Genomic DNA, 56,206 nt, shown 5'->3' on the forward strand with positions numbered 1-56,206 from the left:
CGATTAAAATTCAGGGTAAGCGCCTCCTTGGTGGGTTTTAGGGCTATTGACCCGTCACACCCCCATCATACGAGGCGCTCCTGTTTTTTGTCCAAGGCCGTATCTTGGCGCCTACAGGAATGTTTACTGTTCCAAGGCACCGACCAGGTCTACCTTGGGGTTCGTCAGAGCTTGCTATGAAGTTGCTCAGCGTTAATCAACAGCCGCGAAAAATGGCTTTTCGGTCGATTTTAAGTGATCATGTCACATATCGCCAGCCGTGCAATCACGCGTTATTTGCCGGATGAGAGCCTAAGTTTGTTAAAACCACCGTGAATTCTGGCCATTCGAGGCCGGAGAGTACCTGAGTAGTAACAAAAAATAAGGCTTATTTGCCCCGTTTTACTCGGTTCGTCCAGCCCAAATAGCCAGTGAAATCATTGTGATTTCACTGGCTAAGCCAAGCAAATAAGCAAACATGGCCTATTACGACTTTCCCGCTCCACAGGCCGCCGCGATTCCGTACCTCCGCGGCCGCCGCGTTACGCTTTGTCGTGCAGTCTGCCGAGCGTCTGGCCCATCTTGACCTTGCTGCCGAGCTTGAGATCGGAGCGGCCGGTAAAGGTGCCGTTCTCCATCAGCAGCACGACGGTGGAACCGAATTCGAAATAAGCGAGATCGGCGCCGCGTTCGATCGTTTCGGGCAGCGGGCCGGCGTATTGGATGCTGCTGACGTTCATGGCGCCGACTTTGACGACGGCGATTTCGCCCTTGTCGTGCTGGATATACGTAATCAGGCGTTCATTGCGGCTCAGCACGCGCTTCATGTGGCGCAAGCCAAAATCGTTGACCGGGTACACCTTGCCGGGAATGTGCTCGGTTTCAAGCACTTTGCCGCCGGCCGGGCTGTGGATGCGGTGGTAGTCGGTCGGGCTGAGATAAAGCACATAGTAGAACCCGTGACGATAGTTCACGACGCGCGGCGAGCGGTTCAACAGCTCGCCCACCGTATAGTCCTGGCCTTTGACATTGACAAGATGGCCGTCCGTAATCGTGCCCATCCCGGTAATCAAGGCGTCGACGGGACTGACGACGATATCGGCGGCTTTATCGATCGGGCGCAACCCCGGCTTCAGCTTGCGGGTAAAAAAATCGTTGAGCGACCGGTAGCCGGCAACCGGCTTCTCGGCGTCCTCGATGCGGATGCCGTACGTACGGGCAAACCACGGGATCAGCTTGCGGCTGAAACGCGATTTGGCAAACGCCCCCGTCACGCGCGAAATCGATTTGCGCGAGGACAGTTCGGTCAGGAGGCGGAAAAAGCTTTTGGCCATGTGAATCGTCACCTAATCCTTTCGCCCGCTCAGGCGATGTGTAATGCACTGAACCTATAGTAACACAGCGGACATAGCCTGTCATTATTCGGCAGGTATTGCGTTCTCGCCCAGGGTAGTGTATGGTAATCGTAATCGCATACGCACGGGTGCTTGATGAAGTCAGGCTGAGAGTGCGGCCGTTTGCCGCTAACCGTTAATCTGATCTGGATAATGCCAGCGTAGAGAATAGCGAACGGAGACCGATTTGTCGCCCGTCCGGATTATTCCGGGCGGTTTTTTGCGTCTTGGCGTGCGTCCGGGCAAGAAAGGGGAATGTTCATGACAGCAGGCGAAAAAAAGGCGCCGGCGGGGTTTTGCGGTCGGCTGCGCGCCGCGGCGGAGCCCGTCTGGCGAAGCAGCCACGAGCATCCGTTTCTGACGGGCTTGCGGGACGGCACGCTGCCGGCGGAGACGTTCGCTTTTTATATGCGGCAGGATTATGTGTATCTGATCGATTATGCGAAGCTGTTTGCGCTTGGGGCGATCAAGGCGGACGATCTCGTCACGATGGCGAAATTCGCCGGTCTGCTGGATGCGACGCTTGGCGTGGAGATGGAGCTGCACCGCCGTTATGCAGCCCGGTTCGGCATCGCGCGCGAGCAGCTGGAGGCGACGAAGCCGTCGCCGACGACGGTTGCGTACACGCACTATATGCTCGGCGTTGCCCACAACGGTTCGCTGGCGGAGCTGACGGCCGTACTGCTGCCGTGCATGTGGAGCTACCACGAGATCGGCTGTACGCTGGCGCAAACGCCCGGCGCGTCCGACCACCCGCTGTACGGCGAATGGATTCGCACGTACGCGGCGCACGAATTCGGCGAACTGGTCGAATGGCTGATCGCGCTGATGGAGCGGCTGGCGGAAGGGCAGCCGGAAGCGCGGCTCGCCCGGCTGGAGGAGCTTTTCCTGCAGGCGTCGCGTTTCGAGTACATGTTCTGGGACATGGCGTATCGCGGCACGATGTGGCCGGTATGAAGCAGGTACGCCGGTCCGGCGGGCAAGACGGCAGAGAGGAGCGAAAGACGATGGGCAGCAGCGGAAAAGAGGACGGGCGCAGCGGGGCGGGTGCAACGGCGCTTGGGGCAACAGCGGGAGCGGCGGCGGCGGAGACGCTGCTTGCGGCGGAGCGAATCTCGTTCGCGTTCGAGCCGGGGCGGCCGCTTCTTGACGGTGTCAGCTTCGCTGTGCGGCGCGGTGAATTCGTTTCGCTGCTGGCGCCGAGCGGAGCCGGCAAAAGCACGCTGTTCCGCCTGATCGCCGGTCTGCTTGAGCCGCAAGGCGGCAGCCTGACGCTCGGCGGCGCCGGCAGCGGTTCGACTGCCGCAGGTGCGCCGGCTTCCCGGCTTGGCCGCGTCGGCTACATGCCGCAGAAGGACTGCCTGCTGCCGTGGCGGCGCGTGCTGGACAACGCCGCGCTCGGGCTCGAGCTGGCCGGCGTGCCGCGGCGCGAAGCGCGCGAGCGGGCCAGCGGGCTGCTGCCTTCGTTCGGCCTGGCCGGCACGGAAGCGAAGTACCCGCACGAGCTGTCCGGCGGTATGCGCCAGCGCGTCTCCTTCCTGCGCACCGTACTGTGCGGCGCCGAATTGCTGCTGCTTGACGAGCCGTTCAGCGCGCTCGATGCGATGACGCGGGTCGACATGCAGGAATGGCTGCTCGGCGTGTGGGAACGGCATCGCAGCGCAGTGGTGTTCATCACGCACGACGTGGACGAAGCGCTGCTGTTGTCCGACCGCGTGCTGGTCGCCACTGCCGCGCCGGTGCGCGAGCTGCGCGAAGTGCGCGTCGACCTGCCGCGTCCGCGCAGTTACCGCGACACGACGGACGAACGCTTCGCGGCGCTGAAGCGGCGCGTGCTGGAACTGCTGCGGCGCGGCGGCGAAGGGGGAGATCGCGGATGAAGCGGCTGCGCCATTATGGATCGTTCGCCGTTTTCCTGCTGCTGCTGGCGCTGCTGTGGGAGTACGGCGCTCCGCTGGCAGGCGTCCCTTCGTATATCGTCCCGCGGTTGTCCGACGTGTTCGCCACCATGTGGGAGGAGCGCGAAGCGCTAGCGCATCACGCCTTTATTACGCTGCGCGAGGCGGTGCTCGGCCTGCTGCTGTCCGTCATCGCCGGCTGCGCGCTCGCCGTTTGGGTGCAGGCGTCGAAGCTGGCGCGGCGTTTTGTTTACCCGCTGCTGATCGCGTCGCAAACGATCCCGATCATCGCGCTGTCGCCGATTATGGTCATGTGGTTCGGCTACGAAATTTGGAGCAAAATCGCCGTCGTTGTGCTGTTCTGTTTTTTCCCGATTGCGGTGAACACGATTGACGGCTTCAAATCGGTCGACCGCGACATTCTCGAGCTGATGCGCACGATGGGCGGCACGAGACGCAATATTTTCCGCAAATTGTACGTGCCTTCGGCGTTGCCGTCGTTTTTCAGCGGGCTGCGGATCGCCGCCACGATCAGCGTCGCCGGCGCGACGATCGGCGAATGGCTCGGCGCCGACGCCGGGCTTGGCACGTTCAGCAAACGCGCCTCCGGCATGATGCGGGCCGATGCGGTGTTTGCGGCGGTCATTCTGCTTTCGGTATTGGGCATTTTGTTGTTTGCGGCGGTCAAATGGCTGGAGCGTTCGTTCGCCGCAACACGTTATAAAGAGTAGGGGGAGAAGGAACATGGCATCTTATCGTCACTCATTTACGCGCCGCATCGGGGTATGGTCGCTTGCGCTCGCGCTCGTTTGTTCGGTCGTGCTGGCCGGCTGCGGCGGCAAAAAAAACGCCGACGGCACCGCCAATTTGACCGTGCTGCTGGACTGGTACCCGAATGCGGTGCATTCGTTTCTGATCGCCGCGGAGGAGCAGGGCTATTTTAAGGAAGCGGGGCTGAACGTGAAGCTGCAGGTGCCGGCGGGCACCGACGACGCGCTGAAGCTGGCGGCGACAGGCAAGGCCGATCTGGCGTTCAGCTACCAGATGCAAGTTGCCATCGGCCGCGCCGAAGACGTGCCGGTCAAATCGGTGGCGGCGGTTGTGCGCCATCCGCTGAACCAACTGTTCGTGCCGGCGGATTCGGGGATCAAGTCGCCCAAGGATTTGGCCGGCCGCAAAATCGGCTTCCCGTCGATGCCGCTCGACGAAGCGTACGTGAACACGATGGTGAAAGCGGACGGCGGCGATCCGGCGAAGCTGACGTACGTCGACATCGGCTATGACCTGATTCCGGCGCTGATGACCAAAAAGGTCGATGCGATCATCGGCGGCTTTATCAACCACGAGAAGCTGCTGATCGAAAAGGAAGGCATGAAGCTGCTGACGTTCGATCCGACGAAGTACGGCGTGCCGGATTATTACGAGCTGGTGCTTGTCGCCGGCGACAAAACGTATGAGAAGAAGCAGGCCGCGATTCGCGCGTTCCTCGCCGCCGCCGCCAAAGGGCAGGCGTACGTGGCCGCAAATCCGGACCAGGCGCTGCAATCGCTGCTGAAGAAGCAGGACAAGGATTTCCCGCTTGACGCGGACGTCGAAAAGATGAGTTTGGCGACATTGCTGCCGCTGATGGGCAGCGGTTCGGAGCCGTTCGGCTCGCAGACGGAAGCGTCGTGGAAAGCGGCGATCGACTGGCTCAAGTCGACGGGCACGATCGCCAAAGACGTGAAGCCGCAGGATGTTTTCGTGCAATAGGGGATAAGGAACGGCTTGCCGGTTGGCGCCATTGCGCTGTGCCGGCGGGCCGTTTTGTTTGGGCGCCGCGCCGGGCGGCTTCCGGCCCTCTTGTCCGGGAGCGGCGTTTGCTCGGCGGGGGCAATTGTTTTATAATCCCAGTATCGGTCCGAAAGTCGTCAGAATAGTGCCGAAACTTCAAAGCAAGGAGAGGATACCATGAAAGATCTGTTCAACAAGGCGGTGTCGCTTGGCTTGGGATTGGCGGTGACGAGCAAGGAACAAGTCGAGAAGCTCGTGGAGGAAATGGTCCGTAAAGGCGAGATGAGTCGGGCGGAATCGTCGGCATTCGTCGACGAACTGCTGCAGAAAGGCAAAGAAGCGCAGCGCAAGGTCGATACGATGGTGCGCGAGCGGGTGGCCGAAATTACCGGAAGCAAGCATTACGCAACGAAGGAAGAGATCGCACGCCTCGAACGGAGGCTGGACGAGTTGGAGCGGAGGCTCGGCATTGACGCCGCTCCGCCGGCGGCAGATGACGCGAGTGTCGGCGCAGCCGGAGCGGACGGCGAAGGCGGGCAGCAGCCGGGCGGCGGCGCTTCCATGAACGGCGGCTGGTAAGGCCCCGCGATACGCAGCGATATCGGCCAGCGGCACCGGGAGGAGGACGAGGAGCAGCCATGGGCAAAAGAATCCGTCATCTGCAGCGATACCGCGAAATCGTGACGGCGTTCGTCCGCTACGGCTTCGGCTACATCGTCAAGCGGCTCGGCCTGCTCGAATCGTTCCCGATGCGGGCGTTTCGTTTCGGCGAGCGGCGCGATCTGGAAGAGCGGACGATTGGCGAACGAATTCGCCTGTTTCTCGAAGAGCTCGGCCCGACGTTCGTCAAGCTCGGCCAAATCGCCAGCACCCGGCCCGACTTGCTGCCGGCGGACATCATCGCGGAGCTGGTGCGGCTGCAGGACAAGGTCGCGCCGTTTCCGTTCGAGGAAGTCGAACGCATCGTGACCGAAGAGCTCGGCGAGCCGCTGGAGCAGCTGTTTGCCCAGTTTCGGCAGACGCCTCTCGCCGCCGCTTCGATCGGCCAGGTGCATTATGCGGTGCTGCGCTCCGGCGAACAAGTCGCCGTCAAGGTGCAGCGTCCCGGCATCCGGCCGGTCGTCGACACCGACCTCGAAATTCTCGAAGATTTGGCGCGAATGGCCGAAAGTCGGCTCGATTGGGCGAAGCAATACCGCATCCGCGATGTGGTCGAGGAACTCGCCCGTGCGCTGCGGCTGGAGCTTGATTACGGCAACGAACGACGCAACGCGGAGAAGTTCGCGGCCCAGGGCGCCGCGCTGCCGTTTATTCATATCCCGGCGATCCATTGGGAGCTGTCTACCGGCAAGGTGTTGACGATGGAATTTATCGACGGCATCCAATTGTCGGAACGGGAGCGGCTCGACGCCGCAGGGTTCAATCGCCGTACGATCGCCGAGCGGCTGGTGCAGGCGATTTTGCATCAGGCGCTGATCGAGGGCTTCTTCCATGGCGATCCGCATCCGGGCAATGTGCTGGCGCTGCCGGACGGGCGGCTTGCGCTGATCGATTTCGGCATGGCCGGCCGGCTGTCGCCCGAACTGAAGATGCACGTTGCCGCTTTCGTCCTGGCGCTGCGCAGCCAGAACGCCTCCGGCATTCTCCGCGCGGTGCTGGCGATGGGCCTCGTGCCCGAGGACGCCGAAACCGGCGACCTGCTCGCCGACATCGAAACGATGCGCGACAAATATTACAACGTGCCGCTCGCCCGGATCAACCTCGGCGAAGCGGTCAACGATCTGTTTTCGCTGGCGTTCCGCCATGACATTCGAATGCCGGCCGATCTCACGCTGTTGGGCAAGTCGCTGCTCACGATGGAAGGCGTCGTCACTTCGCTCGACCCTTCGTTCAGCGTAATTGACGCGGCGGAGCCGTTCGGCAAGCGGCTGTTGATGGACAAGTTCAATCCGAACCGGCTGGCGAAACGATTGCTCGGCAAGCTGCCGGAATATATCGAGCTGCTGACGGATGTGCCGCTGCGGATCAAGGATTTGACGGCGCTGGCGCGCAAGGGCAAGTTCAAGCTGGAAATTTCGATCCCGGAGCTCGACCGGTTCATGAGCAAAATGGATCGCGTCAGTAACCGGCTGTCGTTCAGCGTGGTGCTGCTGGCGTTCAGCATGATTATGGTCGGGCTGATGATCGGTTCGTCGGTCAGCACAAACAGCGTGTTTATGTGGCGGTTCCCGGTCATCGAAATCGGGTTCGGCATCGCGGCGCTGATGTTTTTGTGGCTGATTTATTCGATTTTCCGTTCGGGCCGCTTCTGAATCGCACGGGTGCGGAGGAGAAATCGATTACCGCAACGAGGCGTTCTTTGCTTCGTTCGGCAATGATAGTTACCTCTAGCGCCGGGCCTGCTACGCTGATTTGCTTCGATCTATAACTATCATTATAGCCAATTTTACGCTGGCGGAATGGATGGAGCCGCCGCTAGAATGAAGCCATGTAAGTCCGGCAATAGCCGGATGCACCTGCTTCGGGCGGGTGCCTACCGTTTGGACCGCAAGGACCAGGCGACTTGTTGACCCAAGTCCCTGGTTTCCTGCGGTCTTTTTGTTGTCGCGGGGCTTCGTGGGGCGGCAATAAGCCATGTTTTGTTGGCTATTGCGCCCCAAATGACCGGCAGCTGCGAAATAACCAATGAAATCGCTGGCTATTTCGCTGAAACGGGTGATTTTGAGTCGGTTGCGTCGCAATAGCCAGTGTTTATACTGGCTATTTCTGAAGGAAGGAGGGATTTTGGGTGAATAGGCCATTTTTTATGGGCTATTTCTGGAGGCGGGGTTCGGCAGCGAACGGATTTATATGAAGAGACGAAAGAGAGGATGAATGACATGAGCAAATCTTACGAGCAAGCGGCGCGCGTGTTTTGGAGTTTGCCGCAGAAGCCGGCGGAGGAGCGGAACCGCGACCGGCTGTTCCGGGACGATCAAATCCTTCACGACCATCTGGAGCGGGAAATCGCTCTGCATTTGCCGGAGGTCGGTGTGCGGCCTTGGCTTCTGCAGTCTTGTCGCTTCCGGGATGAAGCGTTGAAAGGAAAAGGACCTCATCGTCCGCTATGCGGGGACGATTGAGGTCCTTTCGCGTGCAAAAATGGTGCGCCTGCCGCTTCAGAAGCAAGTGAACTGATCGATGAAGCGCAAGTCGAGGCCGAAGTATTGCCAGAAGCCGAAGGGGCCGAAGCCTACCCACTTGAAGCCGGCTATCGAGTGGCGGCCGACGAACGTAAGGTACGCCCAGTACGATTGGCCGTTCGTTTGCCAAATATAGACGTACCGGAACCGGCAGCCGGCGATGGCGCCGGGATCGACGGCGAATACGCCCGGGCCTGCGGCCAGCGGTTTCTGCGGCGTAAACGTCGGCGGCGGCGATTGCGGCGGGCTGCCCGCTTGTGCGCCGCCCGGGCCGCCGGGCCCGCCGGGTCCGGGACCCATGCCCGGCCCTCCGGGCGGGAAACCGGGACCACCCGGCGGGAAGCCGGGGCCACCCGGCGGGAAACCGGGGCCCATGCCGGGGCCTCCCGGCGGAAATCCGGGGCCGCCCGGACCTCCTGGGCCTTGACCGGGGAATATATTGCCGAAGTTCGGCAGTTGTCGCGACATGTTATCATCTTCCCTTCCATCAATAGTGATAGCGGATCCGCCAACCTTGGGCAGGGGCAAACGCCCGCATCCTCTTGCGACAGTATATGTGGCAGACGCCCGGCGCTCTGGGCGCCCGCCCAGAGACGGCAAAAAATATTTCGCCGCTGCGGCGACCCGCGGGTTCCGAAACTCCGCCGGAAGCAGCTTGTCCTCTCGGCGAACACGACTTATAATGAAACAATACTATCGGCGGCGCGCGGCGCAACCGGCCGATTCCGAGGTGGACGATGAAAGCTTATTTGGACTTGCTGCAAGATATATTGGATCACGGCGTTCGCAAGGAAGACCGCACCGGCACGGGCACCATCTCCGTGTTCGGCCGGCAGATGAGAATCGATCTGGCGCAAGGCTTCCCGCTTCTGACGACGAAGAAGCTGCATATCAAATCGATCGTGCACGAGCTGCTTTGGTTTATTAGCGGAGCTACGAACGTCGGCTACTTGCGCGACAACGGCGTGACGATTTGGGACGAATGGGCGGACGAAGCCGGCAACCTTGGGCGCGTCTACGGGGCGCAGTGGCGCACTTGGCTGGCGCCGAACGGGCAAACGATCGACCAGATCGCCGGCGTAATCCGGCAGATCAGGGAGAAGCCCGATTCCCGCCGGCATCTGGTCAGCGCGTGGAATCCGGCGGAGGTGGACGGCATGGCGCTGCCGCCTTGCCATTATGCGTTTCAATTCTATGTGGCGAACGGGAAGTTATCCTGCATGTTCCAGATGCGTTCGGTCGACACCTTCCTCGGGTTGCCGTTCAATCTGGCGTCTTACGCGCTGCTGACGCACATGGTGGCGCAGCAATGCGAGCTGGAAGCGGGCGACTTGATTTGGACGGGCGGGGACGTGCACATTTATTTGAATCATCTGGAGCAGGTGAACCGGCAGTTGTCGCGGGAACCGCGGGCGCTTCCGGAGCTGCGGATCAAACGCCGGCCGGAAACGATTTTCGACTACGAGTACGACGATTTCGAATTTATCGGCTACGATCCGCTGCCGGGCATCAAGGCGCCGATCGCCGTTTAGGCGGAAGGGGAGGTTTCGCATGACCGTATCGTTCTTGCTGGCCATGGGCCGCAACCGCGAAATCGGCAAAAACAACAGCCTGCCATGGCGGCTGCCGGCCGATCTCGCTTACGTCAAGCAGTTGACGATGGGCCATGTGCTGCTGATGGGGCGGCGCACCTACGAATCGATCGGCCGGCCGCTTAAAGGACGGACGAACGTCATCATGACGCGGGACCGAGAATTCCGGGCGGAAGGCTGCGAGGTGGCGCATACGGTGGACGAGGCGCTGGCCCGTTACGGAGACCGAGAGCTGTTCATCTTTGGCGGCGCCGATATTTACCGGCTGTTCATGCCGGTTGCGGAGCGGCTGTACATCACGCAAATCGACGCCGCGTTCGAAGCGGATACTTATTTCCCCGCGCTCGAACCGGGCGTTTGGGAGCTTGTTTCCCGCAAGCCGGGGGTCACCGACGAGAAGAACCCGTACACGTACCATTTTGAAGTATACGAACGCAAGCAGCGTTCCTGATGAGGTTTGACACACTCCGAAGGTTCAAGATCAGCTCTTTATGCTATTATAAAATCAAACGATCAAGCGAGGTGAGGCTGATGAAGTGGGAACAAATTATGGAACAGCATCCGAGTCGTTTTGTGTTGGTGGAAGCGTTAAAAGCCAGTTCAAGCAATCGATTGCGGCACCTTGAGGACATGACCGTCATTCAAGATTACGATAATCCGCAAGAAGCATGGAGCGGATACAAACACTTTCACAAGTTATATCCAACACGAGAGCTGTACGTGTTCCATACCAGCCGAGCCGATGCAGAGGTCGTGGAAGAAATATTCTCAGGAGTGCGGCAACACCAATGAACATACGTCTCCACAATGGATTGCCGATAGTCACCTTAACATTAACGCTTCATGATCTGAAAATTAAACTGCCAAATGTATTATTCGATACTGGATGTGCCGCGACAATATTTGATACGGATTTACTTGCCCCGATTGGTATTCAGATTGATTTCATTCACGGTAAAGCCAAAAGAATGTACGGAGTGGGTGGAACAAGCGAAGTCTGCTATGAACAAATCATTCCTCATTTGAAGATTGAACATGTCCAATTGGAGACTTTCCCTGTACAGCTCGGATCGGTTCAAGAGCCTTACGGGTTCGATGGCATACTGGGCATCGATTTTATGATGAAAGCCAAAAGCAAGGTTGACTTTGAAACGATGCGGATACATTATTCCGAATAACCCGCATCTCCTTCCAAACGCAAAGAAAGGGAAGCGCCCCAAGGCGTTTCCCTTTCTTTTCATGAAGACGAGGCGGACTTGTTTTGGCCCGAGGAGCCGGGCGACAGCTTGTCCTGCAGCCGCTTCATATCGAGAATCGTAATCATCTTGTTGCGGATGGCGATAATGTTCTCGTCCTGCAGCTCAAGGTACACCTTGGTCACCGATTCCCGCACCGTACCGACCATGTTGGCCACTTGCTGGTGCGTCAGTTTGATGTTGACGACCGTCTTGTTCATCTGGCGGACGCCGTATTCGTCGGCCAACCGCAGGATCATTTTGTAGATGCGCGTGCGCACGTCAAGGAACGTCAAATCCTCGATCTGTTCGTTCGCCTTGCTGAGCCGTTCCGCCAGCGTCTCGAGCAGCTTGAGCGCAAGCTGCGGACATTTCACCAGGAAGCGGGAAAACTCCGAGCGCTGCAGCACGTAGAGCGTTGTCGGCTCCAGCGTTTCGGCGGTCGCGGATCGCTTCATCTGCTTGTGAATAAGCGCCATGTCGCCAAAAAAATCGCCCTCGCGAAACAAGGCAAGGATGATTTCTTTGAACTCGTCAATCCGGTATATTTTGACCAGGCCCGACTTGATGATGAAAAAGTCGTCCCCCGGATCCCCTTCGAAAAACAGGATGGTGCCCTTCTTGTATTTGCGCTCGATGAACAGCGGCGACATCGTTTCCAGGTCGTCCAGCGACAACTCTTCGAACAGCGGGACTTCTTTCAGTAATTCGGCTATACTTGGTGCTTTCATCGCATCAACCCATTCGTCGCTAACCATGATTCTTTCTTCTTTCGACACGAACGCGGCAAATCCTGCTTAAGAAACGGTCATTTTTGGCGAATCGCCTGCAATGGAGTCGATCATGATGGACAAATGCCTGGAGAGGTCGATTTCGAAAGGGGTTTTTACCGTTTCTTTGGCTTCGTTCTGCAAGATCCGAATGACGGGGCGCTGCTTGATTGTGGGATTGATGCGCGACACGACGCCGCGTTCGCCGGTGCTCAGCGTGACATTAATGCCCGTCGGGTAAATCGCCGTATGGTCGCGGAACAGCTCGACCTTGCGTTTGTCGTACAGGGTGCCGGCTCCGGTATACAGCACCTCCAGCGCCTGATGCGGCAGCATGGCGGGCCGATAGGCGCGCGGATTCGTCATGGCGTCGTAAGAATCGACAAGGCCAAGCCAGCGGGCGTCGTCCAGAATCTGGTCGCCGACGAGCCGGTTCGGGTAACCGCTGCCGTCGATCCGTTCATGATGCTGCAGGATGCACTGGAGCGAATGCTCCGGGATAAACAAGTCGTTCTTCAGCAAATCGAACCCCAGCTCGGTGTGCTTGCGGATTTCCTGAATGTCGTGTTGGGTCAGCGGTTCCGTCTTCCGCAGAATCGACGGCGAGATTCGCGAATTGCCGACATCGTGCAGCAGCGCGGCGATGCCGAACGCCAGCTTCTCGTCTTCGCGATAGTGCTGCAGGGAGCCGATAACAGTAGCGTAAACGCTGGTGTTGATCGCGTTGCTGCAGTAGTGGCTTTCCCACTCGCTCGGCCGCATGACGTTGATGTTCATCGGCACGATCATGTCGGGCATGTTCGCCGCAAGCTCGTCGTGAATGAGCTGCATCGCTTTGGTGACGCTGCGGGTCGCGGCGGAATACTCGGAGAACGAGCCCTGACCGAAATCTTCGCCGAACTTGCGGAACGCGTTGTAGACGGCAGCGTATGCGGTGCGCCTTGTTTCTTCGCTGATCGGCTCGAGGATGGCGATATCTTCCGTCTGCGCGTCGATGATGTACAGGAAATCGAAGCCGAACCGTTCGAGCCGCTTGATCAGCGACTGGGTCAGCTCCGCATCCGCCCGCAGCAGCGTATTGCCTTCAGGAGAGTAAACCGCTTTGCCCAACTTCATTCCGGGTACGCATTGCCGAATGGGAAGCAGTCTCATATGTCTCTCATCTCCCGTTCGTTCGTGTGCTCTTGCCAATACTAAATTATCACATACCGGGACCCAGTTGTTTGTGAAATAATAGACAGAAACTGCAATTGAGCGCAAAGTCCTGGGCCTATCGGTCCGAAAATAACCAAATTATGAGAGGAAATAGGACAAAAGCGAAAAGGCCCTCTCCCGAAGGAGGCGGGCCTTTCGCATTCTCAAAAGGGCTGTTCTCAGTAACGCGGTACCGGGTTGTCGCTCAGTGCGGCGCGTTTCTCCAGGTAGCGGGTAAACGCAGTTGCCGCAACCGCGCGGCTGACGACCGACTTCGGCGCGAAGGCGCCGTCGTCGCCGGATGTCAGGATGCCAAGCTTCAGCGCGATGGCGACATGGCCTTTGTTCGTGACGTTGTCTGCGTCGGACACGTTCAGGTTGAACAGGCCGTCAAGCTCGGCGAGCTTGTTGTAGCCAAGCGCGCGGACGATCAGTTGGGCCAGCTCGTCGCGGTTCATCGTGCCTTCCGGATTGAACGACGTATCCGTTTTGTCGATGATGTTGTTGTCGACAGCCGCTTCGACGTACGAGAAGTAGGCCGAGCCGTTGGCGACGTCGGCGAACGACGCCTTGCGCGACGCGCCGTACGCTTGCGCATAGAAATTGCCGCCGTTCATCGCGGTAATCAGCATTTTGATCATTTCCCCGCGGGTCACGGCCTGATTCGGATTCGCTTTGCCGTCCTTGACGTCGAGCGCCTTGTACTCGATCATCAGCTGCAGCGCGTTTTCCGCCCAGTGTCCGGCGATATCGTCCGCCACAACCGGTCCGGGAACCGTCGTTTCGCCGGTATCGCGCGTTTTCCAATCGCCCGTCGTCGCATCGAGGTAAACGTTGTCGTTCGGATTGAGCGGCACGAGCTGGTAAATGAGCTGGGCTTCGCGTGACGCCGCCGCGGCTGCTGCCGACGAAGGCATGTAGCTGCTGAACATGATCGCATAGTTATCCGGCACGTAGTAGCGCTTCTCGACCTTGAACTGCGACAGCAGCTTGTTTGCCGCTTCGTCCGCCGTGATCACGCTTGGCATTTGCTGCGGATAGTCGAACTTCTGGAAGTTGTTGTAGAAGCCGATCACTTCGCCGGTAATCAGGTTGACGGTGACGTTGGCGCCTTCGAATTCGCTCGGCACGCTGCCGTGCAGCAGGCGCTGGAAGTTGACGCTGACCGTGCGGGACGTCATGCCGCCCGCGGCCATCTTCATTTGCAGCAGCTGCTGATCGAGCGGATTCGCCTGGATCAGCGCCAATTGGTCGGTGTAGGCCGGCATCGCTTTTTTGATGAAGTCGACGGCGAGCGCTTCCGCCTTGTCCGTGCCGATCAGCTCCGGTTCGGGCGTACCTGCCGGCAAGCGGTCGTACAGGTACGGCTGGTTGCGGTTGTAGTTCGTCACTTCGCCGGTGCGGCTGTTGACCGTGGCGTTGATGTATTCCTGGTTGACGTCCTTGTCATCCTTGTAGTAGCGCCAGCTCAAATTCCACGAGGAGCCGCCTTTCAGCCCCGGGCTGGTGTCCGATTGTTCGTTGTAGGACGCGTTCTCGAGCACGGCGCCTTCCGGCAGCGGGAACAGCGCCGTTACGCGCGCGATTGCCTGGTCCTTGGTCAGATTGAGCGAACCGTCCGGCTTCGCCGCGAGCGGCTTGTCGGTCAAGGTGCCGCCGGCAGGTCCGTTCGAACGGCCGCTCAGGTCGTTGACGCGTTTGCCGGAATCGGCGTAAATTGCGGCCGTCACTGTGTTGTAAGCGAGTGCGACTTGCGTCGAGCCGGCCGGTTTCGGGTTATAAATATTGATGTAAGTAAGGGCAGGGTTTTGTTTGAAAATGTAGGTGGCTTCCGTCGCGCTGAGCGTCTTTTCCGGTTTGGCGAACGTGACGCTGTCGTCCCAGTTGAAGCTGTAATCCGTCAGCTTGCCGGTGCCGTCAATGGTGAAGCTGATGCCGTTCTGCGGATACGGCACGCCGTTTTCCACGCGGTCGTAGCGAATCTGGTAGCGCACGTCGCCGGTCAGCGGCGTTTTGAACGAGCTTTCGTAGTCGTTGTTGTACGCCACGTTCGCTGCCTGGGAAGCGTTCATCTTCTGCAGCAAATCGCCGGCGAGCTGTTTCGCTTTGGCCAAATCGACCGGAGGCGGATAAACGGGCTTGCGGTCCGGATCGTTCTCGTAGCTGTTGTAGTTCAGCAGCTTGCCGTTGTCGCCGTCGATCGAAAAGTTGATGTTGCCAAAGTAACGGTCATCCTTCTGCTTGATATAGTTCAGATACCACACGCCATGCCCGGCCGGGACGTTGCTGGAATTGTAGTTGACCGACTGGAGTATGTAGCCTTCCGGAATGGCGATGTAGCCTGCGGCCAGTTCGATGGCCTTTTCCTTCGATATTTTGGCGTCGACTGCCGAGTCGTTGCCGGCTTTCGTGCCGGGCGGCAGTTCGCCTGCGGCGATCATCAAATTGATTTTTTCCTGCGACAGCGGTCCCCAGTTGACGCTTGGAGCCGGCACGGCGATCGCTTCGTCGGCGAATACGGGCGGCACCGTCGACAGCAGAAGCGCCGTGGACAGGCCGAGGATCGCCGTTTTTTTGCTGAGCTTCATTGCAATTCCTCCTTGATATGATTTGCGATGGATGGTGGCTTCGTTGCGATTACACGTTCTAAACGGCGGGAGGAAAGAAAAGGTTGCAGACGTTGCGGCGCTGTTTTTGAAAAAATTGTGTCCGGCCTCAGGCGCGCGAAAAGCCCCGGCTGCCATCATGCAGCCGGGGCCGGAAGAGAAGGATTAGTCCTCGCGCACGTATTCCCGTTCTCCCGTGCGCGGATTGAAATAGACGCGGTACGTATGGCCGTCTTTCGGATCGACGAATCGTTCCGGGGTCGAGAGGAAGCCGTTGCTCGGCTTCGTTCTCGGCCCCGATTCGCCGCCTTGCTTGTAGCGCTTGTCGAAATACAGCCAGCCGAGCAGCAGCACCAGGACGAACAGAACGACCTGTACGACGATCCAGCCGGTGAGAAAAGCCGGCATCAGCGCTGCGCCACCCTTACCGCGGTGCCGTAGGCGACGATTTCGCTCATGTTCGTGCCGATGTCGCCGCTGTCGAAGCGCATCATGACGATGGCGTTGGCGCCCATCGCGGCGGCATTTTGCACCATGCGGTCCATCGCCTGGCGGCGGGCGTCTTCGATCATTTGTGTATACTGCTTCACTTCGCCGCCGACAAGCCCCTTCAGCGAAGCGAGAATGTCGCCGCCGACGCCGCGCGCGCGGACGACGACGCCGAATGCCGTGCCGAACGTTTCGACGATGTCGTGGCCGCTAATGTTTTCCGTTGTTGCGATAATCATGGAATCAGCTCCTTGTGCGGCCGTTGCCGCGGGATAAGGTACATACGGATGAAGGGGCCGCCCGGTTGCCGATCGCCGGAGATTGCCTTCATGTCTACTATGTAGTATGACATATTTCGGTCCTGCTGTTGTTAAATCAGCGTCTTTTTTTCGCTGGAAGCGGGGTTGAAACGAATCGGGCGATAAGAATGGTGGCACCCGCACCCAAGCCAGCGATTATATTCGAAAAATCATGGCAAATCCATCATTTGGATGTCGGGGGAAGTGGTTTTTGTGTCCGTTCAAGTGGAAACGGTCCGCCGTTTCGCCTCGGCTGGCCGCAACGGCAAAAAAGACGCCCAACCTGGCCGGTAGGGACGTCTTGTTGCTTGCGACAGTGAAACTTGCGTCGTCAGGAGACGAGCTTCGCTTTGATCGCCTGCACCTTGTCCGCGGGCAAGCCGATCGCCAGCAAATACCGTTCGGCGTCTTCGTAACGCTCCGTCAAATACTGCAGCATCGCCTTCATATTGGCGGGCGCGCAGCCGATGAACGCCTCGTACATCTCCGCGGTCATGCCGGCCGGGCGGTCGCCGCGCAGCTCGTCCATGATCGGCACCAGGCATTCGGCTGTGAGCGAGTAGTCTTCGACGATCGTTTCGTGCGGCACGCCGGCGAGCTCGAGCAGCAGCGCCGACACAACGCCGGTGCGGTCCTTGCCCGCCGCGCAGTGATACAGCGCCGCGGCGCCGCCGTGCTCGGCAAGCACGGTGAACACGCGGAGCAGCTCCGCCTTCGAGCCTTCCAGCATGCCGATGTACAAGTCGGCCAGGCTTGCTGCCTGGCGGGTCGCCAGCGACGTCGGATTGATCAGGCTCACATGGTGGTAGGCAACGCGGCTGTCGTCCGCGAACACGTTGCGTTTATCCAGCAGCTCGCCCGCGTGGCGCAAATCGATGACCGTGCCGACGCCGCGGCCGATCAGCGCGGTGCGGCTATCGTCCGACAGCTTGTGCAAGCCGTCCGCGCGCAGAAACGCGCCCCAGCGGGTCGTGCCGCCGTCTTTTGTGGCGTAACCGCCCAAATCGCGTACATTAAAGGCGCCTTCCACCGGAAGGACGCGCGTATATGCCGATGCAGGATTCATTTTGTTCATCCGCCTTTGCAGTAAGTTTCCCTCTTAAACGTCGAAGCGGGGCATTTGTTCCCGGGCCAGCTCGTTCAATTCAAATACCGCCTGCCTGGCGCCCTCGTAGTCGCCGCATTCGAGCGCCGCGTACACCCGTTCGTTGTATCGTCTGGCATTGTTCGGCTTGGACAGATGGCCATGGTGCATTTTGCGGAAGGAGACGATCTTGAACGTGTATTTCCCTTTGATCTTGTCGAGAATTTCCATCATCGTCCGGTTCTGCGCCGCTTCCAGAATCGTGCCGACGAACTGCAGCGAGCTTTCGTAATAAGTCAAGTAATCCTCCTCGTCGGCCGCCCGGATTTGACGGTCGAGGTAGGTTCGCAGCGCCGCCATATCGAAGCGAAGCCCGCGTTTGGCCGCCGTTTCGATGCTCATCATCTGCATGGCGGCGAGCACCTCGAGCATATCGCTGAACTCGCGGAACGTGATGTCCTTGACGAACACGCCGCGGCCGCGGATCGATTCGAGGAAGCCTTCCGTCTCCAGCAGCGAGATGGCGGCGCGAATCGGCGTCCGGCTCATGTTCAGCCGTTCCGCCAACTCGTTCTCCGAGAGCAGCGTGCCCGGCAAATAGTCGCCGCGCACAATCTGCTCCCGGAGTTGATGATAGGCCGATTTTTCCAGCGATGGTTTGCCGGTGATCGGTATTGCCGTTCGTGAATCAAACGTGGAAGAAGTCATTAACGCAAGCCGCCTTTTAGGAAAGAATCGATAATTTGACGTTGCAACAATAAGTATAGCAGCAGAATCGGCAAGCTTGCCATGACGGTGGCCGCCATCATCGGCCCCCATTGGTTCGCTTCGGTGGACATGAACGACTGCAGACCGATCTGCAGCGTCGAATATTTCGGCTTGTTCGTGACGAGCAGCGGCCAGAAATATTCGTTCCACGCCGAAATGAACAGCAGCACGCCGGTCGAGGCGATGGTCGCGCGCAGGTTCGGGAACACCGTTCGCCACAGCACGCTCCAGTCGGAGGCGCCGTCGAGATGGGCGGCTTCGATCAGCGTTTTCGGAAACGACTTGAAGCTGTTGTACAGCTGCTGCACCGCAAACGCCGACACGATGTTCGGGATGATCAGACCGAGCAAATTGTTGCGCAGCCCCCAGCCGCTGATGACGACGTAATTCGGAATCATGATGACTTGAAACGGCACCAGCCAGGTGAGCGAAATGAGTCCGTACACAAGCGAGCTGCCGCGAAACCGCCAGCGGGTGAACGCGTAAGCCGCCAGTATGCTGGTCAGCAGCTGCGCCGCGGTCTGCGCGACGGCCACGGTCAGCGAATTGGTCATCATGCGGGCCATCGGGATGGCGTGCCACGCATAGCTGTAATTGGCGAACGTCCAGTGGCGGGGAAGCAGCGAAATCGAATAAATTTCGCCCGCCGGCTTGAACGAAGTGTTGAGCATCCAATAGAACGGGAAGATGGCGAGCACGCTGAGCAGCACCAGCAGCGCGTGCTTGACCGTCGTTGCCGTTCGGGACCCTTGCAGCCGGGCGCTCCTCATCGGGGTTCCTCCTGTTATGCGATGCGCTCGGCATCGCTTAGTTGTCGTAAAACGACAGCTTGTTCGACAGCTTCATGAAGCCCCAGGCGATCGCCGCGGAGCCAAGCACGACCAGCACGGCGGCAGCCGAGCTCAGGCCGACGGAAAACGTTTTGAAGCCGTACGTCCACAGCAGGTAATAAATGTTCGTCGTCGAATTGATCGGACCGCCCTGCGTCAGCACGTTGACGTACGAGAAGCTCCATTCGGAAGCGAACAGCGTGCTGAGCATCGCCATAAACATGATCGTCGGCGACAGCAGCGGCAGGTACACGTGCCGGATGAGCTGCCGGCGGTTGGCCCGGTCCATTTTGGCCGCTTCGATATATTCCTTGTTCATGCCGGTCAGCGCCGCCGAAAAAATAAGCGTGCTGAAGCCGATCAGCTTCCAGCCGGTAATGAAGGTGATCGACCAGATCGCCCAGCGCTCGTCGGAGAAGAAGCGGATCGGATCGTGCACGACGCCGAGCGAAACGAGCACATGGTCGACGAGGCCGCCCATCGGGTTCATCAGCCAGCTCCAGACGGAGGAAACGGCGACCGGCGCCATAATCATCGGCACGAACACAAGCGCCCGGTACACGTTGCGCGCGCGCTTCCCGATACTGTCGGTCGAAATCGCGATAGCAAGCGGGATAAGCAGCGAAAACGGCAGCACGCCCACGGTGTAGATCAACGTATTGACGAGCGCCTGGCCCATGTCCGGCAAGTTGAACAGCAGTCGGTAGTTGTCCAGTCCCAAATATTCCTTCGGCGAGGTGGGCAGCATGTTCCATTCGTAGAAGCTGAGACGGAACGTCTGGACGAGCGGCCGGTAAATCCAGAAGCCGATCGAAAGGATGGCCGGCAGCAAGTAAAGCCACGGCTTCAGCTTGCGCAGCGGAAACGGCTTGCGGCTTCGCTGCCCGGCTGCGGAGCGCGCGCCGGCAGCCGCGGCCGGCATGGCATTGCTACTCATAGGTTCGATCCTCCATTCCGAATCGTCAGATCGGGCCGAAGAACGGGCAGCGCACGAAGCTCCCGTTCTTCGCCCGGGCGGCGCCAGCTACTGGATCAGCGCTTGCGCCCGTTTCTGCGCATCTTGCATGATCGGCGCAATGTCGCCTGTGCTCTGGATCGATTTCTGTACGGCGTCGAGCAGCGTCGTTTCCACCTGGTTCCACTTGGACCCCGGGTACGACACCCAGGGCGTCAGCCGCGTCAGCTGTTCCAGGTTCGGTTTGACCAGCGGATTTTGCGCCACCCAGTCTTTCAAATAGTTCGGGTCGTCGACGATGGCCGGACGAAGCGGCAAGTAGCCCATTTTCGACGTGATGATCGTGTAGCCTTGTTCGCTGGTGACGAATTTCAGGAACTCCCAGGCCGCCTTCTGCTTTGCCTTGTCGTCGGAGAGGATGAACAGGGCGCTGCCCGAGTTGACCGGAGTCGTCGGTTTGCTGCCGTAGGAAGGCATCGCCGCCGCTTTCAGCTCCCAGCCGCCCGCCTTGGAAGCGGCGATGAAGCCGCTCTGCAGCGCGCTTGTCGTCAGCACCATGCCGACCTTGGCTTCGCTGAACGCTTGCGTCACGTCGCCGTCGTTGTTTTTGTCGTGCGCGCCGCTGACGACGAGGTCCTGCCACATCTTGATCGCGTCAACGGCTGCCGGTTCGCCGAACTGGATCGTTTTGCGGTCGTCGGAAATGACCTTGCCGCCGTTGCTGCCGATCAGCGCCTGCACAACCCAGTCGTTGCCGGTTGCGCCGGTGACGTGTACGCCGGCCGCTTTTGTTTTCGCGGCGATCTGCAGCGCGGCCTGCTTCACTTCGTCCCATGTTTTGGGCGGATTCTCCGGGTCGAGCCCGGCGTCCTTGAACAGCTTGGCATTGTAAAATAGGACCGGCGTACTGAACGTGTAGGGCAGGCCGTACGTTTTGCCGTTCAACATGCCGAGCTTGAGGCCGTTCGGGGAGAAGCCCTCGAAATTTTTCTTCAGCTCGTCCGCCGGCACGATATCTTCCAGCGCCTTGGCGTTGTAGTTTTTCACTGCATAATCGAGGCCGTCAAAAACGAGCTGGGCCACGTCCGGACGCGTGCCGGCGGCGATGTCGGCTTGCACCTTCGTGTTGATTTCCGTCGAGGCGACGGGGATGGCGTCCACCTTGATATCGGGATGCGCCGCTTCGAATTCGCCGATCAGCTGCAGCACGCCGTCCTTCTGGCTGGCGATCGCCAGGTTGTAGCTGTAGAACGAAATTTTTGTCGTTTGTCCGGACGGTTTGGCCGAGCCGGCGGTTGTGTTTGTGCTTGCGCTTGGGCTGCTGCCGGCGGCGCCGGACGATTCGTTGCCTTTGTCGGCATTGCCGCAAGCCGCCGTCGCGAGCAGGGCGAGGGAAAGGACAGCGGCGAGTTTCGTTTTTTGGCGAGGCATGGTTTCGCTCCTTTATCGGACTATCCGATGAATGGTTTATTGATGCGCGGCCTGCAATTTTTTCAGATCGTATTCGACAAGGGTGTGTTTGAATACTCCGAGGACAGCAGATTGTGCCGAATTTTCGTTCCATGCAAGGAAGTTTTGTGCAGGCTTACCGGGGGTAAGTCAAGCAAAGCTGACGCAGCAGGGGGCGAAAAGGCGGTGCGAGATGCACCTGAGCGGGTGTTCAAACACGCCCCAGCACGCGCTGATCGCCGGGCATCGTCATCGGCTGCACGACCATTTGCCCGTTCTTGACGACGCCGAGGTTGTAGCCGGACCGGTCGACCATGCGCATGACCTCGGCCGAAGACGGATCGAGACCAAAGGCCACGCCGTCGGCGGCGGCGCACGGAAAACCGGCGAGCTGGCCGATGTTGTGAAAATGGATGTGGCCCGACAGCAGGCCTATAACATCGGTGCCCTCGAGCACGCGCGCCAGATCCTGCGGATTTTGCAGCAAATGGCTGTCCATCATCGCCGTTGGCGTTGGCACGACGGGGTGGTGATGGACGACGATCGTGCCTCGCGGCGCCGGTACGGCCAGCAGGTCACGCAGCCATGCCAGCTGCTGCTCGTCGATGCGGCCGTCATGGGTGCCGGGCACCTGCGTATTCAGCACCGCCACGCGCAGCCCGTCGGCCATGAAGCTGTAATAGTAGGACTCCTCCGAAGGCGTTTCTTCGAGATACCCTTCGCGAAACGGCCCGCGGAAATCGTGGTTGCCGAGCGCCACATGAATCGGGATGCCGATCGCCATTTCCTGCTCGCGCAGGAACGAACGCAAAAACTTGTAGTCGTCGAGATCTCCGTCATGCGTCAGATCGCCGCTGATGACGACAAACGCCGGTTTTGGCTGCAGCTTGCCGATTTCGGCGCATACGTTGCGCAGCTTGTCGGCCATGACCAGGCCGAACAGCGGCGTTTTGCCCGGTTTGCTGAGGTGGATGTCGGTCAGATGGACAAAAAAGATCGGCTCCATGATTTAGTGCTCCTCCCGATAGGTATGGTTGCGCGGCGGATAAGCGGCGATGTCTTGCACGCCGTCCAGGTGAATGACGCGGTACGCAGGCCGGCCGTCGATCATGGTGACCCATAGGATCAAGTTGGCGTTGCCGCCTGTTGCCGCTTCGCCGTGGGCCAGCCCGCCGGTGCGGCCGAGCTGGATATGCTCGCGGTCGCCGTTCCCGTGGCGCGTATATTCCATTTCGTGAAAGTGCCCGGCAAAAATCGTATGCGGCCGCCCTGCCAGCAAGCGCTCTAGCGCGCGAAAATCTTCGTTGCCCGGCGCTTTCCAGCCCGGCTTGTGCATGTTGACGAACGTCCAGCTGACGTCCTTGTTATCTTCGAGTACACGTTGGAAAAAGGAGAGCTGCTCCTCGCCGATGCTGATCTTCAGTTGGCCGAGGACGGCAAGCTGTTCGGGCGTAAACGCGCCGGCGAACGCTTTGAGCGCTTCCTTGGGATTGTCCTGGTTGCGTTTGAACGTATCGGTCACCTGTTTGATGATGTCGACCACGTCGTCCGGCATTTCGTCCGGCGTATGTTCGGTGTTGACGGTAAGGAACAGCGTATCGCCGACGCGGAACGCGTAATAATCCAACCCTTTGCGTTCGCTCCATATTTGCGCCATCAGGCGGTTGCCGTAATCGTGATTGCCGACCGTCGGGTAAAAAGGAAGCCCCGTCGCCCTCACTTTGCCGTCCAGCTCGTCCCATTCCTCATGGGCGTAAGCCGCGTCCCGCCAATAGCCCTCGATCAGATCGCCGACCGCAAGCACCAGGTCGGGCTTCAGCGCTTGCAGCAGCTCCAGCGCCTTCTCGAACACGCCGTCGGTGGCCATCCCGCAACGATCGCCAACGACGGCGAACGAAAAGCTGCCGCCCGTTTGCTCCGGCAGGCTGCCGAACCAGGGGCGTTTGTCGGATGTAAAACGCGGGTCCTCGAACATCGTGCTGCGTTTCGGTGCCAGTTGCATCGTTTGCATGATTTCGCTCCTCTCGCTATCTGACAAACCTAAGTATGCAGGTTGTATGTAAGCTGAATATTATTGGGATGTATAGAATTTATGAAGCGGCTTGCGAATAGGGTTGCGGACGGGAAATTTTTTGGGTAGGCTGGATAGGGAGCGTTTTCAGCAAGGGAAAATCGTGGGATTTCATAAGGGATTTTATAAAGGAGAGGTGGCTGTTCGATGACGTTTGAATTATGGCCGGAAGGGGCGCCCGGCGCCAAAGGAACGGAACTGGAGGATCGGCCGCGGTTGACGCCGTACCTGGTGGAAGGCGGGGAGCCGCGCGGCGTTGTGATTGTATGCCCCGGAGGCGGTTACGGCGGCCGCGCCGCGCATGAAGGAAAGCCGATCGCGGAGTGGCTGAACGGCATCGGCGTCTCGGCGTTTGTGCTCGATTATCGCGTGGCCCCGTACCGGCACCCGGTGCCGCTGGGCGACGCCCAGCGCGCCATCCGCCACGTGCGCCATCATGCCGCTTCGTTCGGGATCGACCCGGCGCGGATCGGCATCCTCGGCTTTTCCGCCGGCGGGCATTTGGCGTCTTCGACTGCGGTGCATTTCGACGAAGGCGACGCCGGTGCGGCCGATCCGATCGAGCGCGCCAGCAGCCGTCCGAACGCGGCGATTCTTTGCTACCCGGTCATCACGTTCGGGGAGCACCGGCATAACGGGTCGCGCGTCAACCTGCTTGGCGCGGATGCGCCGCAGGAGCTCGTCGACTTGATGTCGAGCGAGCTGCAGGTGACGGCAAACACGCCGCCGACGTTCATCTGGCACACGTCGGACGACGCCGCCGTGCCGGTCGAAAACGCGCTGCTGATGGCGGCGGCGCTCAGCAGGCACAAGGTGCCGTTCGAGCTGCACAGCTACGAAAGCGGCCGCCACGGCCTCGGCCTCGCCGCTAACGAGCCGGAAACGCACACATGGACACGCCTCTGCGAGCTGTGGCTGCGCAAGCAAGGCTGGTAAGACTGCTGCATGGTGTGAGTGTGGCGGGAAAGAGCGGCGTGTAAGTGGCTGGTAGTTGCGGAAGAGCGGGAATGTGGTAAGTAGAGGGAAGTGGCAGGTGGCTGCGGAAGAGCGGGGAATGTGGTAAGTAGATGAGGGAAGTGGCAGGCAGCAAGTAGTTGCGGGGCACGGCTGGAGAGTGGCATGGAAGTGGCGGGAAAGTAGCTGGATAGTGGTGGCAGGTAGCAGGTAGTTGCGGAAGAGCGGCGAACGTGGTGAGTAGACGGGGAAACGTGGCAAGTAGCTGCGGAAGAGCAGGGAATCTGGTAAGTAGATGAGAAACGTGGCAGGTAGCAAGTAGTTGTGGGGCGTGGCTGGAGAGTGGCGTGTACGTGACGGAGAAGTAGCTGGATAGTGGTGGCAAGTAGTTGCGAAAACGGCAGAAAGTAGCGAAAAGCAGCGGTTGACGACGCGAACGAGGCAGTTTGACCAGAGGTTCTTCAAAAATAAGCCACTTTTTATGGCCTATTCCGCTCCAAACAGTCCGTATCGGCAAAATAGGCTATGTTTCCACTGGCTATTTGGTTGCAAAACCCGATTTTGGGGCTGTCCGGAGCAAATAACCAGTGTTTTCACTGGCTATTTTTGCGGAGGGGGTCCATATTCAGCCAATAAGCCATTTTTTATGGCCTATTTTCGCCGGATGCGTCACAGACAAGCTTTATTGTCGACAATAAGCGGTCGGCACGCCGGAAGGAGATGGTGCGACATGGCGAAGATCACGCCGCGTGACGGCGAACAAGCTTGCGAGCGCGAGCCGGCACCTGAGCTGTTCCCGCTCGGGGACACGGCTGTCACGATCCGCTTCGCCACGGCGATCGGCGACGCCGCGAGCAGGCGGGTGCGCGCGCTCGACGCCTACTTGCTGAGCCGGCCACTCCCCGGCATGATCGAGGCGGTACCGGCGTACGCGGCGCTGACCGTGTTCTACGATCCGCCGGCGGTCCGGGCATTTGCCGCCGCCGCAGCTGTCGCAGGCCTGGCAGCCGAACGCGGCGGCGGCGAATACCGGCGACGCACCGCCGCGGACACGATTGGCGCGCTGCTGCTCGAAGCTGCCGCCGCCAGCATGGAGTGCGGCATTTCCGCCGCCGGCGCCGTGCTGCGCGAGGTCGAAATCCCCGTCTGCTACGGCGGCGCATTCGGACCCGATCTCGCCGAAGTGGCGGCCCATTGCGGCCTGAGCGCGGACGACGTTGTCCGCCTCCATACGGAAGCCGCGTACACGGTCGATATGATCGGCTTCGTGCCCGGTTTTCCTTATATGAGCGGGCTGCCGCCGGCGCTCGCAGCGCCCCGCCGCGAAACGCCGCGCGCGGCCGTCCCGGCAGGCGCCGTCGGCATCGGCGGCGCGCAAACCGGCGTCTACCCGCTGGCGACGCCGGGCGGCTGGCAACTGATCGGGCGGACGCCGCTGCGGCTGTTCCGCCCGGAGCACAACCAGCCGAGCCTGCTTGCGCCGGGCGACCGCGTGCGTTTCGCGGCGATCGGCGAAGCCGCGTTCGCCGAACTGGCGCGCCGCGAAGAGCAAGCGGCGCACGCAAGCACGGACCGGCTGGCCGGGGGGACGGCGCCATGATCGCCGTTATCGAGCCCGGGCTGCGCTCCGCCTTGCAGGACGCCGGCCGCTTCGGCTACCGCCGCATCGGCGTGCCGGCGTCCGGCGCCGCCGATGCCGCTGCGCTGCGCGCGGCCAACCTGCTCGTCGGCAACGCGCCCGGCGCCGCCTGCATCGAAACAACGCTGCGCGGGCCGACGCTGCGCTTTGCCGAAGACGCGCTCGTCGCGCTGACCGGAGCGCCGCTGGCCGCGCGCATCGACAGCGATGGCCCGCTGCCGCACGCGGCTCCGTTCTTCGTGCGCGCCGGCGCCACGCTCACGCTCGGCGGCGCCGCCCGCGGCTTGCGCGGCTGCGTCGCCGTCGCCGGCGGCTTTGCCGCGCCCGCTCCGCTCGGCAGCCGCAGCGTCTACGCGCCGGCCGGGCTCGGTCGCCCGCTGGCGGCGGGCGACGTGCTATCGCTGGGCGCGCCGAGCGCGAGCGCCCAACGATTGCTGCGCCGGCTGCGCGAAGGTGCCGGCGATGCCGCCTGGGCCGCGGCCGGCTGGCGCGCCGCGGCGGACTTGGCCGGCCCGGCCGGAAGCGCGGCGGGCGGCGCTCCCGTGCGCGTGCGCGTCGTACCCGGGCGCGAGCTGGTTTTGTTCGCGCCGGCAAGCCGCGAAGCGCTGTTCGCCGGCGCTTACGCGGTCACGCCGCAGGCCGACCGCATGGGCTGCCGGCTGCGCGGCGAACCGCTGCTGCTGGCGCAGCCGCTGGAGCTGGTGTCCGAGGCGGTAGCGCCGGGCACGGTGCAGGTGCCGCCGGACGGACAGCCGATCGTGCTGCTGGCCGACTGCCAGACGACCGGCGGTTATCCGCGCATCGCGCACGTTGCGGCGGTCGACCTGCCGCTCGTGGCGCAGGCGCCGCCCGGCAGCCGGCTTGCGTTCGAGCCGATCGGCATGGAGGAGGCGGATCGGCTGCATGCGCGCCGCGAGCGCGATTTTGCCCTGCTGGCCGCGGCGCTCGAAGCAAGGATGCGGCAATAAGCAGCGGTTTCGGAGCGTGATGCATATAGGCAGTTCGCTCCGAAATCGCTTGCCCGCGACAGTGCCTGCGACAGTGTCCGCGACAGGTAAAGGAGGCGTCCGCAGATGGAGCGGAAAACAACGATCGACATCAATTGCGACATGGGCGAAGGCTTCGGCGCGTACCGGCCTCGCGGGGACGCCGAGCTGCTCGAGCTGGCGACGTCGGCCAACATCGCCTGCGGCTTCCATGCCGGCGATCCGGCGATCATGCGCGAGACGGTGCGGCTGTGCGCCGCCCGCGGCGTTGCCGTCGGCGCCCATCCCGGCCTGCCCGATCCGCTCGGCTTCGGCCGGCGCGACATGCGCATCAGCGCGCAGGAAGCTTACGACATGGTCGTGTACCAGATCGGCGCCCTGCAGGCGTTCGCCCAAGCGGAAGGCACGGCGCTGCGCCATGTGAAGCCGCACGGCGCGCTGTACAACATGGCCGCGGTCGATCGCGGCCTGGCGGACGCAATTGCGGACGCGGTGCGCCGCGTCGATCCTCGGCTGGCGCTGTTCGCGCTCGCCGGCAGCGAGCTTGCGGCCGCGGGCCGACGCGCCGGGCTGCGCACGGCCGGCGAAGCGTTCGCGGATCGCGCCTATCGCCGGGACGGCACGCTTGTCCCGCGCGGCGAGCCGGGCGCGGTGATCGCGGACGCGTCGGCCGCTGCGGCGCGGACCGTCGCCATGCTGCAAAACGGATTCGTCCCCGCTGCGGACGGAAGCGCGGTGGCGATCGACGCCGACACCGTATGCGTGCACGGCGACGGCGAGCACGCGGCGGCACTGCTGCGGCAGCTTCGCGAGGCGCTGCGGGAAGCCGGCATCGAGGCGAAGCCGTTCTCCGCTAGCGAGTCCGGGAAAAATCGGTTATAGCGAATCTTTCGCTTGTGAACGTGCCGGCGATTGTGAGTAAATAAAGGTGCCGGCCGGCGATTCCAACGAAAGGAGCGTGATCGATTTGATTCAAAATTATGAGGTGGTTTCCGCCTAACCAGCGGAAATGCTAGTCTTGCGAAGGGGGCCGCGCTTGCGGTTTCCCTTCCCAAGATATTAATGGGCGTACATAGCGGGGCCCGGTTCGGAATTCGCTCTTGATCGTTTCCGGCCGTTCCTATATAATGGAAGAGTCAATTGACCAATTACAGGTGAAAGGAGATGAGGAAGATGATTCATTTTAACGATCAATCCGCAGGCCATGAGGTGTTAACCAACTGAATAGCGGCATCACCGAATTAACCGTCACCTGAATCATAAGCGTTACGAGCAGGCACGATTTTGGTTATCGTGTTTTTTTTGTTCTCATTTTCGGCATTCAGCCGACCCACACTACGATCCCATAGAAAAGGAGGAGCGATTTACATGCAAGATATTGTAGCAGCTGCAACGGCCACCCATTTTGCAACGGAAGCACGCAATCGATTCGAGGAGGTATTACAAGGTGAGTTACAAAAACGGAAGGGATATTCTTCCCCCTAGCTTATTAAAACAATTGCAGGACTATATCCAGGGCGAAATCGTCTACATCCCCAAAAAAGAGCAGAAACGCGCGGGCTGGGGAGAAAACAACGGCACGCGGCTGTATATCGAACGGCGCAACAATGAAATTTTCCGCCAGCACAAAAGCGGTATGACGATGGCGGAGCTCGTATGCACGTACCATCTGTCCGAAGACAGCATCCGCAAAATCATCGTCAAAACGCGGGAACTTGTCGCGAATGCGGCGCAATAAGCGGCATCGCGGCTGCATCCGGCAAACGCGCGGCCAGAAACGAAAGCGGGATCACCGAATATTCGGCGATCCCGCTTATTTTGTCTGTCGCAATTTGACCCCAGCAGAAAGCGCCCCAGCTTTATCGCCTCCGGCCGCAGCGGCGGCGCCCGGCCCAAAACCGTTTTTCGGATTTTGAGAAAAGCGGTTACTTTTTTCGGATGTGGCTCAAAAAGGCGGTTGTTATAATAAAGTCACAGTGAAAAGGGAGGTTGGTCATTTGCGAGTGTTGGCTTGTTGTGCTCATCCCGATGACGCCGAGTTGCTGGCAGGCGGGACGCTGGCGAAGTACGCCGCAAGAGGAGACGACGTGTTTATCGCCATCGCGACGAACGGCGAGGTCGGGCATCCCACGATGAAGAAGGAGCAAATTGCCGAGGTCAGGCGCGAAGAAGCTTTGCGGGCGGCGAATGTAATCGGGGCGACGCTGTACTGGCTCGGGTTTCCCGACGAGTTTCTGTTCGACCGGGAGGAAACGCGGCTGGCGTTCATCGATACGATCCGCCGCTGTCGGCCGGATGTCGTGCTCACGCACTGGCCCGGCGATTTGTACAATCCCGACCATACGACGACCGGCCAACTGATCAACGATGTGGCGATCATGACGACAGTGCCGAATATTGTGACCGAATCGCCGCCGTGCGAAAAAATTCCGGTCGTTTATTTTATGGACAGTATGGCGGGCGTCGGGTTCATTCCGGAAGAATATGTCGACATTACCGCAACGCTCGATACGAAGCAGAAAATGCTGGCCGAGCATCGCAGCCAAGTGTCCGATTGGCTCAAGGATCAATACGACGCAACCGTTGCGGATATGGTGACGATTTCCGCCCAATACCGCGGCATCCAGGCCGGGGTTCGTTACGCGGAAGGGTTCATCCGCGCCAAGGCCTGGCCGCGCGGCGTAACGGGGACGCTGCTGCCGTAACGAAAATGTCGAGGGAGGCTGACCGATGAAAGAAACGAGGAAACGGATCGCCATCGAATGGCGGGACGGCGAAATTGCCGGCCATGTGAAGGTGGCCGGCGGCAAGGTTGTCGGCGGCAGAGCGGCAAGAGGCAAGGGGACGTTTGAGCCGGAAGGGCCGAGCTTTGCCGGGGAAGGCGCCTTCCGGCTTGAGCTCGACATCGAAGAGGCGACCGGGCCGGAGGCCAGGCCTGCCGTCGTGACGATCGATACCGGGACCAACCCGTTCAGCTTCTTCCTGCGCGACGTTGGCCCGCGTTATCCGATCTACTTGCCGAAGTACGGCGTTGCTGCAACCGTCCAAGAGGACGAGCGAACGTATGCGGATATCGAACGCGACGTTCGGGCGCGCGGGCTCGTCATAAACCTCGAGCGAATCGCCTCGGAGCCGGAAGAGAGCTTCGAGGAGGCGGCGCGGCATACGCTCGATCTCGATTGCCAAACCTGGCTCGGCTTGTCGCGCGATATGCGCATCTTCGGCTTTGGCTTTCGCGGCACCGGCGGCGACGAGCGGTCATGGGACTGGGTGGAACCGCGTTACCACGGCAAGCAGGTCACGATTCCCGATAACGACGACAAACCCGTGCGATACCGGTTCCTGCTCGGACGCGGCATCGGCTGCGTTCGCGACATCACGAGGAGGCTCGAGGAAGGCACGCTGCCGATCGTGCATGCCACGATGGTCGATGAAGATATTCGATACGATACGATCTCGTTCGTGTCCAACGAAACCAGCCCGTTGACCGCGGAGACGGTGCGCGGCACGCATTATTTGGTCGCCGACGCCCACGGACACGGGCATATGTTTACCAAGGAGCAGGCGGAACAGTACGAGCAATTGGCGACGGACGAAAAAAACCGCGAGGAGGAAACGGTGTTTTATTTCCGCGCGGCGGCAACGAATACGGCGCGGGTGCCGCGCTATGCGTGGTTCAAAAACATCGTGCCGAACGCTTACGTGCCGTACTACAACATGCCGTATACATTCGACGGGCAAACCGGCTTTGTGCAGTTCGCGGAAGATCGCGTCTGCTGCGTATCCAAGCTGAACGGGCAGCCGCTTGCCAGCGACGAGTCGGCGATATTGCTCGAACCGGGCGAATCGGCCGTTTTCGAGTTTTATTTGCCGCATCGCCCCGTTTCACGGCCGCGCGCGGAGTGCTTGATTCGCCAGAATTTCGCCGCGCGACGGGAAGAATGCCGCCGCTACTGGCAGACGAAATTGTCGGTGGCGGCGCAAGTTCGGCTTCCGGAGAAACGCATCGAGGAGATGGTGCAAGCGGGGCTGCTGCATCTCGACCTCGTGTCCTATGGCGCGGAGCCGGACGGGACGATCATACCGACGATCGGCGTCTACACGGCGATCGGTTCCGAAAGCTCTCCCATCGTCCAATTTATGGATTCGATGGGATGGCACGAGACGGCCAAACGGGCGCTGCAATTTTTCCTCGACAAGCAGCATGACGACGGCTTTATCCAAAATTTCAACGGGTACATGCTGGAAACGGGAGCGGCTCTCTGGAGCCTCGGGGAGCATTATCGTTATACGCGCGACGAGCGGTGGGTTGCCGAAGTCAAGCCGCAGCTGTTGAAGGCGCGAGCGTATATCGCCGCCTGGCGAAGCCGCAACATGACCGAAGAGCTGCGCGGGCGAGGATTCGGCATGCTGGAAGGCAAAACGGCCGATCCCGAGGATCCGTACCATTCGTTCATGTTGAACGGATACGCGTACATCGGGCTGAGCCGGCTGGCGGAGATGCTTGCCGCCACGGACCCGATGCTTTCCGAGGCGATTCGCGCCGAGGCGGAGGCGCACAAGTCCGACATCCGCACCGCTTTCTTCCAGGCGCAGGCGCGTTCGCCGGTCGTACCGATCGGAGACGGCAGCTGGGTGCCGACCGCGCCTCCGTGGGTGGAGCATACCGGACCGCTGTCGCTCTTTGCCGAGGGCGGCAACTGGCTGACGCACGGCTCCTTCGTCGCTCGCGATTCGCTGCTCGGGCCGCTGTATCTCGTGCTGCAGGAAGTAATCGCTCCGGAGGAAACTGCCGTCGACTTCCTGCTGCAATACCACAACGAACTGATGTGCACGCGGAACGTTGCGCTCAGCCAGCCTTATTACAGCATCCATCCATGGGTGCATCTGAAGCGCGGGGAAGTACGGCCGTTCCTGAAAGCCTACTACAACGGCTTCGCGAGTCTTGCCGACCGGCAAACGTATACGTTCTGGGAGCATTACTGGCATGTGAGTCCGCACAAGACGCACGAGGAAGCATGGTTCCTCATGCAAACGCGCTGGATGCTGTATATGGAAGAAGGGGACACGCTGAAGCTGCTTCCGGGCATACCGCGCAAGTGGCTCGCGCACGGCAATGTGATCGAGTTGCAAAATGTCGCCTCTTACTTTGGGCATTTTTCGCTTCGTGTCGAATCCGACCTTGGGCAAGGTGCGATTCGGGCGGCGATCCGCTGCGCGTCCGGCAGAGCGCCGGCAGCGGTGCTGCTGCGCCTGCCCCATCCGTTCGGCGCCAAGCCGACTGTCGTGCAAGGCGGCGCGTACGACGAGCGGCGCGAAGCGGTACGGATCGACGTTTTTACCGGCACCGCCGAAGTGGAGCTGCGCTTCTGACAATGGACGCAGGGCGGGAAAGGTTCGACTATATTTCGTCAAATGGCGAAAGACCGTTCGGGGGATCCCTCGAACGGTCTTTGTGCAGAAAAGCGTCTTACGTCGGCCTATCTCCGGTATCGTACAACAGCCTGGCCGTATGTTTGGCATTTTCGTCCTGCAGCAGCCGATTGCGGTATTGCGATGGCGTAACGCCGAGCTCGTGTTTGAAAATTTGGCCGAAATAACTGGCGTCGGGGATGCCGACCTTCTCCGCGACCAGGGCAATGCCGAGCTCGGGATCGCCAAGAAGCCGGGCGGCCAGCTTCAAGCGGAATTGCGTCAAGTAGTTCATGATCGTCATCTGGTAGGCGTCCTTGAACGTGCGACCCAAATATTGATGGCTGATGTTCAATTTGTCCTCCAGCCAGGCGAGTGTGACCGGCTCCGCATAATGGCGGTGCAGCAGCACGACGATTCGGCGCGCCAACTGCACGCGCACCGGACTGATGTTGACGCGGGATGGTTCGGCGAGCATGGCGGGACGTTTGCGGATCGTCTCGCGGATGACGCGTTCCACTTCGCCGGGGTCGACCGGCTTCAGGATGAAATAGTCGATGCGGATGTCGATGGCGCGTTTGGCGAATTGAAATTCGTCGTATGCGGTAATAATCGCGATCGTCGTTTCCGGTTGTTTGGCCTTGATGGCGGCGGATACGTCGAGCCCGTTCATCCCGGGCATCCGAATGTCCATGAAAATCAGGTCGGGCATATACCGGTCGAAATGCTGCAGCACTTCCGTTCCGGACCGGGACATTTCGACGACGACCGCAGGCAGCTTGCTGTCGGTCACGATCTTGTCGAGCACTTTGCGTTCAATCGGTTCGTCGTCGGCGATGAGGATTTGCAGCAGCATCGAATTTATCCTTTCCGGTACTACACTCCATGGTATTATTACTATAACCCTTCCGGTGCGAAAGATCATCTTAATATAGCTGCCACTATCCTGAAGATCGACAAGGGAGGCTCGGCTCGTGGAAGAGAAGTTGGTCAAAGAATGGACGGATGAGCTGTTCTCCCGCAGCCGCAGCGGGGATGGCGCGAACGACATGCGCCACTTGTTCGACAGCGGTTTGTTCGCCAGGCTGCAGCGGACGTTCATGATCGCTACGGGGCTGAACGGCAACATTCTCGATCGCAACGGCGTGTCGATCACCGAAGAGATGATCGAACGATCGCCCTCCTTCTGCCGGCTCGTCCAATCGGTGCCCGAAGGGCAGCGCCGCTGCAACCGCTCCGATCAACGCGTCACCTCCCAATCGATTGCCGAGCAGAAGACGGTCGTTTGCCGCTGCCACGCCGGCCTGTACGACAGTGCGGCGCCGATTCGATACAAGCAGATCGGCATGGGCGCTTTCATCACCGGGCAAGTGCTGCTGGAACCGCCGACTGAAACGATGGTCGACGAGATCGTTCGGCGCGTGTCCGATCTTGGGCTGGATCGGGAGCAGTTGGTTCAAACGATCCGCGAAATCCCGCAAATGACGGAAGAGAAGCTCAAGGCGACGACGGAATTTATGCAAATTCTGGCCGATTATATCGCGAAAAGTCTGGAAGAGGCGGAGTCTAGCCGCAGGGAGGCGGAGTGGCGGTCGCTGCTGCGCGAAACGGAGATGAAAGTGATCCAGTCGAAGCTGCACCCGCACTTTTTGTTCAACATCCTGAACTTGATCTCCGGGCAGGCGCTGCTGGAAAACGCGACGAACACGTATACAACCGTCAACCATTTGTCGAAAATGCTGCGTTACATCATCAAGTCGTACCGTCCGCTGGTGACGCTTGACGAAGAGCTGGAGCATCTGGATTCGTATGTGCTGCTTCAGGTGCTGCGCTTCGAGGATCGGTTGCGTTTTCATGTCGAGGTGGCGGACGACGCGCTGCGGCAAGCGCTGCTGCCGAGCTTGACGGTGCAAATCCTGATCGAAAATGCGATCAAACACGGCGTCGAGCCGAAGGAGGGGGAGTGCGCCGTTCACGTTCGCATCGACCGGAGCGGGCGCGACATGCTGACGATCGAAATCGCCGACAATGGCGTCGGCATGGACGCCGGGAAGCTGCGGCAGCTGAACGGCGGCGAAGGGGAGTTCGCCGACGGGCTGTCGGGCATCGGCATGATTCGCAAGCGGCTCGACTATTATTTTAACGGAAACTTCGCCTTTCATCTCGATTCGAAGCCGGGGAGCGGCACAACCGCCACCTTGTCGATGCCGGTGATGACGAGCCGCTGACGCCGTTACTTATTCGATCGTCAGATGATCGAACGTCGACACTTCGCGCCCGCGCCGGAATTCGCCCGGCGAGGAGCCGACGATGCGCCGGAACCATTTGCCGAAATAGTTGCCGTTCGCGTACCCGACCGCCTGGGCGATCGATTCCACGGACAACTCGCTCGTGCGCAGCAGCTCCACCGCCTTCTGAATGCGGATTTTGGTGACGTACTGAACGGGCGTCATCCCGGTGCAGCGATGGAACTGGCGGGCAAAATAATATTTCGACAGCCCGGCAGCCGCGGCGATTTCCGGCAAGCCGGCCGGCTCCATGTAATGCCGGCGGATGTACGACACCGCGGCGGCCACCGATTCCGGCCAAACGTCTCCCGGCGCTTCGCCGGGCAGCGTCAGCCGGTACAACTCCATCAGCAGCCGATAAACGAGCGCCGACGCCTGATAGCCGTCGGTTATTTTTTGGCGTTCGGCGAGGCGGAACATTTCCCATACGGATTGCACCGGCGCGCTGTCCGCTGGCAGCCGCACGACGGAACCGAGCTTGCGCTGCAAGTCCTCCCAGAATGTCAACACGCCTTGACCGTACAGAATGACGTACAGAAACTCCCACTGCCCGCTGTCCTCCGGCAAATAGTAGTGATGGTCGCCCGGAATCGTCACGAGAAACGCATCGCCGGCGTTCAGCCGCCGCGTGTCCGCGCCGAGCCGAATTTCCCCGCTTCCCGCCAGCGTGATCTGCAGCAGGCAGCCGCCGTCCTTGCGCATCAGGCCGTTCCAGCTGTAAGCCGTGCTGCGTGCCTCCTGCCAGCCGATCGATGCGATGTGATACCGCTCCCCGGGCGTTTTGTCGGAGAAGCGGAAGCCATACTGTCTCAAAGTCCCTGTATGCGTTTGGGGCGGCATGGGTGGTCCCCCTTTTTGCAATGGAATGGTGCCTGACCTTCAGTTTACCACATTGGATGTTGAACGTGGGGGGCAATATATTACCCTCATCCGCACGTAATTACCATTGAAGCTCGCAAGCGATCCATATATGCTTGAAACAGAAAGCATGTGTCCGAAGTTGGCCGGCGACTATCGGGATATGTAAAAGCAATATGTTACTACTATTCGGAGGTGTTCGTTTTGTTGAAAATTGCGATGATCGGTGCGGGAAGCATCGGGTTTACGAGAAGGCTGATGTTTGACATCCTGGCGGTAGAGGAGTTTCGCGATACGGAATTCCGCTTCATGGACATCGACGAAGAAAATTTGCGCATGGTCAGCGACTTGTGCCGCCATATGATTAAGACAAGCGGATTGCCCGCCACGATCCAAACGACGACGAACCGCCGCGAAGCGATCGCCGGGGCCGATTACGTCATTTGCACCGCCCGTGTCGGCGGGTTGAAGGCGTTCGCCCACGACGTCGAAATTCCGCTGCGCTACGGCGTCGACCAATGCGTCGGCGATACGCTGGGGCCGGGCGGCGTGTTCTTCGCGCTGCGGACGATTCCGGTGCTGCTCGACATCGCCGCCGACATGCGGGAAGTCGCTCCGAACGCGCTGCTGCTCAACTACTCGAACCCGATGGCGATGAACACGTGGGCGTTGCGCCGCGCCGGCGGCATTCGCGTCGTTGGCCTGTGCCACGGCGTGCAAGGCGGCCATCGCCAGATCGCCAAGGCGCTTGGCTTGCCGAAGGAAGAGGTCGACTTCATCTGCGCCGGCATCAACCACCAGACTTGGTACATCCAGGTGTCGCACAAGGGCAAGGATATGCTGCCGTTCCTGCTGCAAGGCTTCGAGAACGATCCCGAGCTGGCCGCCAGCGAGCCGTGCCGCATCGACGTGATGCGCCGGTTCGGCTACTATTCGACGGAATCGAACGGTCATTTGAGCGAATATTTGCCTTGGTACCGCAAGAACAAGGAAGAAGTCGCCAAGTGGATCAACCCGAAAGTGTGGATCGGCGGGGAAACGGCGGGTTACCTGAACCATTGCCGCCATCGCGGCGACGACTATCGCGAGATGTACCCGAAATGGATGAGCGGCGAAGCCGAATACATCAAACTGGGCGAACGTTCCGACGAGCACGGCTCGTATATTATCGAAGCGCTGGAAACCGGCAGGGTTTATCGCGGCCATTTCAATATCGAAAACAAAGGGCTCATCACGAACCTGCCAAACGGCAGCACGATCGAAATCCCGTGCTATGTAGACCGCAACGGCATTAGCGCCGGCTGGGTCGGCGCGCTGCCGCTGCAATGCGCCGCCACGTGCCGGGCAAGCATCAGCGTGCAGGAGATGGCCGTCGAAGCGGCGCTCACCGGCAACCGCGAACTGGTGAAGCTGGCCGTGCTGCACGATCCGCTTACCGCTGCCGTCTGCACGACGGAGGAAGTGTGGCGGATGTGCGACGAGATGTTCGAGGCGCTGGCGCCGTGGCTGCCGCAGTTCAACGGTGAAGGCCGCACCTGGAAAGACATCCCGCAGCCGCAGGATGGAGCGTACCGGTTCATTCAGGGCGCGGGCAGTTATGCGCCGCCTTCCTTCGCCGGCGTTTCCGTTGCGGAATCGCGCGTGCAGGTCGGGTACAAGGACAACTAAACAATCGGTTGGCGAAGACATCTCCGGCGTTCCGTTCGGGGGTGTCTTTTTGTTGCGGCAAAGGGCTGCGGCCCATGTCAGGTCGATTATCCTGTTCCCGGGGCAGCAAGCGAACAACCGCAGTCCATTTTGACAAAAAGGCAATTTCTTTGAACAAAGACCGGCAGCGGAACGTCCCGTTATACTTGGTTTGTAATTGCTTCGGGCATTCAGTCCATGCTGCTCCTGCGGTAAAATCCCGGCGGGTTGCCGGTCATTTTTTTGAACGATTTGGAAAAATGATGCACGTCGGCGAAGCCGCATTGCTCGGCGATCGCTTCCTGCGGATAATCCGTCGTCTCCAGCAGCTTGATCGCCTGCTTGCAACGAAGCTGCAGCAAATATTGATGCGGAGAGATGTTGAATTGAGCGCGAAACAGAGCGGAGAAGCGCGAAGGGGACAGGTTGACATAGCTTGACATGTCGTGCACCGAAATTTGCCTGCCGTAATGCTTGGACAAGAAGAACAGCACCGAATTCATCGCCAGAGAATCCTGGATTTTCGGCAGCTGGAAGGCGGAATATTCCTGCAGCACGTACAAGACGAGCTCCGTTGCGATTTGCTGCGCCTGCAGCTGATGGACGATGTCGTGATTTTGCCACGTTTCGATCAATTTGTGCATGGTGCGGCGAATATAATGCGGGTCCTCCGGCTTGATGCGCAGCGGGATGTCGATGCCTTCGAAATCGTTGAGCCGCGGCTGGATCAGATGGCTCTGCGCGCTGATGTCGCGGCCGACAGGGTAGCATTTGTCTCTTTCGGGGTTGTAAAAAATATCCATATGAACATAGTATATGGAAGATTGTTTGGGCGTCTTCATCGTATGCGGGGTGTCGGGCTGGATCAGGCACAGCTCGCCGGCTTGAATGAGATGCTCCTCCCGATCGTCGCAGACGATGCAATAGCCTTCCTGCACGTATTGGATCAAGTAGTCGTAAAGGCGTCTTTCGGGGATCGTGTGCGGATTGCGGAACGCATAATCGGCGTTGCGGATAAAGGGCGAGATCGGTCGATGCAAAATATGATAGGTCAGCAGATCCATCGCGATAACCTCGATCGTCCTTATTGGAAGGCGGTATATGTTCAAGTGTAGCAAATATTCATCCGATTGCGCAATCGATTTTGACTGGGGGGGCTTGCATGAAAGGGACGACAATGCAGCGCAAGCGAAAATGGCGGATTCGCCGGAACGACGTAAACGGTTATTTGTTTTGCGCGCCGTTATTGCTCGGGATTGCGGTATTTTCGGCGTATCCGATGGTTTCGCTGCTGGCGACCAGCTTTCGGCGGGTGTACGGCATCGGCGCAAAGGGGGAGTGGGTCGGGTTCGCCAATTACGAATACGCGCTCACGGACAGCGTCTTCTGGTCGTCGCTCGTCAATACGATGTACATCGGCCTATTCGGCATGACGTTCGGCACGATCACCGCGTTCATCGTCGCGTCGCTGATCAACCATGTGAAATGGCGGCGGCTGCAAAACTGGTTCAAGGTCATTTACTTTTTTCCAAACGTGATTTCGGTTGTGGCGATCGCCATCCTGTTCTCCTTCCTGTTCCATCCTTCGCCGGATGGGGTGCTCAACGGAGTGCTCGGCTTGTTTCATCTGGAGCCGATCGGTTGGTTCTCCGACCCTGCCTATTCGCGCATCAGTATCGTGATCATGGGGGTATGGTGGTCGCTCGGCTACAACTGCATCATCTTCCTCGCCGGCTTGCAAAGCGTACCCAAAGAGCTGTACGAGGCGGCGGAGGTGGACGGTGCGAGCGGGCTGCGCAAATGGTGGAGCATCACGATTCCGTTCCTGCGCCCGATCTTCGTCTTCTTCCTCGTGATGGGGGTGCTCAGCGCGATGAAACGGTTCACCGACGTGTGGCTCATCGGCGGCACGGCGGGCAACCCGGACCGGACGCTGATGACGTCGGTGATGTACATTTACCGAAACGCTTTCGTGTCGGCGCAAATGGGGCTGGCGGCCGCAGCTTCGTATCTGTTGTTCGTCGTCATTCTCTTTCTCGCCATACTGGCGCTCGCGCTGAATCGCAGGAAAGATCATCTGTATTGAAACGATAGGAAAATAGAGAAAAAGGGGAGCTTGCACATGATGGCGTCTGTGAAGCGAAAGCGTTTCGTCAGCCATACGATCGTCGTACTCGTCCTGGCGCTCGGTTCGATCACGACGATCGTCCCGCTGCTGTGGATGGTGATCACCAGCTTCGACTGGTCGGCCCGGCTCAACATTACGTTTCCGCCGCGTTTCTGGCCGGAAGACCCGTCCTTCGACACGTACCGGGTCGCTTTCTCGAACGTTCCGATGCTGCGCTACATCGGCAATTCGCTCGTCATCAGCGCCGGCGTCATCGCCATCAGCAGCTGCTCGGCGCTGCTGTCCGGCTATGCGCTGTCGAAGCTGCGGTTCAAAGGCTCGTCCATCGTGCTGATGGCCGCCTTGAGCACGATGATGGTGCCGTTCGAGATGACGATGATTCCGCAATACATCATCATCTACAAGCTGCATCTGGTCGACTCGTACTGGGCGATCTATTTGCCGGCGATCAATTACGCGTTCGGCACGTTCCTTGTGAAGTCGTTCATGGATCAGCTGCCTTCCGACTTTCGCGAGGCGGGAATCATGGACGGGGCAAACGAGTTTACCGTTTTTTGGCGCATCTTCCTGCCGCTTTGCCATCCGATCGCCGCCACGATGGTCATCCTCATCTTCCTCCACGTGTGGAACGATTTGCTGTGGCCGCTGCTTGTGCTCAAGGACATGTCCAAGTTCACGATTCAGCTCGGACTTGCGCTGTTCTCATTCAAGGACGGAATTAACCCGATGCCGGCCATCATTATGGCGGGTACTACGGTAAGCATCGTACCGGTCGTCGCCGTCTATTTGTTCCTGCAGAAGTACATTATCGCCAGCATCGCGATGACCGGCGTCAAACAATAAGGAGGTGGTGCGCATTGTAGAAGCATGAAGGAAAGGCCGGCCATCGTTATCATGATGAACAGGGAGGGCTTGCGTATGAGAAAAGTGGGTGTACTGGCGCTAGGTATTGCGCTTGCCGTCGTCGCCGCAGCGTGCGGCGGCGCAAAGGGAGGAAGTCCCGCAGCTAACGCGGGGACGAACAAACCGTCGGCAACCCCGGCGGCAACGGGCAATGCGGCGGACGACATTTCCGGCACGGTCAGGCTGTCGTTGGTAGGCTGGCAGCTGGACGACGGGCTCGACGCGGTGTCCGGCAAAAAGACAATCGGCTTCAAGACGTTCGTCAAAGAGACGTTCGAGAAGAAGTTTCCCAAAGTGAAGCTGGAAATTACGAACGCGCCGTTCGACAGCGGCAAGGAGAAGCAGCAAGCGATGCTGCTGACCGACGAGGTAGACGTCATGTACACGGGCGGCTCGTGGGCGACGGAATGGTACAAGCAAGGATTGCTGCGCAGCATCGACGATTTGATCCAGGGCGATTCGAGCTTCAAGACGAGCGATTTTGTCGACGGCATCTTTGACGGCTACACGGTCAAGTCGCTGGACAACAAAAACATATTCGGCATTCCGAGCAGGCCCGGCAAACGGATGATCGTGTACGACAAGAAGCTGTTCGATCAATGGGGCGTCGAATACTTGTCGCAGACGCCGAGCCCGGAAGAAGTGCTGACGAAGGCGAAGAAGATGACGGGCAAAAACCCGGTCACCGGCGAACAAAATTACGGGCTGTGGGCGACCGGCAATTCACGCATGATCGCGCATTATTTGGCGCTGACTTACGCCTATAACGCCAAAGGCGTCCAAGGCAGCCTCGCCGACGTCAAAAATTTGAAGTGGGAGCTCAATACGCCGGAGATGGCGAAAGTGCTTGAGTGGCTGAAGGAAGCGGCGCCGCTTATGCCCAAAGCGTTCGTCAACGGGGGAGGCGCGGAAAATTTCGGGCTGGAGAAAAACAAAATCGCCATTCAGCTGGACGGCGGCGGCAGCGCCACGATCAGCGAGTATAAGGCGAAAGGCAACAAGGAGCTGCTCGACCGGTTCGTCCCGGTATACAATCTCGGCCCGAAAGGCGCCGCCTGGATGGTCGTCGATCCGTTCGTCATGGCCAAAAACGCAAAAAATCTGAAAGCTTCCTGGGAAGTAATGAAGTTCCTCGCCAGCTACGAGCGACAAAAGTATTCGTACCAAAATTTCGGTTGGCCGCCCGTGCTGAAAAACCCGGATTTTCTCGAATCGTACGACTGGTATGCCAAAACGACGATGGAGCTGCTCGCCGTTTCGCCGCAAAAACGGCTGATGGACGAATCGAATCTGTTCTACGCGAGCGATATTTCGCCGGCGATCAACGGCTTCATGAGCCAGGCGGCCAACGGCAACGCGCCGGACATCCAGAAGTTTCTCGACGATTTGCAGAACCGGGCGGTGAAATGGTCGGCCGCGCAAAAATAAGGCATGCATCCTTGGAGGAAAACACATGATTGACAAAAGAGGCATCGTGCTGAATTTCGACGACTTGCACGACGGTTGGAGCGAGCTGCTGGTCGAAGCCGGCATCAATTTGATCGGATTGCACAACATGGGCAAGCTGCCGCACGAACGGCTGCACGAGCTTATCGCCTTTGTGCATTCCGCCGCCGGCCGCAAGTGGCTCGACTATTTCGCCGCGCATGGCATCGATGTGGAGTACGAAATTCATGCGATGAGCTGGCTGCTGCCGCGCGACCGTTTCGCCGATCATCCCGAATGGTTCCGCATGGACGACCGGGGCGAACGGACGCCGGACGCCAATTGCTGCCCCTCGAACGAAGAGGCGATAGCGATCATTCAGCGGAACAGCATCGAGCTCGCACGGCAGCTGCCGCCGACGACGCACCGCTATTTCATCTGGATGGACGACAACAAGCCGTGCTGCCGGTGCGGGTTATGCGCGGGGCTCAGTTCAAGCGATCAGACGCTGCTCGTGATGAACCGCATCCTCGAAGCGATCCGTACAGTCGACCCGCAGGCGACACTCGCGTATTTGGCTTATACGGACACGCTGAAAACGCTGCCGCAAGCGGTCAAGCCGGCGGAAGGCATCTTCCTCGAACTGACCGGGCCGAGCATCAACAACATGAACGACGCCCGGCTGCAAAAAATGAACGACAATCCCGAGCACCGGCAGCGGGTCGATCAGTTCCTCGCGCTGTTCGGGGCCGAGAACGCACATGTCCTCGAATATTGGCTGGACGTATCGATGCAGGCGAAGTGGGTCAAGCCGGTGCCGGAGTTGTTGTTCGATCGGCGGCAGATGGAGGAGGAAGTAGCGTTCTATACGTCGCGCGGCATTCGTTCGATTACGTCGTTCGGCGTGTTCCTCGACGAGCAATATTTCCGCGACCACGGGAATCCGCCGATCGCCGCGTACGGGGCGGTGCTGCAAGGCCGTTAACGGGGAAGTCCGGTCGATGCGGTTATACTTGACGAGCCGCGTCGGCCGGGTTTTGCCGCTTAAGAAAGGAGGGGCGATGATGGAGCTTTTGGAAACGCCGGCAGTCATCGTCGATCTGGACATCGCCGAGCGGAATATCGCGAGCATGGCGGCCTTGCTCAAGGCGCATGGCATTGCACACCGGCCGCACATCAAGACGGCCAAATCGGTGGCTTTGGCGCGCAAGCAAATTGCCGCCGGCGCGATCGGCATTACAGTCGCCAAGCTGGCGGAAGCCGAAGTGTTCGCGCGGGCCGGCTTCGCCGATATGCTCATCGCGCACGCGATCTTCGGGGAAACGAAGCTGCAGCGGTTCGCAGCGCTTCACTGCGCCGGCCGCATGGTGACGACCGTCGACAGCGATGTCGTCGCCCAAGGGCTGTCGCGCGTCGGTGTCGAGACTGGCAAGCCGGTCGACGTGCTGGTGGAAATCGACGGCGGCCTTCATCGCGGAGGCAGGCAGCCGGGACAAGATTGCGCCGCGTTCGCTCAAGCGATCGCCGGTTTGCCCGGCATCCGCATCAAGGGCGTAATGGGCTACTTTGGCACCATATACCGCCACGCGGGCCGGGGGGATCTGCTTGCAGCCGCCCGCGAAGAAGCGCGCACGCTGCGGGAAGCGGTCGCCCTGTTAAGGGATGTCGTAGGCAAAGTCGACATCGTCAGCGCCGGTTCGTCGCCTTCCGCTCTGTTCGCCGGGCAGTTGGGCGGGGTGACGGAGGTGCGGGCGGGCAACTATTTATTCTGGGATGCAAGCGGTGTCGCCATGGGACTCGCGCGGGAGGACGATTGCGCGCTGCGGGTCGTGACGACGGTGATCAGCACGCCCGTTCCCGGCCGGGCGACGATCGACGCCGGTTCCAAGACGCTATCGAGCGACCGGTCGAACCACCGACCCGGGTTCGGCATCGTTGTCGGGCGTCCCGCCATCAGGCTCGTTGCGCTCAACGAAGAGCACGGCATGCTGGAGTTCGATCCGGCGCAGGAGTCGCTGTCGGTCGGCGACCGGCTCGTCGTCATTCCGAACCATTCCTGCGTTGTGCCGAACTTGTGCGACCGGCTGTACGGCATCCGCGACGGGCAGTGGGTCGAGACGCTCGCCGTCGACGCGCGCGGCTGCAACTATTAGGCGGCGCTTGGCGGGGAACGGACGCAGAGGAGGAGCGGGATGAACGATTATTTGGCGCTCGTGAGCAAGCAGCGGCTCGCCGACGTGCTGCGGGAGCTGGTTCGCATCCCCAGCGTCAACCCCGCCTTTTCCGGCGGGCAAGGCGAAGCGGGGGTGGCCGACTATGTCAAAAGGCACCTCCGGGCGCTCGGGCTGGACGTGATCGTGTTGCCGGTTGAGCCGGGGAGAGAGAACGTCATCGGAGTTCTGCCGGGGGCCGGGAACGGCAATTTGCTGCTGGAGGCGCATATGGACACGGTCCAGACGGACGGGATGACCGTTCCGCCATTTGCGGGCGAGGTGCGGAACGGGCGGTTGTACGGGCGCGGGGCGTGCGATACGAAAGCTTCTTTGGCTGCGATGCTCATTGCCGTGGAAGCGATGAAAACGAACGGTCTCGTGCCGCCGCTCGGCATTCATCTGGCTGCGGTTGTCGACGAAGAAGCGACGTACAAAGGAGTAACGGTACTTGCCGACGCGGTGGCGAAAGGCCGATTTGTTTACGAAGGGGCGATCGTCGGGGAACCGACGCAATTGCACGTCATTATGGCGCACAAAGGATGCGTCCGATTCCACATCGACGTGTTTGGCGTCGCTTGTCATAGCTCCCATCCGTCCGGCGGGATCAATGCGATCGAACAGGCGTGCGAGGTTGTCGCCTTCCTGCAGCGGCATGCGGCCGACGTTTACCCGAGGCTGGCCCACCCGATTGTCGGCAGCCCGACCCACAGCGTCACGATGATCGAGGGCGGCGTTGCGCCAAATACGGTACCGGACTTGTGCCGCATCACAATCGACCGACGGACGGTTCCGGGCGAGGAGGCGATTGCCGTTTGGCAGTCGATGAAGCGCCTGCTGGAAGGGCTGCAGGATGCGGACGGGCCGCTCAAGCTTGCGGTGCACGAGCCGTTTCTTATCGACCATTCGATGGAAGTACAGCCGGAATCCGCGCTGGTCCGTCATATGCGCAGCGCCGTCGGCCGTTATGCGCCGCACGGGCGGATCATGGGCGCGCCCTACGGCAGCGATGCCAGCAAGCTCGTCCGTGCCGGCGTGCCTTCGCTCGTTTTCGGACCTGGGAATCTCGCGCAAGCGCACACACGTGACGAGTGGGTCGATCTCGACGAGGCTACAACCGCTGCGGCAATCATCATGGAGCTGGCGATGCAGTTCCGGCCGTCGGGCAGCTGACGCTCCGGCACATGCTTTATCATGAAACGGCGATCATCCGGGACGTTCCTTTTTCGTCCGAGGATATCGCTGTTTCTTTTGCTTTTGCCGCTCCGATTTTTCAATCGCTTTTCCGGGATGCTATAATGCTAAGAAAGAAGGGCGATGAACGAGAGGGTTTTTGCGGATGGCGGAAGCGGAGCGTTTTTTTGCGCGCAAGATGAGCGAGCTCGGCGTGGCATTGAACGAAGCGCAGCAGCAAGCGGTGACCCGGACGGAAGGGCCGCTGCTGCTGCTCGCTTCGCCGGGCTCGGGCAAAACGACGACGATCATTATGCGGATCGGCTATTTGATCGAAGAGAAAGGCATCGATCCGGCGCGCATCAAGGCGGTCACGTTCAGCAAGGCGTCCGCCGCCGATATGAAGGAGCGGTTCCGTCGGTTTTTTCCGCAGCTGCCGCAGGTTTCCTTTTCGACGATCCATAGCATGGCGTTCGAGGTCGTGCGCGATCATTTTCGGCGGACGGGGACGTTGTGGCAGCTGATCGAAGGAGGCTCGGAGGCGGAGGAAGCGCAGCCGGAAACGCCGAAGCTGCAGAAACGCCATTTGCTGCGCGGGTTGTATCAATCGGTCGTCGGCGGCGCGATCACGGACGATGAAATGGACGAGCTCGCCACCTTCATCAGCTTCGTTAAAAATAAAATGGTGCCGCCGGAGAAATGGTCGCAGATCAACGCGGGCGTACGGGAAGCGGCAAGGCTGCTGCGGGAATACGAACGGGTCAAGCTGGCCGGAAGCGGCGGTAAACGGCTGATCGACTACGACGACATGCTGACGATTGCGGCGCAAGCGATGGAGCAGGATCGGGAGCTGCTGCGAAAGTATCAGGCGCGGTACGATTATGTGCTGACGGACGAAAGCCAGGATACGTCGCTGGTGCAGCACGCCATCGTGGAGCGGCTGGTTCGCGAGCATCGCAACTTGTGCGTCGTCGCCGATGACGACCAGTCGATTTACAGCTGGCGGGGGGCGGAACCGGCGTATTTGCTCGACTTCCGCAAGTCGTATCCCGGGGCGGCATCTCTGCTGATGACGCGCAATTACCGTTCGACCCGCACGATTGTCGACGCGGCCAACACGTTCATCAAGCGCAACAAAACCCGCTACGACAAAAACATGACGACTGAAAATCCGGACGGACCGCCGATCGTGATCCGCACGTTTGCGAATTACGCGTACCAGGCCAACTATTTGGTGCAGGAAGCGGCCGGAACGGAGCAGCTTGCCGAAGTGGCGGTGCTGTACCGCAACAACGCTTCGTCCATCGCGCTGATCAATGCGTTCGACCGGGCCGGCATTCCCTTTTATATGAAGGATGCGGACAATCGTTTTTTTTCGCATTGGGTTGTGTCGGACGTGCTCAACTTCATGCGAATGACGTTTACGGACAAACGGGCGGATATTTTGGAGAAGATCCATTTCAAGCTGAAAGGCTATATTTCCAAAGCGCAAATGGCGGTGCTCGGCGGCATCAACAACGACGAATCGGTATTCGACAATTTGCTGCGGCACGCGCCCTTGCAGGATTATCAGGTGAGTTTGCTGGAAGAGGTTCGGGATACGTTCCGGCAAATGCAGGGCATGCCGCCGCGGCCGGCGATCCGTGTCATTCGCGAGCGGCTCGGCTACGAGAAAGCGATCGAAGGCATGTGCGAGCGGTTCGGCTTCCGCAAAGAGTATTTGATCGGCATCCTGAACACGCTGGAGGAAATCGCCGACCAACTGGAGTCGATGGAGCAATTTGCGGCGCGGCTCAAACATTTGGAAGCGGCGCTGGCTGCCGCCCGGTCGCGGCGCGGGCAGAACGCCGTTACGTTCTCCACCTTCCACAGCGCAAAAGGGCTGGAGTTCGATCATGTCTACATGATCGATCTGGTCGAAGGAGTCATTCCTTCTCCGGACGATAAAGGCGACAGCGCGCTGATGGAGGAGGCGGCCCGGCTGTTCTACGTCGGGATGACGCGGGCGAGGTCGCATCTGGAGCTGCTTGCGTATAGGGAGCGCGACGGAGAGAAAACGGCGGAGTCGACGTTCGTCGCCGACATGAAACGGATTCTCGCTCCGCCGCTGCCGACTGGCAAGGAGCGGGGAGCGGCGGGGCAAGCGGCGCCGCAGCCGGTGAATTCGAAAGCGTTTCGTTCCCCGGCGGAAGTCGTGGCCGGAAGCAGCGTGCGGCACCGGGTATTCGGCGCAGGCGTCGTCGAATCGGTCGAGGGAGATCATTTGGAGATGCGCTTCCCGACCGCGGGGCTCAAAAAGCTGTCGCTTGGCAAATGTTTGGAGATGGGCTTGCTGGAGCCGGTTTGAATGGCAGGTACAGATTGGCATGACATCAGGATCGGGAGGGCGTTATGAGCAAAGGAATCAAACGATTGTTGATTGGTGTGGCGGTGTTGGTTGTCGTCGTTTATTTGTTTACGGTGCACTGGCTGCTTGGGGTTGCGGCGATCGTGCTCGGGATCGGCTGGGCGTATTATCGCAGGCGGGATGCCGTTTATACGCAGCGAGCCAACGCGGCGCTGATGAAAGGCAATGTGCAGGAGGCGCTGGCGCATCTGGAGACGGCGTACCGGCTGAACCCGAACAATATGAATACGGCGATGGGCTTTGGCTATCAGTTGCTGAAAGCGGGGCAAGTGGAGCGCGCAGACGAAGTGCTTGGCGCGTTGCTTGCGGCTGCGAAGGACGAGAGCGACAAGTCGCGTATCCGGATGAACGTGGCGCTCGTCCGCTGGAAGCAGGGGAAGCTTGACGAAGCGATCGCGATGCTCGAAGGCATTCACGAGAAGATGAAAACGACCGTGCTGTACGGCAGCCTCGGATACTTGTACATCGAGCGCGGCGACCTGGACCAGGCGCTGGCATACAATCGCGAAGCGTTCGAGTACAACGATTCGGACGCCGTCATCGTCGACAACTGGTGCCTGACCAACATTCGCCGGGGCGAATGGCAGCAGGCGCTTGAGGCGGCGGACAAGCTTGCGGCGCTGAAGCCGAAATTCCCGGAAGCGTATTACCACATCGGGCTCGTCCGCAAGCACCAGGGCGATCCGGCGGGCGCGCTTGAGTTGTTCGAGACTGCGCTTGGCAAACCGTTCACCGCCGTCAGCACGGAAAGCCGCGAAACGATCGAACGCGAGCGGGACGAGTTGGCGGAGGCGGCCCGGGCGGGCGAAGCGGAGATGGCGAAATAGGCCATCTTTTATTGCCTATTTCGTCTGAAACGGGCCGTCGCCACGAAATAGCCAGTGATTTCGCTGGCTATTCGTGTCAATCTGCACGTTTTGAGGCTGTTTGGCCAAAATAACCAGTGATTTCACTGGTTATTTTTGTTGAGATGGGCGAAATGAAGCGAATAAGCCATTTTTTGTGGCCTATTTTGACCCCATCCGGCGATCAGGTACGGTGAACGTTCCTGCCATACAAATGGCAGTTCGCCATGGCTGGGAATGTTGCCACTTATCGCAGGTTTGATACCGACGCCGCCGGCGCGGTCCAGTCGTCTTCCAGCCCGAGCCCGCGCAGGTCGGCGATGATGCCGGCGCGTTCGGCTTCGTACAGCCGCCAGATGACGCGCAGCCCTTGCAGGCTGTCCGGCCCGTTCGTGAGCGGGACCGAACGGTCGCGAATGCAATCGAGGAAATGTTCGATTTCAAAATGGGTCATCTTGCCGCTCTCCGCCAGCTCCAGCAGCACCGTGGTGCGCGACGCCGTGTCCAGGTTCGCTTTCTCCGGCTGCATGCCGGTATGCAGGTAAAGCTTCTGCTCGCCGATGTTCGCTTCGAGCATGCCGTCGGTGCAATGCGCGTGGATGCTGTAGCCGAGCCGCGTGCCGCGCGCGCCCCACGTGCCGAAATGATAACCGAGCGCGCCGCTCTCAAATTCGAGCGCCACATTGCTCGTCCCTTCCTTCTCCATCCACGGGGTGCCGAAATTGGTGCCCATGTGCGTGCCTTTCACCGGCCGGCCGAGGAACCAGAGCAGCAGATCGACATAATGGCAGCCATGGCTGAAAAATTGTCCGCCGCCCAGCCGCGCCGCCGACAATCCCCAGTGGCCCTCCGGGTAATGGGTATACTGCTCCGTCCAGATGGACATCTGGAACAACTCTCCGTACGTTTTGGCGTCGACCAGCTCCTTGAGCCGCCGCACGATCGGCCAGAAGCGCACCGGATAAGCGGTCATCAGCACTCGCCCCAGCTCGTCCGCCGTACGGATCAGTTCGATGCATTCTTCCTCCGTGTTGCACATCGGCTTCTCCATCAGCACGTCTTTGCCGGCGCGCAGAGCGGCCATGCCCGCTTCGAAGTGCAAATCGTGCGGCAGCACGATCAGTACGGCGTCGACATGCGGCAGCAGGTCGCGATAGTCGGTGACGACGATCGAAGCGCCGATCTGATCGGCCGTTGCCTGCGCGCGTTCCTCGATAATGTCGCAAGTCGCGACGACGGTCATCCGCTCCGCCAGCTCGCGGTATCCTTTGGCGTGCGCGGCGCTCATGCCGCCGCAGCCGATAATGCCCAAACGTACGTTTTCCATGGTGGATTGTCCTTTCCTTTCCGATTGGCTGCTACATCACCTATAATAGGGCGTAACGGGAGCGGAATATTTAGCGGATGCGCCGATTGTTTTGCACTTTTCGCCGGAGGACCGATGGTTATGAGCTACGAAAGCTACCCGCTCAAGATGGAGCTTGCGATCGACAAGCTGTATTCGTTCCACTACTATGAGCTGGAAAATACGTTCGTTGCGCTGGGCGAGCAGCACGACTTCTGGGAATTCGTCTACGTGGACAAGGGCGAGGTGGAAATCACCGCCGGTTCGCGCCACTACGCGCTTGCGCCGGGCGAGCTCGTGTTCTATCAGCCGAACGAATTCCATCAAGGACGGGCGTTTAACGGAACCGCGCCGAATTTGCTGATCGTGTCGTTCGATTGCCGGTCGCCGCGCATGGCGTTTTTCGAAAACCGGCTGCTGCGGCCGGACGAGGCGGAGCGAAGCTTGTTGTCGTCGCTGCTGCAGGAAGGCTTCCGCGCGTTCGATCCGCCGATCGACCGGCGCGGCATGTCTCGGCTGGTCGGCAGTCCGGTTGCTCCGTTCGGCTGCGAGCAATTGATCAAGCTGTATACGGAGGCGCTGCTCATCCGGCTCATTCGCCGCGGCGAAGAGGAGCAGAACGGCGGCGGCGCGGCGGCGCCTGCGCCTGTGTCGCAGCTGCAGCTGAACAAGGAGCAGGCGCTGGTCGACGCCGTCATCGCGTTCATGAAGCAGCGGCTGACGGGGCGGCTCAGCGCGGACGAGCTATGCCGCGCGTTCGCCATCGGCAAAACGCAGCTGAACGCCGCGTTTCGCGCGCGAACCGGGTACGGGCCGATGGAATATTACCAGCGGCTGCTGATCGACGCGGCGAAGACGCTCATTCGCGAGCAATCGCTCAACATGACCGAAATCGCCGAGCGGCTCGGTTTCGCCAGCATTCATTATTTTTCCCGCAGCTTCAAGCGGTTGACCAACATGACGCCGACCGAATACGCCCGATCGGTGCGGGCGCGGATCGGGCGCGGCGGAACGAAGTAGCGGCACGGCCTCTGAGGCGGGCGGCAAGTTTCGTTATCACTCGTTTGTTCCCTACTGAACGCCGCCGTCGTGCGGCATAATAGGAAGAAACGAAGCAGAAAGCGAGCTTGACGGATGGATTGGAAAGATTGGGGCTGGAATGAAGCCCGGCAGGAGCAATGGGACGCCGAGCCGCGGAATGGCGTGTTTGCCGGCCGCGTTGTGCTGGAGCACAAGCATCTGTACCGTGTCGTTGGCGAACACGGGGAGTGGCTGGCCGAAGTGGCTGGCAAGCTGCGGCACGCGGCGTTAGGCCGCGCCGACTATCCGGCGGTCGGCGATTGGGTGACGCTGCGCGCGATGGACGGCGCGCCGGTACCCGGCAGCGCCGGCAAGCGGCTGGATAGCGAGCTGCCGCGCGCGATCATCGACGCGGTGCTGCCGCGCAGCAGCGTGTTTTCGCGGCGGGCGGCGGGCAGCCGGCCGGAGGAGCAAATCGTGGCCGCCAACGTCGACACGGTATTTCTCGTGAACGCGCTGAACAACGATTTTAACGTGAGGCGGATGGAGCGGTATTTGACGCTGGCCTGGGACAGCGGGGCGATGCCCGTTCTGGTGCTGACGAAGACCGACTTGTGCGGCGACGTGGAGGAACGGTTGGCGCAGACGGAAGCGGTGGCGATGGGCGTGCCGACGTTTGCGATCAGCGCTTTGACGCGCGAGGGGCTGGAGCCGCTCGCCGACTATTTGGCCCCGGGCCAAACGGTGGCGCTGCTCGGGTCTTCCGGCGCGGGCAAATCGACGCTGATCAATACGCTGGTCGGCCGCGATATCCAGGCGGTGCGCGAAGTGCGGGACGGCGACGACCGCGGCAAGCATACGACGACGCACCGGGAGCTGTTCATGCTGCCCGGCGGCGCGCTCGTCATCGACACGCCGGGCATGCGCGAGCTGCAGCTGTGGGGAGACGAAGGCGGCGACGGATTGGACGCGGCGTTCGAGGACATTGCGGCTTATGCCGCTTCGTGCCGCTTCGGCGACTGCTCCCACGGCAAGGAGCCGGGCTGCGCGATCCGCGAGGCGCTGCGGACGGGCGAGCTTGCGCAGGAGCGGTACGACAGTTACCTGAAGCTGCAGCGCGAACTGCGGTATATGGCCCGCAAAGAGGATACCCGCCTGCAGCTGCAGGAGAAGGAACGCTGGAAAAAGATTCATATGGCGCAAAAGGAGCACTACAAACGATTCTGATTTCGACAGCCGACGACAGTACGTCGGCTTTTTTTGGCTTATTCGCCGCTGCGCGGACATGTGGGCCGGGACGAACGGCCTGCTAAAAATTGGGTATCAATGCGGATTGTTCGCTATCATTCGCCGAAGTAGACTGGTAGAGGAAACTGCCATTATTTGTTTGCGCATGCGGCGGTTCATTCCGGATCGATATGCGGGAGGAAAGCGGTCGGCGGGCGGAGTGGTTGTTTACTATGTGATACATATTGTATCGAATATGCTGCGGGAGGAATCATGAAGAAAAAAACGGTTATGCTGCTGCTCATCATTACCGGCTTGTTGTGCACGGCGACGGGAGGTTATGCGGCCACCTCGCTGATCTCGATCCAGGCGTATTTGAACGGCGAGCTCAAATTCAAGAAGGACGGCGTCGACTGGCATCCGATCGATTCCGCCGGCAACGAAGTGCTGCCGATCACTTACGACGGCACGACGTATTTGCCCTTGCGCGTGTTTGCGAACTCGTTCCAGATCCCGGTCGATTACGACCAGGCGACGAACACGGTGCTGCTCGGCAAAAATCCGACGGCGGTTACGCTCTATGGCAACCAGATCAAAACGAAACATAACGGCTCGCAATTTTTCGATATTCTCGACAAAAGCCAGTTGGTCTTCGGCGGCAAGCAGTTCGAAGGCGCCTTCGCATTCGAAGCGAGCTATTCCGACTCCTACAGCCTGCAGATCGATCTGGGCAAAGCGTACACTACGATGCATCTGATCGTGGCGGCGAAGGACGCGATGAACTTCCGCGTTTACAACGGCGAGAACCAAATGATTTCGCCGGAATATACGCTGAACAAAAACGAGTTGAAGGAAGTAGACGTCGATCTGAAAGGTACGCAGTTCCCGACGATCCACGCCTATTCGAAAGAAGGCAATTATCCGCTGATTTATATTTTGAAGGATTCGACGGTGAAATAGCGTGGCATCGGTCGAACGGAGCCGCTCCCGAGTGGGGGCGGCTTTGCTGTTTGTCGGCGGCTGCGGCTTGCCGATCCTGTCGTTCATACGTTACGATCGATATAGAGCTTAATTTGTTGCTGCCGAGACAATGACATTTTGAAAAGGGGCGATTCGCGTTGACCGCATTTCTCGATACCCACTTGCAGCCGCTGCGCGACATCTTCGGCGAAGCGCGGGTGCTCTGGCAGGCGCACGACCTGGTCAGCTATTCGTTCGACGCTTCCTTCGGCTCCTACCTGCCGGATGTTGTCGTGCAGCCGCTGACCACCGATGAAGTGTCGCGGCTGATGAAATATGCCAATCGCCACCTCGTCCCGGTGACGCCGCGCGGCCACTCGACCTGTCTGAGCGGCGGACCGCTGCCGGTGCGCGGCGGCATTGTCGCGGATATGTCGCGGATGAACCGGACGTTGACGGTGGACCGGGAGGACCTGGTAGCGGTAGTTTCGCCGGGCGTGCTGACGGCGGCGATCCACGAGGCGGCCGAACGGGAAGGGCTGATGTATCCGCCGGACCCGAGCAGCTCCCAGGTATCGACGATCGGCGGCAATCTGGCCGAAAACTCGGGCGGCCCCCGCGGGCTGAAATACGGCGTCACCAAGGATTATGTGATCGGGCTGGAAATCGTGACGCCCGAAGGAGAGATCGTTCGCACCGGCGGCCGCACGGTGAAGAATGTCACCGGCTACGACCTGACCAAGCTGATCGTCGGCTCGGAAGGCACGCTGGCGATTATAACCGAAGCGACGCTGCGGCTCATCCCGAAGCCGCAGGCGACGGAGACGCTGATGGCCGTGTTCGACGATCTTGTCGCTTCCGGACGGGCGATTTCGGCGATTCTCGCCTCAGGCATCCTGCCGGCCAAGATCGAGATCATGGACCAGGCTTCGATCGTCGCCGTCGAAAATTTCGAGCCTTGCGGCCTTCCTCGCGACGCCGAAGCGATCGTGCTGGTCGAGCTGGACGGTCATCCGGCGGCCATCCGCGACGAAATCGACCGGGTGCGCCAAAGCTGCGAGCAGTACGGCGCGAGGGAGGTCAGGGTGGCGCGCACCGCGGCGGAGCGCAATGAGCTGTGGCGCGGCAGAAAGCTGGTGTCGCCGGCGATCGCCCGGATCAAGCCGACCAAAATTTCCGAAGACATCACCGTGCCGAAAAGCAAAATTCCGCTGGCGTTTCAACGGTTGAAAGAGATTCGGGAGCGTTACGGCCTGCATCTGGTCATCTTCGGCCATGCCGGCGACGGCAACCTGCATCCGAATATTGTCGCCGACAAACGCGACCAAGGCGAGATGCGCCGGGTCGAGTCGGCGGTGGCGGACATTTTTGCGCTGGCGATTGAGCTTGGGGGGACGCTTTCGGGCGAACATGGCATTGGCACGATGAAGGCGCCTTTTCTGGAGCTGGAGCTCGGTGCCGTCGGCGTGGAGATGATGAGGCGGATCAAGCGCAGCTGGGACCCGAACGACATTCTCAATCCGGGCAAAATATTCGCCGAACCGGGGCAGAGGCTGGTGCTGACCGATGAATAAGCATGGCGGCGACGACGACGCGCAGGCATGGACTCGTTTGCTCGCTTACGAGGAAACGTTTCAATGCGTGCAATGCGGCTATTGCCTCCCGGCATGCCCGACTTATGAAACGATGGGGAAGGAGACCCATTCGCCGCGGGGGCGGATCAATTTGGTGAAGTGGGCGGCGGAAGGGAAGCTGACCGACTGGCGCCTGCTGGCGGATTCGATCGATAACTGTCTGGGCTGCCGGGCATGCGAAACCGCCTGCCCGACCGGCGTGCGCTACGGCGCGATCTTCGAATCGGCCAAGCACGCGCTGCAGTACAAGCGTCCGCAATCGCTCGTCGGCAAAGCCGTGCAGCGCGGCTTGTTCGCCCACGTTTTTCCGCGCAAGCGGGTACTGCGGACGCTGGCCAATGCGACCTGGCTGTACCAGAAGAGCGGCATCGGGCCGAAGCTCCGCGGCAGCCGGATCTGGCGCCAAACGCTGGGGCCGCTGGGCGCTTTCGAGCCGCATTTGCCCGCCTTGCCGAGTCCGCGGGAGCGGGCATTGCGGCCGAAGCGGCGGACGCCGCAAGGGGAGGCGCACGGCAGGGCCGCTTTTTTCGCCGGCTGCCTGATGGATGCGCTGTTCGAGCGCACGAATGACAACAGCATGCGGCTGCTTCAGGCCACGGGCTGCGAAGTGGCTCCGCTGGCCGGCGGCACCTGCTGCGGGGCGCTGCACGCCCACGCCGGCGATTTTTTGCTGGCTCGCGAGCTCGCAAAGCGCAACATCGCCGCCTTCGAGGAGATGAATGCGTCTGCGTCCGGCGGGATCGACTACATCGTAAATAATGCCGGCGGCTGCGGCGCGATGCTGGTTGAATACGGCCATCTGCTGCGGGAGGAGCCGGAGTGGGCGGAGCGGGCAAGCGCGTTCTCGTCCAAGGTGCGCGACATTTCCCAGGTGCTGGCGGCGGGCGGCCCGTTGCCCTTCCGCGAGCGGAAGCCGGAGCAGGGGACAAACATCGTCACGTACCAACGCTCCTGCCACATGACCAATGTGCAGAAGGTGACGAGCGAACCTGTCCGGCTGTTGCAGTCGATCCCCGGGGTAGAGTTGCGCGAGATGAAGGAAAAGGACAAATGCTGCGGCTCGGCCGGCATCTACAACCTGGTGCATCACCGGGAGGCGATGGATATTCTGGATGTCAAGATGGCTCACGTCAGGAACACCGGCGCGGTAACGGTTGTGACAACAAACCCCGGCTGTCTGTTGCAAATGCAGATGGGCATTTCCCGCGAAGGGATGGACGGGCGCATGCGGGCGGTTCATTTGGCCGATTATTTGGCGGATGCGTGCGAGTGGTCGACTTCGTCGGAATAGTGAGTATGCCGGCAGTCGGCTCGCGCTGCGCGTGAAGCGCGAGTCGGCCGCTTACCGCTTGCCTCTCACCAAAGTGTCGCTGTAAGGCTGAAATCAGCCTTATTTCACTCGCCGCACGCCAAATGTACCTTTGTCAAGAAAGTAGACACACAATTTAAGCGATCTGCTGTTGCTCGTAGTACCTTTTTTCGCATAAATGCGGGGTGAGGTAACCAATTGACGAATGGATGCGAGTGCGATTGTAATC

Annotated in this window: 51 protein-coding genes; 33 read left to right on the forward strand and 18 right to left on the reverse strand. The window is 60.1% G+C overall.

Annotated features, from left to right (window positions below; all coding sequences use genetic code 11):
* Positions 1-521: 521 nt before the first annotated feature.
* Positions 522-1,313, reverse strand: a complete 792-nt coding sequence (asd, locus tag EXY20_RS35680) for an archaetidylserine decarboxylase (RefSeq protein WP_135557209.1) — start codon at positions 1,311-1,313, stop codon at positions 522-524.
* A gap of 321 nt (positions 1,314-1,634) precedes the next feature.
* On the opposite strand from asd, the gene tenA reads away from it, so the two are divergent.
* The 7 genes from tenA to EXY20_RS35715 all read left to right on the forward strand — a co-directional run bounded on the left by tenA (position 1,635) and on the right by EXY20_RS35715 (position 8,166).
* Positions 1,635-2,330, forward strand: coding sequence for a thiaminase II (gene tenA / locus EXY20_RS35685; protein WP_135557210.1), 696 nt, complete (start codon positions 1,635-1,637; stop codon positions 2,328-2,330).
* Positions 2,327-3,253: an ABC transporter ATP-binding protein gene (locus EXY20_RS35690; protein WP_235886359.1), complete on the forward strand. Its 927-nt coding sequence runs from the start codon at positions 2,327-2,329 to the stop codon at positions 3,251-3,253. Before tenA ends, EXY20_RS35690 begins: the two co-directional genes overlap by 4 nt.
* Complete coding sequence (locus tag EXY20_RS35695; RefSeq protein ID WP_135557211.1) at positions 3,250-4,002, forward strand: ABC transporter permease; 753 nt, start codon at positions 3,250-3,252, stop codon at positions 4,000-4,002. The genes EXY20_RS35690 and EXY20_RS35695 overlap by 4 nt, the downstream gene beginning before the upstream one ends.
* 13 nt (positions 4,003-4,015) lie before the next feature.
* Positions 4,016-5,023, forward strand: coding sequence for an ABC transporter substrate-binding protein (locus tag EXY20_RS35700; RefSeq protein WP_135557212.1), 1,008 nt, complete (start codon positions 4,016-4,018; stop codon positions 5,021-5,023).
* Positions 5,024-5,221: 198 nt separating this feature from the next.
* Positions 5,222-5,623 (forward strand): phasin family protein, encoded by a 402-nt coding sequence (locus tag EXY20_RS35705; RefSeq protein ID WP_207671394.1) that lies wholly within the window; start codon positions 5,222-5,224, stop codon positions 5,621-5,623.
* Between the two features lie 59 nt (positions 5,624-5,682).
* Positions 5,683-7,356 (forward strand): ABC1 kinase family protein, encoded by a 1,674-nt coding sequence (locus EXY20_RS35710; protein WP_135557213.1) that lies wholly within the window; start codon positions 5,683-5,685, stop codon positions 7,354-7,356.
* 567 nt (positions 7,357-7,923) lie between these two features.
* Entirely contained in the window at positions 7,924-8,166 is a 243-nt protein-coding gene (locus EXY20_RS35715; RefSeq protein WP_135557214.1) for a hypothetical protein, read from the forward strand.
* Positions 8,167-8,202: 36 nt separating this feature from the next.
* Here EXY20_RS35715 and EXY20_RS35720 read toward each other — a convergent pair whose 3' ends face one another.
* Positions 8,203-8,526, reverse strand: coding sequence for a transporter (locus tag EXY20_RS35720; protein WP_328592618.1), 324 nt, complete (start codon positions 8,524-8,526; stop codon positions 8,203-8,205).
* A 437-nt stretch (positions 8,527-8,963) separates the two neighbouring features.
* Here EXY20_RS35720 and thyA point away from each other — a divergent pair, with 437 nt between their 5' ends.
* From thyA to EXY20_RS35740, 4 genes are all read left to right on the forward strand, one after another.
* Positions 8,964-9,758, forward strand: coding sequence for a thymidylate synthase (gene thyA / locus EXY20_RS35725; RefSeq protein WP_135557216.1), 795 nt, complete (start codon positions 8,964-8,966; stop codon positions 9,756-9,758).
* Positions 9,759-9,777: 19 nt separating this feature from the next.
* Positions 9,778-10,269: a dihydrofolate reductase gene (locus tag EXY20_RS35730; RefSeq protein ID WP_135557217.1), complete on the forward strand. Its 492-nt coding sequence runs from the start codon at positions 9,778-9,780 to the stop codon at positions 10,267-10,269.
* 80 nt (positions 10,270-10,349) lie between these two features.
* The gene (locus EXY20_RS35735; RefSeq protein ID WP_135557218.1) at positions 10,350-10,610 is read left to right on the forward strand and encodes a hypothetical protein; all 261 of its coding nucleotides are present in this window, start codon (positions 10,350-10,352) and stop codon (positions 10,608-10,610) included.
* Positions 10,607-10,996 carry an aspartyl protease family protein gene (locus EXY20_RS35740; protein ID WP_135557219.1) on the forward strand — a complete coding sequence of 130 codons (390 nt, stop codon included), beginning with the start codon at positions 10,607-10,609 and terminating at the stop codon, positions 10,994-10,996. The genes EXY20_RS35735 and EXY20_RS35740 overlap by 4 nt, the downstream gene beginning before the upstream one ends.
* Positions 10,997-11,055: 59 nt before the next feature.
* Here EXY20_RS35740 and EXY20_RS35745 read toward each other — a convergent pair whose 3' ends face one another.
* The 12 genes from EXY20_RS35745 to EXY20_RS35800 all read right to left on the reverse strand — a co-directional run bounded on the left by EXY20_RS35745 (position 11,056) and on the right by EXY20_RS35800 (position 23,508).
* Positions 11,056-11,832, reverse strand: coding sequence for a Crp/Fnr family transcriptional regulator (locus EXY20_RS35745; RefSeq protein WP_235886360.1), 777 nt, complete (start codon positions 11,830-11,832; stop codon positions 11,056-11,058).
* An 18-nt stretch (positions 11,833-11,850) separates the two neighbouring features.
* Positions 11,851-12,975, reverse strand: a complete 1,125-nt coding sequence (locus tag EXY20_RS35750) for an HD-GYP domain-containing protein (protein WP_135557220.1) — start codon at positions 12,973-12,975, stop codon at positions 11,851-11,853.
* 221 nt (positions 12,976-13,196) lie between these two features.
* On the reverse strand, positions 13,197-15,605 hold the full coding sequence (locus EXY20_RS35755) for an S-layer homology domain-containing protein (protein WP_167859758.1): 2,409 nt from the start codon (positions 15,603-15,605) through the stop codon (positions 13,197-13,199).
* A gap of 183 nt (positions 15,606-15,788) precedes the next feature.
* Positions 15,789-16,031, reverse strand: a complete 243-nt coding sequence (locus EXY20_RS35760; protein ID WP_135557222.1) for an HD family phosphohydrolase — start codon at positions 16,029-16,031, stop codon at positions 15,789-15,791.
* Positions 16,031-16,351, reverse strand: coding sequence for a YbjQ family protein (locus EXY20_RS35765; protein ID WP_135557223.1), 321 nt, complete (start codon positions 16,349-16,351; stop codon positions 16,031-16,033). The genes EXY20_RS35760 and EXY20_RS35765 overlap by 1 nt, the downstream gene beginning before the upstream one ends.
* A 391-nt stretch (positions 16,352-16,742) precedes the next feature.
* Complete coding sequence (locus tag EXY20_RS35770) at positions 16,743-17,477, reverse strand: tyrosine-protein phosphatase (protein WP_235886361.1); 735 nt, start codon at positions 17,475-17,477, stop codon at positions 16,743-16,745.
* Between the two features lie 33 nt (positions 17,478-17,510).
* Positions 17,511-18,203, reverse strand: a complete 693-nt coding sequence (locus EXY20_RS35775; protein WP_167859759.1) for a GntR family transcriptional regulator — start codon at positions 18,201-18,203, stop codon at positions 17,511-17,513.
* Complete coding sequence (locus EXY20_RS35780; RefSeq protein WP_135557226.1) at positions 18,203-19,033, reverse strand: carbohydrate ABC transporter permease; 831 nt, start codon at positions 19,031-19,033, stop codon at positions 18,203-18,205. Before EXY20_RS35780 ends, EXY20_RS35775 begins: the two co-directional genes overlap by 1 nt.
* A gap of 37 nt (positions 19,034-19,070) precedes the next feature.
* Positions 19,071-20,030, reverse strand: a complete 960-nt coding sequence (locus tag EXY20_RS35785) for a carbohydrate ABC transporter permease (RefSeq protein WP_135557227.1) — start codon at positions 20,028-20,030, stop codon at positions 19,071-19,073.
* 87 nt (positions 20,031-20,117) lie between these two features.
* Positions 20,118-21,479: an ABC transporter substrate-binding protein gene (locus EXY20_RS35790; protein WP_135557228.1), complete on the reverse strand. Its 1,362-nt coding sequence runs from the start codon at positions 21,477-21,479 to the stop codon at positions 20,118-20,120.
* 229 nt (positions 21,480-21,708) lie between these two features.
* Entirely contained in the window at positions 21,709-22,503 is a 795-nt protein-coding gene (locus EXY20_RS35795; protein ID WP_135557229.1) for a metallophosphoesterase family protein, read from the reverse strand.
* A gap of 3 nt (positions 22,504-22,506) precedes the next feature.
* Positions 22,507-23,508, reverse strand: a complete 1,002-nt coding sequence (locus EXY20_RS35800) for a metallophosphoesterase family protein (RefSeq protein WP_135557230.1) — start codon at positions 23,506-23,508, stop codon at positions 22,507-22,509.
* A 207-nt stretch (positions 23,509-23,715) separates the two neighbouring features.
* Between EXY20_RS35800 and EXY20_RS35805 the strand changes: the two genes are divergently transcribed.
* The 7 genes from EXY20_RS35805 (at position 23,716) to EXY20_RS35835 (ending at position 32,520) form a co-directional block, all read left to right on the forward strand.
* On the forward strand, positions 23,716-24,504 hold the full coding sequence (locus EXY20_RS35805) for an alpha/beta hydrolase (RefSeq protein ID WP_135557231.1): 789 nt from the start codon (positions 23,716-23,718) through the stop codon (positions 24,502-24,504).
* Between the two features lie 748 nt (positions 24,505-25,252).
* On the forward strand, positions 25,253-26,122 hold the full coding sequence (gene pxpB, locus EXY20_RS35810) for a 5-oxoprolinase subunit PxpB (RefSeq protein ID WP_135557232.1): 870 nt from the start codon (positions 25,253-25,255) through the stop codon (positions 26,120-26,122).
* Positions 26,119-27,129 (forward strand): 5-oxoprolinase subunit C family protein, encoded by a 1,011-nt coding sequence (locus EXY20_RS35815; protein ID WP_135557233.1) that lies wholly within the window; start codon positions 26,119-26,121, stop codon positions 27,127-27,129. Before pxpB ends, EXY20_RS35815 begins: the two co-directional genes overlap by 4 nt.
* Before the next feature lie 105 nt (positions 27,130-27,234).
* Positions 27,235-28,029: a LamB/YcsF family protein gene (locus EXY20_RS35820; RefSeq protein ID WP_135557234.1), complete on the forward strand. Its 795-nt coding sequence runs from the start codon at positions 27,235-27,237 to the stop codon at positions 28,027-28,029.
* Positions 28,030-28,594: 565 nt separating this feature from the next.
* Positions 28,595-28,885, forward strand: coding sequence for a CD3324 family protein (locus EXY20_RS35825; protein WP_135557235.1), 291 nt, complete (start codon positions 28,595-28,597; stop codon positions 28,883-28,885).
* A 265-nt stretch (positions 28,886-29,150) separates the two neighbouring features.
* Positions 29,151-29,852 carry a PIG-L deacetylase family protein gene (locus EXY20_RS35830; RefSeq protein WP_235886363.1) on the forward strand — a complete coding sequence of 234 codons (702 nt, stop codon included), beginning with the start codon at positions 29,151-29,153 and terminating at the stop codon, positions 29,850-29,852.
* A 25-nt stretch (positions 29,853-29,877) separates the two neighbouring features.
* Positions 29,878-32,520, forward strand: a complete 2,643-nt coding sequence (locus tag EXY20_RS35835; protein ID WP_135557237.1) for a glucosidase family protein — start codon at positions 29,878-29,880, stop codon at positions 32,518-32,520.
* A 97-nt stretch (positions 32,521-32,617) separates the two neighbouring features.
* On the opposite strand, the gene EXY20_RS35840 is transcribed toward EXY20_RS35835, so the two are convergent.
* Positions 32,618-33,415 (reverse strand): response regulator transcription factor, encoded by a 798-nt coding sequence (locus tag EXY20_RS35840; RefSeq protein ID WP_167859760.1) that lies wholly within the window; start codon positions 33,413-33,415, stop codon positions 32,618-32,620.
* Between the two features lie 118 nt (positions 33,416-33,533).
* Here EXY20_RS35840 and EXY20_RS35845 point away from each other — a divergent pair, with 118 nt between their 5' ends.
* Complete coding sequence (locus tag EXY20_RS35845; protein WP_167859761.1) at positions 33,534-34,787, forward strand: sensor histidine kinase; 1,254 nt, start codon at positions 33,534-33,536, stop codon at positions 34,785-34,787.
* Between the two features lie 9 nt (positions 34,788-34,796).
* Here the strand turns inward: EXY20_RS35845 and EXY20_RS35850 are convergent, their stop codons facing one another.
* Positions 34,797-35,687, reverse strand: a complete 891-nt coding sequence (locus EXY20_RS35850; RefSeq protein ID WP_135557240.1) for an AraC family transcriptional regulator — start codon at positions 35,685-35,687, stop codon at positions 34,797-34,799.
* Between the two features lie 222 nt (positions 35,688-35,909).
* Here EXY20_RS35850 and melA point away from each other — a divergent pair, with 222 nt between their 5' ends.
* On the forward strand, positions 35,910-37,373 hold the full coding sequence (gene melA, locus EXY20_RS35855; RefSeq protein ID WP_135557241.1) for an alpha-glucosidase/alpha-galactosidase: 1,464 nt from the start codon (positions 35,910-35,912) through the stop codon (positions 37,371-37,373).
* Between the two features lie 209 nt (positions 37,374-37,582).
* Here melA and EXY20_RS35860 read toward each other — a convergent pair whose 3' ends face one another.
* Complete coding sequence (locus EXY20_RS35860; RefSeq protein WP_135557242.1) at positions 37,583-38,455, reverse strand: helix-turn-helix domain-containing protein; 873 nt, start codon at positions 38,453-38,455, stop codon at positions 37,583-37,585.
* Between the two features lie 98 nt (positions 38,456-38,553).
* On the opposite strand from EXY20_RS35860, the gene EXY20_RS35865 reads away from it, so the two are divergent.
* The 8 genes from EXY20_RS35865 (at position 38,554) to EXY20_RS35900 (ending at position 48,464) form a co-directional block, all read left to right on the forward strand.
* A complete protein-coding gene (locus tag EXY20_RS35865) occupies positions 38,554-39,477 on the forward strand; it encodes a carbohydrate ABC transporter permease (protein ID WP_235886362.1) in 924 nt (307 codons plus the stop codon).
* Between the two features lie 36 nt (positions 39,478-39,513).
* Positions 39,514-40,362 carry a carbohydrate ABC transporter permease gene (locus EXY20_RS35870; protein WP_135557243.1) on the forward strand — a complete coding sequence of 283 codons (849 nt, stop codon included), beginning with the start codon at positions 39,514-39,516 and terminating at the stop codon, positions 40,360-40,362.
* A 75-nt stretch (positions 40,363-40,437) separates the two neighbouring features.
* Positions 40,438-41,850, forward strand: coding sequence for an extracellular solute-binding protein (locus EXY20_RS35875; protein ID WP_135557244.1), 1,413 nt, complete (start codon positions 40,438-40,440; stop codon positions 41,848-41,850).
* A gap of 25 nt (positions 41,851-41,875) precedes the next feature.
* On the forward strand, positions 41,876-42,832 hold the full coding sequence (locus tag EXY20_RS35880) for a DUF4838 domain-containing protein (RefSeq protein WP_135557245.1): 957 nt from the start codon (positions 41,876-41,878) through the stop codon (positions 42,830-42,832).
* Positions 42,833-42,911: 79 nt separating this feature from the next.
* Complete coding sequence (locus tag EXY20_RS35885) at positions 42,912-44,000, forward strand: alanine racemase (RefSeq protein WP_135557246.1); 1,089 nt, start codon at positions 42,912-42,914, stop codon at positions 43,998-44,000.
* Positions 44,001-44,039: 39 nt separating this feature from the next.
* The gene (locus tag EXY20_RS35890) at positions 44,040-45,230 is read left to right on the forward strand and encodes a M20 family metallopeptidase (protein WP_135557247.1); all 1,191 of its coding nucleotides are present in this window, start codon (positions 44,040-44,042) and stop codon (positions 45,228-45,230) included.
* A gap of 166 nt (positions 45,231-45,396) precedes the next feature.
* Entirely contained in the window at positions 45,397-47,577 is a 2,181-nt protein-coding gene (locus EXY20_RS35895; RefSeq protein WP_135557248.1) for an ATP-dependent helicase, read from the forward strand.
* Between the two features lie 44 nt (positions 47,578-47,621).
* The gene (locus EXY20_RS35900; protein ID WP_135557249.1) at positions 47,622-48,464 is read left to right on the forward strand and encodes a tetratricopeptide repeat protein; all 843 of its coding nucleotides are present in this window, start codon (positions 47,622-47,624) and stop codon (positions 48,462-48,464) included.
* Positions 48,465-48,729: 265 nt separating this feature from the next.
* Here the strand turns inward: EXY20_RS35900 and EXY20_RS35905 are convergent, their stop codons facing one another.
* Positions 48,730-49,809 (reverse strand): Gfo/Idh/MocA family protein, encoded by a 1,080-nt coding sequence (locus tag EXY20_RS35905; protein ID WP_135557250.1) that lies wholly within the window; start codon positions 49,807-49,809, stop codon positions 48,730-48,732.
* A 120-nt stretch (positions 49,810-49,929) separates the two neighbouring features.
* Here EXY20_RS35905 and EXY20_RS35910 point away from each other — a divergent pair, with 120 nt between their 5' ends.
* The 5 genes from EXY20_RS35910 to EXY20_RS35930 all read left to right on the forward strand — a co-directional run bounded on the left by EXY20_RS35910 (position 49,930) and on the right by EXY20_RS35930 (position 55,959).
* Positions 49,930-50,847 (forward strand): AraC family transcriptional regulator, encoded by a 918-nt coding sequence (locus tag EXY20_RS35910; RefSeq protein ID WP_167859762.1) that lies wholly within the window; start codon positions 49,930-49,932, stop codon positions 50,845-50,847.
* A 114-nt stretch (positions 50,848-50,961) separates the two neighbouring features.
* Positions 50,962-52,074 (forward strand): ribosome small subunit-dependent GTPase A, encoded by a 1,113-nt coding sequence (rsgA, locus tag EXY20_RS35915; RefSeq protein WP_135557252.1) that lies wholly within the window; start codon positions 50,962-50,964, stop codon positions 52,072-52,074.
* A gap of 273 nt (positions 52,075-52,347) precedes the next feature.
* Positions 52,348-53,034 (forward strand): stalk domain-containing protein, encoded by a 687-nt coding sequence (locus EXY20_RS35920; protein WP_135557253.1) that lies wholly within the window; start codon positions 52,348-52,350, stop codon positions 53,032-53,034.
* A 158-nt stretch (positions 53,035-53,192) separates the two neighbouring features.
* Positions 53,193-54,608 carry an FAD-binding oxidoreductase gene (locus tag EXY20_RS35925; RefSeq protein WP_135557254.1) on the forward strand — a complete coding sequence of 472 codons (1,416 nt, stop codon included), beginning with the start codon at positions 53,193-53,195 and terminating at the stop codon, positions 54,606-54,608.
* Positions 54,601-55,959: a (Fe-S)-binding protein gene (locus tag EXY20_RS35930; protein WP_135557255.1), complete on the forward strand. Its 1,359-nt coding sequence runs from the start codon at positions 54,601-54,603 to the stop codon at positions 55,957-55,959. Before EXY20_RS35925 ends, EXY20_RS35930 begins: the two co-directional genes overlap by 8 nt.
* Positions 55,960-56,206: the final 247 nt, after the last annotated feature.

Origin of the sequence: Paenibacillus cymbidii (assembly GCF_004764705.1) — a bacterium.
GTDB lineage: Bacteria > Bacillota > Bacilli > Paenibacillales > NBRC-103111 > Paenibacillus_AN > Paenibacillus_AN cymbidii.

What these genes read in the sequence shown, in the direction of transcription:
- EXY20_RS35770 (WP_235886361.1), bottom strand. Translation starts at nt 17,477, where the DNA reads ATGAATCCTGCATCGGCATATACGCGCGTCCTTCCGGTGGAAGGCGCC.
- thyA (WP_135557216.1), top strand. Translation starts at nt 8,964, where the DNA reads ATGAAAGCTTATTTGGACTTGCTGCAAGATATATTGGATCACGGCGTT.
- EXY20_RS35775 (WP_167859759.1), bottom strand. Translation starts at nt 18,203, where the DNA reads ATGACTTCTTCCACGTTTGATTCACGAACGGCAATACCGATCACCGGC.
- EXY20_RS35735 (WP_135557218.1), top strand. Translation starts at nt 10,350, where the DNA reads ATGAAGTGGGAACAAATTATGGAACAGCATCCGAGTCGTTTTGTGTTG.
- EXY20_RS35790 (WP_135557228.1), bottom strand. Translation starts at nt 21,479, where the DNA reads ATGCCTCGCCAAAAAACGAAACTCGCCGCTGTCCTTTCCCTCGCCCTG.
- EXY20_RS35815 (WP_135557233.1), top strand. Translation starts at nt 26,119, where the DNA reads ATGATCGCCGTTATCGAGCCCGGGCTGCGCTCCGCCTTGCAGGACGCC.
- EXY20_RS35705 (WP_207671394.1), top strand. Translation starts at nt 5,222, where the DNA reads ATGAAAGATCTGTTCAACAAGGCGGTGTCGCTTGGCTTGGGATTGGCG.
- EXY20_RS35690 (WP_235886359.1), top strand. Translation starts at nt 2,327, where the DNA reads ATGAAGCAGGTACGCCGGTCCGGCGGGCAAGACGGCAGAGAGGAGCGA.
- rsgA (WP_135557252.1), top strand. Translation starts at nt 50,962, where the DNA reads ATGGATTGGAAAGATTGGGGCTGGAATGAAGCCCGGCAGGAGCAATGG.
- EXY20_RS35840 (WP_167859760.1), bottom strand. Translation starts at nt 33,415, where the DNA reads ATGCTGCTGCAAATCCTCATCGCCGACGACGAACCGATTGAACGCAAA.
- EXY20_RS35860 (WP_135557242.1), bottom strand. Translation starts at nt 38,455, where the DNA reads ATGGATCTGCTGACCTATCATATTTTGCATCGACCGATCTCGCCCTTT.
- EXY20_RS35710 (WP_135557213.1), top strand. Translation starts at nt 5,683, where the DNA reads ATGGGCAAAAGAATCCGTCATCTGCAGCGATACCGCGAAATCGTGACG.
- EXY20_RS35870 (WP_135557243.1), top strand. Translation starts at nt 39,514, where the DNA reads ATGATGGCGTCTGTGAAGCGAAAGCGTTTCGTCAGCCATACGATCGTC.
- EXY20_RS35875 (WP_135557244.1), top strand. Translation starts at nt 40,438, where the DNA reads ATGAGAAAAGTGGGTGTACTGGCGCTAGGTATTGCGCTTGCCGTCGTC.
- EXY20_RS35740 (WP_135557219.1), top strand. Translation starts at nt 10,607, where the DNA reads ATGAACATACGTCTCCACAATGGATTGCCGATAGTCACCTTAACATTA.
- EXY20_RS35730 (WP_135557217.1), top strand. Translation starts at nt 9,778, where the DNA reads ATGACCGTATCGTTCTTGCTGGCCATGGGCCGCAACCGCGAAATCGGC.
- EXY20_RS35695 (WP_135557211.1), top strand. Translation starts at nt 3,250, where the DNA reads ATGAAGCGGCTGCGCCATTATGGATCGTTCGCCGTTTTCCTGCTGCTG.
- asd (WP_135557209.1), bottom strand. Translation starts at nt 1,313, where the DNA reads ATGGCCAAAAGCTTTTTCCGCCTCCTGACCGAACTGTCCTCGCGCAAA.
- EXY20_RS35905 (WP_135557250.1), bottom strand. Translation starts at nt 49,809, where the DNA reads ATGGAAAACGTACGTTTGGGCATTATCGGCTGCGGCGGCATGAGCGCC.
- EXY20_RS35760 (WP_135557222.1), bottom strand. Translation starts at nt 16,031, where the DNA reads ATGCCGGCTTTTCTCACCGGCTGGATCGTCGTACAGGTCGTTCTGTTC.
- EXY20_RS35785 (WP_135557227.1), bottom strand. Translation starts at nt 20,030, where the DNA reads ATGAGTAGCAATGCCATGCCGGCCGCGGCTGCCGGCGCGCGCTCCGCA.
- EXY20_RS35850 (WP_135557240.1), bottom strand. Translation starts at nt 35,687, where the DNA reads ATGCCGCCCCAAACGCATACAGGGACTTTGAGACAGTATGGCTTCCGC.
- EXY20_RS35835 (WP_135557237.1), top strand. Translation starts at nt 29,878, where the DNA reads ATGAAAGAAACGAGGAAACGGATCGCCATCGAATGGCGGGACGGCGAA.
- EXY20_RS35865 (WP_235886362.1), top strand. Translation starts at nt 38,554, where the DNA reads ATGAAAGGGACGACAATGCAGCGCAAGCGAAAATGGCGGATTCGCCGG.
- EXY20_RS35795 (WP_135557229.1), bottom strand. Translation starts at nt 22,503, where the DNA reads ATGGAGCCGATCTTTTTTGTCCATCTGACCGACATCCACCTCAGCAAA.
- EXY20_RS35780 (WP_135557226.1), bottom strand. Translation starts at nt 19,033, where the DNA reads ATGAGGAGCGCCCGGCTGCAAGGGTCCCGAACGGCAACGACGGTCAAG.
- pxpB (WP_135557232.1), top strand. Translation starts at nt 25,253, where the DNA reads ATGGCGAAGATCACGCCGCGTGACGGCGAACAAGCTTGCGAGCGCGAG.
- EXY20_RS35755 (WP_167859758.1), bottom strand. Translation starts at nt 15,605, where the DNA reads ATGAAGCTCAGCAAAAAAACGGCGATCCTCGGCCTGTCCACGGCGCTT.
- EXY20_RS35900 (WP_135557249.1), top strand. Translation starts at nt 47,622, where the DNA reads ATGAGCAAAGGAATCAAACGATTGTTGATTGGTGTGGCGGTGTTGGTT.
- EXY20_RS35805 (WP_135557231.1), top strand. Translation starts at nt 23,716, where the DNA reads ATGACGTTTGAATTATGGCCGGAAGGGGCGCCCGGCGCCAAAGGAACG.
- EXY20_RS35750 (WP_135557220.1), bottom strand. Translation starts at nt 12,975, where the DNA reads ATGAGACTGCTTCCCATTCGGCAATGCGTACCCGGAATGAAGTTGGGC.
- EXY20_RS35895 (WP_135557248.1), top strand. Translation starts at nt 45,397, where the DNA reads ATGGCGGAAGCGGAGCGTTTTTTTGCGCGCAAGATGAGCGAGCTCGGC.
- EXY20_RS35820 (WP_135557234.1), top strand. Translation starts at nt 27,235, where the DNA reads ATGGAGCGGAAAACAACGATCGACATCAATTGCGACATGGGCGAAGGC.
- EXY20_RS35910 (WP_167859762.1), top strand. Translation starts at nt 49,930, where the DNA reads ATGAGCTACGAAAGCTACCCGCTCAAGATGGAGCTTGCGATCGACAAG.
- tenA (WP_135557210.1), top strand. Translation starts at nt 1,635, where the DNA reads ATGACAGCAGGCGAAAAAAAGGCGCCGGCGGGGTTTTGCGGTCGGCTG.
- EXY20_RS35715 (WP_135557214.1), top strand. Translation starts at nt 7,924, where the DNA reads ATGAGCAAATCTTACGAGCAAGCGGCGCGCGTGTTTTGGAGTTTGCCG.
- EXY20_RS35880 (WP_135557245.1), top strand. Translation starts at nt 41,876, where the DNA reads ATGATTGACAAAAGAGGCATCGTGCTGAATTTCGACGACTTGCACGAC.
- EXY20_RS35765 (WP_135557223.1), bottom strand. Translation starts at nt 16,351, where the DNA reads ATGATTATCGCAACAACGGAAAACATTAGCGGCCACGACATCGTCGAA.
- EXY20_RS35885 (WP_135557246.1), top strand. Translation starts at nt 42,912, where the DNA reads ATGGAGCTTTTGGAAACGCCGGCAGTCATCGTCGATCTGGACATCGCC.
- EXY20_RS35920 (WP_135557253.1), top strand. Translation starts at nt 52,348, where the DNA reads ATGAAGAAAAAAACGGTTATGCTGCTGCTCATCATTACCGGCTTGTTG.
- EXY20_RS35890 (WP_135557247.1), top strand. Translation starts at nt 44,040, where the DNA reads ATGAACGATTATTTGGCGCTCGTGAGCAAGCAGCGGCTCGCCGACGTG.
- EXY20_RS35930 (WP_135557255.1), top strand. Translation starts at nt 54,601, where the DNA reads ATGAATAAGCATGGCGGCGACGACGACGCGCAGGCATGGACTCGTTTG.
- EXY20_RS35800 (WP_135557230.1), bottom strand. Translation starts at nt 23,508, where the DNA reads ATGCAAACGATGCAACTGGCACCGAAACGCAGCACGATGTTCGAGGAC.
- EXY20_RS35720 (WP_328592618.1), bottom strand. Translation starts at nt 8,526, where the DNA reads ATGGGTCCCGGACCCGGCGGGCCCGGCGGCCCGGGCGGCGCACAAGCG.
- EXY20_RS35700 (WP_135557212.1), top strand. Translation starts at nt 4,016, where the DNA reads ATGGCATCTTATCGTCACTCATTTACGCGCCGCATCGGGGTATGGTCG.